The organism is Pilimelia columellifera subsp. columellifera (genome assembly GCF_039532605.1).
GTDB classification, from domain to species: domain Bacteria; phylum Actinomycetota; class Actinomycetes; order Mycobacteriales; family Micromonosporaceae; genus Pilimelia; species Pilimelia columellifera.
Genome location: NZ_BAAARY010000010.1, coordinates 57672 through 115342, shown reverse-complemented (window position 1 = coordinate 115342; position 57671 = coordinate 57672). Strand labels below are relative to the sequence as shown.

At 72.2% G+C, this 57671-nt stretch carries 52 protein-coding genes, 1 tRNA gene and 1 pseudogene (2 of these 54 cut by a window edge); 24 read left to right on the top strand and 30 right to left on the bottom strand.

What is annotated here, in order from left to right; genetic code table 11:
• The 3 genes from ABD287_RS12305 to ABD287_RS12295 all read right to left on the bottom strand — a co-directional run.
• Positions 1-464, bottom strand: the 5' portion of a protein-coding gene (locus tag ABD287_RS12305; RefSeq protein ID WP_344172397.1) for a DUF305 domain-containing protein. 151 nt of this gene lie to the left of the window's left edge; only the first 464 of its 615 coding nucleotides appear in the window; its start codon is at positions 462-464; its stop codon lies beyond the left edge, outside the window.
• 188 nt (positions 465-652) lie between these two features.
• Positions 653-1456: an aquaporin Z gene (gene aqpZ, locus ABD287_RS12300; protein WP_344172395.1), complete on the bottom strand. Its 804-nt coding sequence runs from the start codon at positions 1454-1456 to the stop codon at positions 653-655.
• A gap of 155 nt (positions 1457-1611) precedes the next feature.
• Entirely contained in the window at positions 1612-2013 is a 402-nt protein-coding gene (locus tag ABD287_RS12295; RefSeq protein ID WP_344172393.1) for a spore germination protein GerW family protein, read from the bottom strand.
• A gap of 258 nt (positions 2014-2271) precedes the next feature.
• Here ABD287_RS12295 and ABD287_RS12290 point away from each other — a divergent pair, with 258 nt between their 5' ends.
• The gene (locus tag ABD287_RS12290) at positions 2272-2871 is read left to right on the top strand and encodes a hypothetical protein (RefSeq protein WP_344172391.1); all 600 of its coding nucleotides are present in this window, start codon (positions 2272-2274) and stop codon (positions 2869-2871) included.
• Between the two features lie 291 nt (positions 2872-3162).
• Positions 3163-4500, top strand: a complete 1338-nt coding sequence (locus ABD287_RS12285) for a DUF6880 family protein (RefSeq protein ID WP_344172389.1) — start codon at positions 3163-3165, stop codon at positions 4498-4500.
• Between the two features lie 50 nt (positions 4501-4550).
• Here ABD287_RS12285 and ABD287_RS12280 read toward each other — a convergent pair whose 3' ends face one another.
• From ABD287_RS12280 to ABD287_RS12270, 3 genes are read right to left on the bottom strand one after another with little or no spacing between them, the layout of a single operon-like run.
• The gene (locus tag ABD287_RS12280) at positions 4551-5504 is read right to left on the bottom strand and encodes an ABC transporter permease (protein ID WP_344172387.1); all 954 of its coding nucleotides are present in this window, start codon (positions 5502-5504) and stop codon (positions 4551-4553) included.
• Between the two features lie 2 nt (positions 5505-5506).
• Positions 5507-6412 (bottom strand): ATP-binding cassette domain-containing protein, encoded by a 906-nt coding sequence (locus ABD287_RS12275; protein ID WP_344172385.1) that lies wholly within the window; start codon positions 6410-6412, stop codon positions 5507-5509.
• Positions 6409-6801: a GntR family transcriptional regulator gene (locus tag ABD287_RS12270; protein WP_344172383.1), complete on the bottom strand. Its 393-nt coding sequence runs from the start codon at positions 6799-6801 to the stop codon at positions 6409-6411. Before ABD287_RS12270 ends, ABD287_RS12275 begins: the two co-directional genes overlap by 4 nt.
• Before the next feature lie 206 nt (positions 6802-7007).
• On the opposite strand from ABD287_RS12270, the gene ABD287_RS12265 reads away from it, so the two are divergent.
• The 8 genes and pseudogenes from ABD287_RS12265 to ABD287_RS12230 all read left to right on the top strand — a co-directional run.
• Positions 7008-8882, top strand: coding sequence for a glycoside hydrolase family 15 protein (locus ABD287_RS12265; RefSeq protein WP_344172381.1), 1875 nt, complete (start codon positions 7008-7010; stop codon positions 8880-8882).
• Between the two features lie 39 nt (positions 8883-8921).
• The gene (locus ABD287_RS12260; protein WP_344172379.1) at positions 8922-9230 is read left to right on the top strand and encodes an amphi-Trp domain-containing protein; all 309 of its coding nucleotides are present in this window, start codon (positions 8922-8924) and stop codon (positions 9228-9230) included.
• A 392-nt stretch (positions 9231-9622) separates the two neighbouring features.
• Positions 9623-10165, top strand: coding sequence for a serine O-acetyltransferase EpsC (gene epsC, locus ABD287_RS12255; protein WP_344172377.1), 543 nt, complete (start codon positions 9623-9625; stop codon positions 10163-10165).
• A gap of 58 nt (positions 10166-10223) precedes the next feature.
• Entirely contained in the window at positions 10224-11159 is a 936-nt protein-coding gene (cysK, locus tag ABD287_RS12250; protein ID WP_344172375.1) for a cysteine synthase A, read from the top strand.
• A complete protein-coding gene (locus ABD287_RS12245) occupies positions 11156-12823 on the top strand; it encodes a nitrite/sulfite reductase (protein ID WP_344172373.1) in 1668 nt (555 codons plus the stop codon). Before cysK ends, ABD287_RS12245 begins: the two co-directional genes overlap by 4 nt.
• Complete coding sequence (locus tag ABD287_RS12240; RefSeq protein ID WP_344172371.1) at positions 12820-12990, top strand: hypothetical protein; 171 nt, start codon at positions 12820-12822, stop codon at positions 12988-12990. The genes ABD287_RS12245 and ABD287_RS12240 overlap by 4 nt, the downstream gene beginning before the upstream one ends.
• On the top strand, positions 12987-13685 hold the full coding sequence (locus ABD287_RS12235) for a phosphoadenylyl-sulfate reductase (protein WP_425565607.1): 699 nt from the start codon (positions 12987-12989) through the stop codon (positions 13683-13685). Before ABD287_RS12240 ends, ABD287_RS12235 begins: the two co-directional genes overlap by 4 nt.
• Positions 13598-14359, top strand: a pseudogene (locus ABD287_RS12230) (sirohydrochlorin chelatase); the annotation flags it as partial. The gene ABD287_RS12235 and the pseudogene ABD287_RS12230, both read left to right, overlap by 88 nt.
• Before the next feature lie 80 nt (positions 14360-14439).
• On the opposite strand, the gene ABD287_RS12225 reads toward ABD287_RS12230, so the two are convergent.
• Complete coding sequence (locus ABD287_RS12225; protein ID WP_344172369.1) at positions 14440-16080, bottom strand: glycoside hydrolase domain-containing protein; 1641 nt, start codon at positions 16078-16080, stop codon at positions 14440-14442.
• A 276-nt stretch (positions 16081-16356) separates the two neighbouring features.
• Between ABD287_RS12225 and ABD287_RS12220 the strand changes: the two genes are divergently transcribed.
• From ABD287_RS12220 to ABD287_RS12210, 3 genes are read left to right on the top strand one after another with little or no spacing between them, the layout of a single operon-like run.
• Positions 16357-17226, top strand: coding sequence for an AraC family transcriptional regulator (locus tag ABD287_RS12220; RefSeq protein ID WP_344172367.1), 870 nt, complete (start codon positions 16357-16359; stop codon positions 17224-17226).
• A gap of 33 nt (positions 17227-17259) precedes the next feature.
• Positions 17260-17601 carry an ArsR/SmtB family transcription factor gene (locus ABD287_RS12215; protein ID WP_344172365.1) on the top strand — a complete coding sequence of 114 codons (342 nt, stop codon included), beginning with the start codon at positions 17260-17262 and terminating at the stop codon, positions 17599-17601.
• Between the two features lie 3 nt (positions 17602-17604).
• Positions 17605-18090, top strand: a complete 486-nt coding sequence (locus ABD287_RS12210; protein WP_344172363.1) for an SRPBCC family protein — start codon at positions 17605-17607, stop codon at positions 18088-18090.
• Between the two features lie 192 nt (positions 18091-18282).
• Here the strand turns inward: ABD287_RS12210 and ABD287_RS12205 are convergent, their stop codons facing one another.
• Positions 18283-19452, bottom strand: coding sequence for an acyl-CoA dehydrogenase family protein (locus ABD287_RS12205; protein ID WP_344172361.1), 1170 nt, complete (start codon positions 19450-19452; stop codon positions 18283-18285).
• A gap of 111 nt (positions 19453-19563) precedes the next feature.
• Here ABD287_RS12205 and ABD287_RS12200 point away from each other — a divergent pair, with 111 nt between their 5' ends.
• The gene (locus ABD287_RS12200) at positions 19564-20991 is read left to right on the top strand and encodes a UDP-glucose dehydrogenase family protein (protein WP_344172359.1); all 1428 of its coding nucleotides are present in this window, start codon (positions 19564-19566) and stop codon (positions 20989-20991) included.
• 174 nt (positions 20992-21165) lie between these two features.
• The gene (locus ABD287_RS12195; RefSeq protein ID WP_344172357.1) at positions 21166-25908 is read left to right on the top strand and encodes an SCO7613 C-terminal domain-containing membrane protein; all 4743 of its coding nucleotides are present in this window, start codon (positions 21166-21168) and stop codon (positions 25906-25908) included.
• Positions 25909-25926: 18 nt separating this feature from the next.
• Here ABD287_RS12195 and purE read toward each other — a convergent pair whose 3' ends face one another.
• From purE to mca, 6 genes are all read right to left on the bottom strand, one after another.
• Positions 25927-26412: a 5-(carboxyamino)imidazole ribonucleotide mutase gene (purE, locus tag ABD287_RS12190; protein ID WP_344172355.1), complete on the bottom strand. Its 486-nt coding sequence runs from the start codon at positions 26410-26412 to the stop codon at positions 25927-25929.
• Between the two features lie 136 nt (positions 26413-26548).
• Positions 26549-27694 (bottom strand): 5-(carboxyamino)imidazole ribonucleotide synthase, encoded by a 1146-nt coding sequence (locus ABD287_RS12185; RefSeq protein ID WP_344172354.1) that lies wholly within the window; start codon positions 27692-27694, stop codon positions 26549-26551.
• 62 nt (positions 27695-27756) lie between these two features.
• Complete coding sequence (locus tag ABD287_RS12180) at positions 27757-29850, bottom strand: thioredoxin domain-containing protein (protein WP_344172352.1); 2094 nt, start codon at positions 29848-29850, stop codon at positions 27757-27759.
• 76 nt (positions 29851-29926) lie between these two features.
• Positions 29927-32440 (bottom strand): putative bifunctional diguanylate cyclase/phosphodiesterase, encoded by a 2514-nt coding sequence (locus ABD287_RS12175; RefSeq protein ID WP_344172350.1) that lies wholly within the window; start codon positions 32438-32440, stop codon positions 29927-29929.
• Positions 32441-32574: 134 nt separating this feature from the next.
• Positions 32575-32823, bottom strand: coding sequence for a hypothetical protein (locus ABD287_RS12170; RefSeq protein WP_344172461.1), 249 nt, complete (start codon positions 32821-32823; stop codon positions 32575-32577).
• 99 nt (positions 32824-32922) lie between these two features.
• On the bottom strand, positions 32923-33792 hold the full coding sequence (gene mca / locus ABD287_RS12165; RefSeq protein ID WP_344172348.1) for a mycothiol conjugate amidase Mca: 870 nt from the start codon (positions 33790-33792) through the stop codon (positions 32923-32925).
• Positions 33793-33900: 108 nt separating this feature from the next.
• Between mca and ABD287_RS12160 the strand changes: the two genes are divergently transcribed.
• The 3 genes from ABD287_RS12160 to ABD287_RS12150 all read left to right on the top strand — a co-directional run bounded on the left by ABD287_RS12160 (position 33901) and on the right by ABD287_RS12150 (position 35960).
• Positions 33901-34305 (top strand): DUF4307 domain-containing protein, encoded by a 405-nt coding sequence (locus ABD287_RS12160; RefSeq protein WP_344172346.1) that lies wholly within the window; start codon positions 33901-33903, stop codon positions 34303-34305.
• Positions 34306-34492: 187 nt separating this feature from the next.
• Positions 34493-34990, top strand: a complete 498-nt coding sequence (gene greA, locus ABD287_RS12155) for a transcription elongation factor GreA (RefSeq protein ID WP_344172344.1) — start codon at positions 34493-34495, stop codon at positions 34988-34990.
• A gap of 199 nt (positions 34991-35189) precedes the next feature.
• Positions 35190-35960, top strand: a complete 771-nt coding sequence (locus ABD287_RS12150) for a S1 family peptidase (RefSeq protein ID WP_344172342.1) — start codon at positions 35190-35192, stop codon at positions 35958-35960.
• Between the two features lie 37 nt (positions 35961-35997).
• Here ABD287_RS12150 and ilvA read toward each other — a convergent pair whose 3' ends face one another.
• From ilvA to ABD287_RS12135, 3 genes are read right to left on the bottom strand one after another with little or no spacing between them, the layout of a single operon-like run.
• Positions 35998-37209, bottom strand: coding sequence for a threonine ammonia-lyase (ilvA, locus tag ABD287_RS12145; RefSeq protein WP_344172340.1), 1212 nt, complete (start codon positions 37207-37209; stop codon positions 35998-36000).
• A 42-nt stretch (positions 37210-37251) separates the two neighbouring features.
• The gene (locus ABD287_RS12140) at positions 37252-38646 is read right to left on the bottom strand and encodes an amidase (protein ID WP_344172338.1); all 1395 of its coding nucleotides are present in this window, start codon (positions 38644-38646) and stop codon (positions 37252-37254) included.
• Between the two features lie 31 nt (positions 38647-38677).
• Entirely contained in the window at positions 38678-39817 is a 1140-nt protein-coding gene (locus ABD287_RS12135) for a cystathionine gamma-synthase (protein ID WP_344172336.1), read from the bottom strand.
• Positions 39818-39877: 60 nt separating this feature from the next.
• Between ABD287_RS12135 and ABD287_RS12130 the strand changes: the two genes are divergently transcribed.
• Positions 39878-40285 (top strand): HIT family protein, encoded by a 408-nt coding sequence (locus tag ABD287_RS12130; RefSeq protein WP_344172334.1) that lies wholly within the window; start codon positions 39878-39880, stop codon positions 40283-40285.
• A gap of 46 nt (positions 40286-40331) precedes the next feature.
• Here the strand turns inward: ABD287_RS12130 and ABD287_RS12125 are convergent, their stop codons facing one another.
• Together ABD287_RS12125 and ABD287_RS12120 are read right to left on the bottom strand one after the other, a co-directional pair.
• Positions 40332-41588, bottom strand: coding sequence for an MFS transporter (locus ABD287_RS12125; RefSeq protein WP_344172332.1), 1257 nt, complete (start codon positions 41586-41588; stop codon positions 40332-40334).
• Positions 41585-42157: a helix-turn-helix domain-containing protein gene (locus ABD287_RS12120; protein ID WP_344172330.1), complete on the bottom strand. Its 573-nt coding sequence runs from the start codon at positions 42155-42157 to the stop codon at positions 41585-41587. The genes ABD287_RS12125 and ABD287_RS12120 overlap by 4 nt, the downstream gene beginning before the upstream one ends.
• Before the next feature lie 93 nt (positions 42158-42250).
• Here ABD287_RS12120 and msrA point away from each other — a divergent pair, with 93 nt between their 5' ends.
• Positions 42251-42850: a peptide-methionine (S)-S-oxide reductase MsrA gene (msrA, locus tag ABD287_RS12115; RefSeq protein ID WP_344172328.1), complete on the top strand. Its 600-nt coding sequence runs from the start codon at positions 42251-42253 to the stop codon at positions 42848-42850.
• Positions 42851-42855: 5 nt separating this feature from the next.
• Here the strand turns inward: msrA and ABD287_RS12110 are convergent, their stop codons facing one another.
• A complete protein-coding gene (locus tag ABD287_RS12110) occupies positions 42856-43362 on the bottom strand; it encodes a hypothetical protein (protein WP_344172326.1) in 507 nt (168 codons plus the stop codon).
• Between the two features lie 181 nt (positions 43363-43543).
• The gene (locus ABD287_RS12105; protein WP_344172324.1) at positions 43544-45067 is read right to left on the bottom strand and encodes a collagen-like domain-containing protein; all 1524 of its coding nucleotides are present in this window, start codon (positions 45065-45067) and stop codon (positions 43544-43546) included.
• Positions 45068-45419: 352 nt separating this feature from the next.
• Between ABD287_RS12105 and ABD287_RS12100 the strand changes: the two genes are divergently transcribed.
• Entirely contained in the window at positions 45420-46562 is a 1143-nt protein-coding gene (locus ABD287_RS12100) for a DNA glycosylase AlkZ-like family protein (protein ID WP_344172322.1), read from the top strand.
• Between the two features lie 341 nt (positions 46563-46903).
• Here the strand turns inward: ABD287_RS12100 and ABD287_RS12095 are convergent, their stop codons facing one another.
• Both ABD287_RS12095 and ABD287_RS12090 read right to left on the bottom strand, forming a co-directional pair.
• Positions 46904-48271, bottom strand: a complete 1368-nt coding sequence (locus ABD287_RS12095) for a cystathionine beta-synthase (protein ID WP_344172320.1) — start codon at positions 48269-48271, stop codon at positions 46904-46906.
• A 63-nt stretch (positions 48272-48334) separates the two neighbouring features.
• Positions 48335-48709, bottom strand: a complete 375-nt coding sequence (locus ABD287_RS12090; protein WP_344172318.1) for a YkvA family protein — start codon at positions 48707-48709, stop codon at positions 48335-48337.
• A 329-nt stretch (positions 48710-49038) separates the two neighbouring features.
• On the opposite strand from ABD287_RS12090, the gene ABD287_RS12085 reads away from it, so the two are divergent.
• Positions 49039-49860, top strand: coding sequence for an SGNH/GDSL hydrolase family protein (locus ABD287_RS12085; RefSeq protein ID WP_344172316.1), 822 nt, complete (start codon positions 49039-49041; stop codon positions 49858-49860).
• 58 nt (positions 49861-49918) lie between these two features.
• A complete protein-coding gene (locus tag ABD287_RS12080; protein ID WP_344172314.1) occupies positions 49919-51166 on the top strand; it encodes an acetyl-CoA C-acetyltransferase in 1248 nt (415 codons plus the stop codon).
• A 27-nt stretch (positions 51167-51193) separates the two neighbouring features.
• On the opposite strand, the gene ABD287_RS12075 is transcribed toward ABD287_RS12080, so the two are convergent.
• The 3 genes from ABD287_RS12075 to ABD287_RS12065 form a co-directional block, all read right to left on the bottom strand.
• Entirely contained in the window at positions 51194-51514 is a 321-nt protein-coding gene (locus ABD287_RS12075) for a hypothetical protein (RefSeq protein ID WP_344172312.1), read from the bottom strand.
• A 116-nt stretch (positions 51515-51630) separates the two neighbouring features.
• Positions 51631-52434, bottom strand: coding sequence for a Bax inhibitor-1/YccA family protein (locus ABD287_RS12070; protein WP_344172310.1), 804 nt, complete (start codon positions 52432-52434; stop codon positions 51631-51633).
• Positions 52435-52509: 75 nt separating this feature from the next.
• A tRNA-Leu gene (locus tag ABD287_RS12065) sits at positions 52510-52593 on the bottom strand.
• A gap of 157 nt (positions 52594-52750) precedes the next feature.
• Between ABD287_RS12065 and ABD287_RS12060 the strand changes: the two genes are divergently transcribed.
• Positions 52751-54586 (top strand): hypothetical protein, encoded by a 1836-nt coding sequence (locus tag ABD287_RS12060; protein WP_344172308.1) that lies wholly within the window; start codon positions 52751-52753, stop codon positions 54584-54586.
• 15 nt (positions 54587-54601) lie between these two features.
• Here ABD287_RS12060 and ABD287_RS12055 read toward each other — a convergent pair whose 3' ends face one another.
• The 4 genes from ABD287_RS12055 to ABD287_RS12040 form a co-directional block, all read right to left on the bottom strand.
• A complete protein-coding gene (locus tag ABD287_RS12055) occupies positions 54602-55936 on the bottom strand; it encodes an NAD(P)/FAD-dependent oxidoreductase (RefSeq protein ID WP_344172306.1) in 1335 nt (444 codons plus the stop codon).
• A gap of 53 nt (positions 55937-55989) precedes the next feature.
• A complete protein-coding gene (locus ABD287_RS12050; RefSeq protein ID WP_344172304.1) occupies positions 55990-56742 on the bottom strand; it encodes a uracil-DNA glycosylase in 753 nt (250 codons plus the stop codon).
• Between the two features lie 79 nt (positions 56743-56821).
• A complete protein-coding gene (locus tag ABD287_RS12045; protein WP_344172302.1) occupies positions 56822-57346 on the bottom strand; it encodes an LppU/SCO3897 family protein in 525 nt (174 codons plus the stop codon).
• 112 nt (positions 57347-57458) lie between these two features.
• Positions 57459-57671, bottom strand: partial view of a Ppx/GppA phosphatase family protein gene (locus tag ABD287_RS12040; RefSeq protein WP_344172459.1) — the 3' end only. 696 nt of this gene lie beyond the right edge of the window; 213 of the gene's 909 nt are visible here — the last part of the coding sequence; its start codon lies beyond the right edge, outside the window; its stop codon occupies positions 57459-57461.

Below are 57671 nucleotides of genomic sequence, written 5' to 3'. Positions count from 1 at the left end.
ATGGTGAGGAACATGGTGTCGAAGGCGTCGCCGGACGCCTTGCCGAGCTTGGCCATGTCCGCGTCGGTCATCATCCCGGGCCCGGCGTGGGCGCTGTGCCCCTGGCCGGGCGCTGTCGTCGGAACGGGCTTGCCCCAGGCGCGCAGCCAGTCGGACATCACGGCGATCTCCGGGTCCTGCGCTGATTTGATCTTGGTGGCGAGCTCCTTGACCTGCGGACTCTGAGCGCGCTTGAGCGCCATGTCGGCCATCTCGACGGCCTGCTGGTGGTGCGGGATCATGCCGGTGGCGAAGGTGACGTCAGCGTCGTTGAACGCCGCCTGGGAGCTCGGGGCCGCGGTCGGCGTCGGCGACGTCACTCCGGCGTCGGTGGCTGGCTCGGCGCCGCCGCAGGCGGCCAACGCGACGGCCAGCGCCCCGTTGACGCCGAGCACGGCGAGACGACGCGTGTTCTGTCGGTTCATTGCGGTCTCCGTAGCTGTCGGCGGCCGTCACGGTGACAGCGCTGGCGCCGGGGCCGGGTGCTCAGGGTGGACGAGGATCGCGGCCAGCGCCGCCCCGCGGCGGCGCGAACTCGGAACATGGCGGTGATCGGCATCGCGGCGATCGTATCCGGCGGCGAGCGCCTGAGATGGTGCTGGTCGCGCAGGGGTCAGCGGGACGGCGGCGGGTCCGGCGGGGCGGCGGTGCTCAGCTCGCCGACCGACACCGTCGCCGTCTCGGTGTCCTGCGCCTCCCCCGCGACCGGCTCGACGCCCTCGCCGCCGGCGATGAACCGGTACGCCACGCCGGCGATGGCGCCGCCGACGAGCGGGGCCACCCAGAACAGCCACAGCTGCGACACCGCCCACCCGCCGACGAACAGCGCCGGGCCGGTGGAGCGGGCCGGGTTCACCGAGGTGTTGGTCACCGGAATGCTGATGAGGTGGATGAGGGTCAGACACAGGCCGATCGCCAACGGCCCCATCCCTTTGGGGGCGCGACGGTCGGTGGCGCCGAGGATGACCAGCAGGAAGAACCCGGTGAGGACCAGCTCCGCGACGAGCGCCGCGGCCAGCCCGTACCCGCCGGGCGAGTGTTCGCCGTAACCGTTGGCGGCGAAGCCGCCGGCCGAGACGTCGAAGCCGGACTTCCCGGAGACGATCACGTACAGGACCCCGGCGGCGACGATCCCGGCCAGCACCTGGGTGGCGATGTAGGGCAGGACGTCCCGGGCGGCGGCGCGGCGACCGAGCCACAACCCGACGGTGACCGCGGGGTTGAAGTGGCCGCCGGACAGGTGCCCGAACGCGTAGGCCATGGTGAGCACGGTGAGGCCGAAGGCGAGGGCGACGCCGAGGAAGCCGATGCCGGTCTCCGGGAACGTCGCGGCCAGGACGGCGCTGCCACAGCCGCCGAACACCAGCCAGAACGTGCCGAGGAATTCCGCGCCGAGGCGGCGGGGCATTGTCGTCATGGTTGATGAGCCTGCCATGTCGCCGACCGTGGCCAGGGAGAATCGGAATCACCGGTCGTCAGTCTGATTCTCCCGGCCGGGCCGCTGTGCGCGACGGAACGCACGCCGTGGGGCGCGCCACCAAACACCCGCCGCGGGCGTGGCGAGACGCGCGTTCAGCGCTTGCCGAAACGGCGGTAGCGGAACGGCGCGCGTCGCCCCTTGAGCAGTGTCCGGACGACGAGCAGTCCGACGATGGCGACCGCCTGAACGCCCATGACCACCTTGTTGACGTCCACGGCTGGCCGCCACGCCACCCGGCCCTCCTTGATCACGTAGACACCGAGCGGCTTGGCCGACAGTCCCAGACCGGCGCCGGTCCCGGTGCCCTCACGGCCGGGCGTGGTCGGGACGGCGCCGGTGCCGCCGCCACCGCCGCCGCTCACCTTCGCCACCGGCAGGACCGTCATCTCGTCCCGGGTGATCGGCGCCCCGAAGACGTTGTCAGCCTTGGCGCTGTCGACCAGCTCGCGGATGGTCTCCAGAGTGCGCGTCTCGTTCGTTGCGGTCTGCGTCATGCTGTCCTCTTTTTCGCTAAGGAACCTCTGCGGTCGCGGCCGACTACCCCCTCAGCGGCCGCCCATCCCTCCCGGGGCTCGGGCACTTTCACGCCGGCCGCCGGGCGAACCCCAGCGGCGGGGAATACTGGTGGCCGTCAGAGCGTCGTGTACAAGGACGCCCCGGTTGAGCGGACGAAACGCACGGCGACCGGGGCTCGCGGCGAGCAAGGCTCGCGCCGACGCCGCCGTGACGCCGCCGCATGAGGGGACCTCAGCATGGATATCAGCAGACCTCGCGCCTGGCTGATGATGTCCCTGGCCAGCGTCCTGGGCGCCGGCGTCGTGGCCGCGCCGACGTCCGCCCGGGCCGCCGCCTCGCACGCGCAGCATGTGGTCGTCGATGATCGGCCACGGCCGCAGCCGGCGAGCGAGCCCGACCACGGGCCCACGGCGCGGGTGATGCAGTGGGCGACGGGAGGTACGGACTCCGCGCCCGACGACCTGGCGCCCAGCGACGTCCGCACGATCTGGGACGGGGCGGTCGCCGCCCGTCGCGCGGCGCAGCGGGCGTGCTACATCCCGACGCACATGCTGGACGCGTTGCGGCAGATCTCCGACGGCACGCTGGCGCCGGAGGTGCGAAACCGCGACGTAGTCATCTGGCAGGGACGCGGCAAGGAGCCGCGGACCACGGCGCGTAAGTGGGCCGGTTCGGCGGAGTTCCGGGTCGAGCGGCCCGGTAAGCCGAACGAGCACCGGATTCTCATCCATCCCTCGGGGCGGATCGGCTTCACCATGAACCACTACAGCAAGATCCGCGAGTACCACCCGCGCGGCGACTGCGGCTGCGCCGCGCAGGGCAGTCGCCGGACCTGACGGCGCTCGCCGCGGGCGCGGCGCGACAGCCGCGCTGACGGATGATGGAATACCGGCATGGCCTGGTTCACCGAAGACGATCTATCCGCTACCGCGGACGGCCGCTCCTACGAGCGTGGCCTCGGCTACGTCGACGCGGTCGTCGATGTGGCCGAGTTGCCCGACGGGGTGTCGCCATCGTCAACGGCGGCGCCGCCTACACCGTCCGGCTGTCCGGACGCCCCGGGACCGTCCTCGGCGAATGTTCCTGTCTCCACGGGCAGGAGGGCGCGTTCTGCAAGCACACCGGACTTGCGGAAGCACCTCGCCAGCCAGACGTCCGCCGAGCTGGTCGACCTCATCCTCGACCTCGCTGCCGACGACCCGGCCATCTACCGCCGGCTGTCGCTGCGGGCCGCGACGGCCGGCAAACCGGACACCGCCGAGCTGCGCCGGCTAGTCTCCGGACTACGGGGCGCCAGCTTCCTGGACTACCGGGCGTCATACCAGTACGCCGGCAAGGCCGGTGATGTGCTCGACGCGCTCGCCCGGGTCGCCGACAACGCCCCGGGCGTGGCCGCGCCGCTGTTCCGGCGCGCGATCGAGCTGATCACCAAACGATCAGAGCAGGCCGACGACTCCGGCGGGGCCATCGGCGGGGCCGCGGCCCGTGCCGTCGCCGGGTACGCGGCGGCCTGCCGCGCCGCGCCGCCGCCCAAACCCGCCGATCTCGCCAACTGGATCATCGACTTCCAGCTCGACGGACCCGGGTGGCCGGAGGTCCCCGTCGCCGACTTCGCCGACGCGCTCGGCGAGGTCGGCCTGGACGCCTACTGGCGACGGCTCAGCGAGCTGGCGACGACAACCAACGGCAAGTCCCGGTGGGACCATCGCCAGTTCACCATTACCCACCTGCGCGAGGAGTACCTGCGCACCGTCACGGGCGACGTCGACGCGCTGGTGGCCGTCTACGCCGAGGACCTGTCGTCGGGCTACCAGTTCGTCCGGATCGGCGCCGCCCTGCGGGACGCCGGTCGGGTCGACGACGCCGTCCGCTGGCTCGTCCGCGGCCTGGCCGAGGCGCCGCGCCCCGACTCACGCGTCAACGAGCTGCTCGCCGAGCTGCACACCACCGCCGGACGCTTCGCCGACGCCCTGGAGCAACGGTGGACGTTGTTCGCCGAACGCCCCGACCAGCGACGACACCGCGACCTGCTCGATGCCGCCGAACGGGCCGGCACGCTCACCGACACCAGCGATCGGGCGATGGCCCACCTCGTGACGCTGGCCGCCCGCGGCGGCTACGCCGCCGACCCGCTCGTGTCGATCCTCGTCGCCGCTGGCGACATCGAGGCGGCCTGGGTAGCCGCACACGAGCACCGGTGCAGCGACGGGATGCTGCTCGGCGTCGCCGAGCGGCGCGCCACCACCCACCCGGCCGACGCGATTCCGGTCTACCGCGACGCCGCCGAACGCAGCATCGCCGCGAAGAACAAGCGCGGCTACGCCGACGCGGCGCGGCGCCTGCTCGTGCTGCGCGACCTGCACGAGCGGTCCGGCGGCGACTTCGCCGCCGAGCTGGACTCAGTCAAGGAGGCCCATCGCCGGAAGACGACCCTGCTGGCGGAGCTGGCGAAGGCCGGGCTCTAACGCCGTGGTCGGGTCCTCACGTCGCCGGCTCGGGCCGGCCCAGCCGCGCATCAGTCCCGCCTCCGCATGGCGAGCACGGCGCCGACGGCGAACAGACCGGTGAGTCCGGCCAGGATGCCGGCGGTGATGAGCTGGAACCGCCAGTACCGGTCCGCCGGGTGGTAGTCGACCAGGTTCTGCCAACCGTGCTTTGCGTAACACTCCTCAGTCGGACTGGCATCCCAGGTGGCGGCGCGTTCCTGCACAACGACCGCGGCGCCGTCGCATGCGCTGGTGTTGGTCACCCGCCGGCCCGCCGCGTCGCGGACATAATCCGCCACCCAGATGGTGTTGACGGGACTCCCGGCGGTGGAGTAGTACTCCCGCCCGGGGACGGTCACCGGCTTCATCAGGCTGTCGCGGGTCTCCGTGAGCACCCCGAAGGTCAACGCCAGCACAGCGACGGTCGCGCCCATCGCCGGGATAGCCCGCCGGATCGCGGCGCTGAAGAAGACCCCGACGATCAGCGCGAACACGAGGAAGGCGACGGGCAGCACCCCGGTGGCGTTGAAGTACCCGACATCCTGGAATGGGCGCCCGGACATGCCCTTCACCGTGGAGAACCACGGCGCCACCATCTGGGCCGTGACGAGACCGGCGACGGCCACGGGCAGGCCGAGCAGTCCGACCTTGGTCCACAGCCAACGGTTCCGCGACACCGACTGCGTCCAGGCGACGCGGTGGGTGCCGCGCTCCACCTCGCGGGCGACCAGCGGCGCACCGAGCACGGCGCCGACGATAAGCGGGCCGACGTAGGAGACCAACCCGGCGCCCCCGCGGACGAGACCCTGGAGGAAATTGGCGAACCAGGCGCAGTCCCGGCCAGGACATGGACCGTTCCCGGACGCGGCAAGGTAACGCGGAGCGTCCGAGGCGGACCAGAACAGAAGAATGCCTCCGAGGGCAAACAGTCCGAGGCCGAAGAGGATGAAGGCGCGGTGCTGGCGCCAGGTGATCCACACCATGATCAGTGCTCCGTCTTCTTACGCAGCAGCGCGATGACCAGGTCTTCGAGGCCGAGCAGCTCGGCCTCCCAGCCGGCGCCAATCTCCGGGCGCGGCGCGCGGACCACCAATGTGGCCTGACGACCGGCGCTCGTCCGGCTCACGACCTCGTGCCGCGCGGCGACCTCGTCGACGGTGTCGACGCTGCCGGTGAGCCGCCAGTGTTGGGAGATCACCTCGTCGAGGTCGCCGCTGAGCTGAACCCGACCGTCGTTGAGGACGACGAGGTGGTCGCAGGCGCGGGCCAGTTCGGCGACCAGGTGCGAGGAGTAGAGGACGGTGAGACCGGTCTCCAGGACGCTTGTCATGAGGCTGGCGGCGACGTCCACGCGGGCGACCGGGTCGAGGTCGGCCAGCGGCTCGTCGAGCAGGAGCAAATCGGGCCGCTTGCCGAGCGCCACGGTGAGCGCCACCTGCGTCCGCTGACCGCCCGAGAGCCTTCCCAGCCGCTGGTCCAGCGGCAGGCCCAGCTCCGCGACACGGGCGTGGGCAAACTCGTCGTCCCAGCCTGGGTTGAGTTCGCGTCCAAAGCGCAGCGTCTCAGCGACAGTGAAGCGGCGGTAGACCGCCTTGTCCTGTGGCAGGAAGGCGATGCGGGGCAGCGCGGCGTCGATGGCGTCGGTGGGCGTGCCGAAGATCTCGACGCTGCCGGTCGTGGGCCGCATCAGGCAGGCGGCGAGCTGAAGCAGCGTCGACTTGCCGGCGCCGTTGGGGCCGACGAGCGCGGTGACGCTGCCGGCGGGCACGACGAGGTCGCAGTCGCGCAAGGCCCAGGTGCGGCGGAAGCGTTTTCCGAGGCCGGTGACGCGTAACGCGGCGGGCTGCTGCGCGGCCTGCGGCGCCGCGGCCAGGTTGGCGGGGGATGTCATGGGGCGTGGTCCTCTCGGAAGGTGTCGGTGAGCGCGGCGTCGATGAGCGCGTCGATGTCTTCGCGGTCGAGCCCGGCTGCACGGGCCGCGGCCAGCCAGGCGTCGAGATCGCGGCGCAGCCCGGTGTTGGCGGCCGGCCGGACGAGGGGGCCTGGCAGGACGAACGTGCCGAGGCCAGGTCGTCCTTCGACGAGCCCTTCGCGTTCCAGTTCGCGGTAGCTCTTGAGCACGGTGTTGGGGTTGATGCCCACCTGTGCGACAGCCTCCTTGGCGGTGGGCAGCCGGTCCCCCGGCTGCAACAGGCCAAGACGCAGCGCGCGCTTGACCTGGTGGACGAGTTGCAGGTAGCTGGCGACTCCTGACGCGCGGTCGAGATGGAACTCGATCACATGCCGCCCCCTCTCTTTAACTAGTTGAGTAGTTAAATAGTGAAAGTGGCCGCCGGTCAAGTCCCGATCAGGTCTTCGCGATCGCTGAATGGCCTACCACCAGGGCAAACAGTCGGAAATGGCGAATCTGAAGCCCGAGCAGGCCAGGACGCGCATGCTGCGAATGAGGGCGCCACACGACGTAGCGCCGTGATCGGGAGGTGGGAATGGACGCGTACCCGGCAATCGAGGACCACGGACTGATCGGGGATCTTCAGACGGCCGCGCTGATCGCGACAGACGGGACCATCGACTGGTTCTGCGCGCCACGCTTCGACTCCCCGAGCGTCTTCGCCGGGCTGGTGGACCGGACCAAGGGCGGCTACTTCGGCGTCCGTCCTGAAGGCACGACCTACGTCACCAAACAGCTGTACCTGCCGGGGACCCCGATCCTCATCACCAGGTTCCTCAGCGCCGACGGCGTCGGCGAGGTCATCGACTTCATGCCCATCGCCGGTGACAAGGCCACCGACCGGCACCGCCTGGTAAGGATGGTGCGGGTGGTGCGGGGCCAGATGCGGTTTCGGCTCGAATGCGAGCCACGCTTCGACTACGGCCGAGACCTACCGGACGTCGAGATCACCGAGGACGGTGTGGTCTTCCGCGGCCGGACCGCCACCATGCACCTGGCCGCCTCGCGCGCCCGCCAACGGCTGATCCAGGAGCCGATCACCAGCAACGGAAACGGCGTCACCGCGTACGCCAGTCTGGCAGCGGGCGACGTCGGCGGCATGGTGTTCGACACCGCCCCGGTCGGTCCGATCCGGGCCGTCGGGGCCGACGAGGTTCTCGACATGTTCACCCAGACGCGCGACTACTGGCGCGACTGGATCGGCCGCTCCACCTACCGGGGTCGCTGGCGCGAGACGGTCGAACGCTCAGCCATGACGCTCAAGTTGATGACGTACGCGCCGACCGGCGCCCTCATCGCGGCCCCGACCGCCGCCCTGCCCGAACAACTCGGCGGCGAACGGAACTGGGACTACCGGTACACCTGGGTCCGAGACGCCTCCTTCTCCATCCACGCCCTGCTCAGTCTCGGCTACACCGACGAGGCGACGGCGTTCCTCGGCTGGCTCAGCGACCGTGTCCGGGAAGCCACCGAACACGCTGAGCCACTCCAGATCATGTACCGCATCGACGGTTCGCCGGAACTCGCGGAGGAGACCCTCGCCCATCTGGACGGCTACCGCGGCTCACGCCCGGTTCGCATCGGCAACGGAGCGGCGGGCCAGCTCCAGCTCGACATCCACGGCGAGGCGCTCGACTCGCTCTACCTGGCCGACGCCCGCGGGCTCGGCATGTCGGCCGAGGGGTGGCGGCACGTCGCGCGACTCGTCGACTGGTTGTGCGACAACTGGGACCGACCCGACGACGGCATCTGGGAGACCCGCGGCGGCCGACAGGACTTCACCTACGGTCGCCTCATGTCCTGGGTGGCGTTCGACCGTGCCATCCGCCTGGCAGGGAACCACGGGCGCCCGGGCGACGTGGCCCGCTGGACGCGGATGCGCGACGCCGTCTACAACCAGATCATCGAGCGCGGGTACCACCCCAAACGGGAGGCTTTCGTCCAGCACTATGGAACCGAGGTGCTGGACGCTTCGCTGCTCTACATGCCCTTGGTGGACTTCATCGCGCCGAACGATCCGCTGTGGCAGTCGACGCTACGGGCGATGGACGAGGAACTCGTCTCGGACAGTCTGGTGTACCGGTACGACCCGTTCGCCTCACCGGATGGGCTTCAGGGCGCCGAAGGCACCTTCACCATCTGCTCGTTCTGGTACGTCGACGCGCTCGCCCGCTCCGGACGGGTGGAGGACGCCCGGCTGACCTTCGAGAAGATGCTCACCTACAGCAACCACCTCGGCCTGTACTCGGAGGAGATCGCGCCCACCGGTGAGCAGATGGGCAACTTCCCGCAGGCGTTCAGCCACCTGGCGCTCATCAGCGCCGCCGTCAACCTGGACAGGAAGCTGGATCAGGAGGTCGGCTCGCCTGCAACGCCGACGGCCGGCCGAGGCGTTCGCCAACCGGCGTGACCCGCCGGGACAACCGTCGAGCGCAGGAGGCTGATCACGGTGGCGGAGAAGGCCACGATCAAGATGGAACGCCAGCAGACGGCCAGCCGCAAAGAGGTCGCGGCCTGGCTGTCGGGGCTGGCGAAAGCGGTGGCCGCTGGCGGGTCGGGCGAGGTTGAGATCGCCGGCACGACCGTCAGTTTCGATATCACCGACGAGGTGCTGCTGGAGGTCGAGGTCGGCGCGGACGGTGACGAGCTCCAGCTTGAGATCGAGCTGAAATGGTCCACCGCACCGGCTTCGGCCGAGGCGCCCGGGCCGTCGGCGGCGCCGCGTGCGGCCGCGGGCAGACGAGCCCCGGCCCGGTAGGCCCGGGTCGGTACGGGAGCCGAACGGATCGAGTCCAGCTTGACGACCGTTGCCGCCGACTCCCCCCAGCTGGGTCCGGCGGACGAACCGTCGGCTGACGACGCGCCGGTGGTGGCGCGGCGGCCAGGTCGTCACGTAGGCTACTCCGCATGACTTCCGTGGGTATCGTGGCGCCGCTCGCCGGCTGCCGCTTCGCTACGCCCATGGCCGGTCTGCACGTCCGGAAGACCTTCGACGAGTGGTGTCCGAGCAGCTGTTGAGGCCACGCCTCCACCGCTCACGACCGGTCGTGACGCATCCGTCCGACCGTCTCACCGTCCGATTCGCGTCCCCACGCCCGCGCTGAGGCGCGTCCCGGTGGCGACGCGTGGCGCTGTCGAAGGTGATTTCCGATGTTCGCTGACATCCGGCACGCGGTTCGTCGTGATCCCGCGCTACGGGGCCGCGCCCTGCCCGAGGTCCTGCTCTACCCGGGCCTGTGGGCGGTGTGGGCGCACCGGCTGGCGCATCCGCTGCACCGGGCCGGTGTGCCGCTGCTGCCCCGGCTGATCTCCCAACTGGCCCGCTGGGCCACCGGGGTGGAAATCCACCCCGGCGCCCGGATCGGGCGGCGGCTGTTCATCGACCACGGCCACGGGGTGGTGATCGGCGAGACCGCCGAGGTGGGCGACGACGTCACCCTCTTCCACCGGGTCACCCTCGGCAGCCGGGGCTGGTGGGGCGGCGCCGACGCCGGCCGCCGGCACCCGCGGGTCGGTGACCGGGTCGTGCTCGGCGCCGGGGCGTCCGTCCTCGGCCCGGTGACTGTCGGCGACGACGCCCAGATCTCGGCGCACGCGCTGGTGGTCCGCGACGTCCCGGCGGCGGCGCGGGTCCGCGTGCCGTACGCCGTCGCCCAGGAGTGTCCGCGGTTCATCGCGGGCGCCGGCATCTGACCGTCTGAACCCGCTTCGCCGCCCCCGTCTGAATCCGAACCCGAATACGGAGAGCATCATGACCATTCACGACAGTGTCCTGGCGCTGGTCGGCCGCACGCCGCTGGTCGCCCTGCGTCGATTCTCGGCCGACCTCGGCGCGACCGTGGTCGTCAAGTTGGAGGCCCGCAACCCGGGCGGCAGCGTCAAGGACCGGATCGCCCTGGCGATGATCGAGGACGCGGAGGCGACCGGCGCCCTCGCACCCGGTGCCCCGATCGTCGAGGCTACCAGCGGCAACACCGGCATCGGCCTGGCCCTGGTGGCCGCCGCGAAGGGCTACCCGCTGACCTTGACGATGCCCGAGAGCATGTCGTTGGAGCGGCGGGCGCTGCTGGCCGCGTACGGGGCCGATCTGGTCCTCACCCCGGCCGCCGACGGGATGCCGGGCGCCATCGCCCGCGCCGACGAGCTGGCCAGCGAGCGCGGCTGGTTCCAGCCACGGCAGTTCGACAACCCGGCCAACCCGAACGTCCACGCCGAGACGACCGCACGCGAGATCTGGGATGACACCGACGGCCGGCTCGACATCGTCGTCGCCGGGGTGGGCACCGGCGGCACGGTCACCGGCGTTTCCCGTGTGCTCCGGGCCAAGAACCCTGACGTGCGGATCGTCGCCGTCGAGCCGGCCGAGTCGCCGGTGCTCTCCGGCGGGCAGAAGGGCCCGCACGGCATCCAGGGCATCGGCGCCGGCTTCGTGCCGAACGTTCTGGACACCACGGCCTACGACGAGATCGTCCAGGTGAACGTGGCGACCGCCCGCTCCACCGCCCGCACGCTCGCCCGCTCCGAGGGCATCCTCGCCGGGGTTTCCGGCGGCGCCGCGCTGGCCGCCGCCGCCCAGGTGGCCGCCCGGCCGGAGAACGCCGGCAAGACCGTCGTCGTGGTCCTGCCGGACACCGGCGAGCGCTACCTGAGCACCCCGCTGTTCACCGCGCCCGAGGAGTCGGCGTGACCGCCACCGCGTTGCCGGTCGCCAGCGGCCAGGGCCAGTGGGCGCTGGGCGAACGCGCGCCGCTCAACCACAACGAGCAGTTCAAACAGGACGACGGGCCGTTGGAGGTGCGCAAACGGATCGAGCAGACGTACAGCCGGCTCGGCTTCGCCAGCATCACCTCCGACGACCTGCGCGGCCGGTTCCGCTGGTTCGGCCTGTACACCCAGCGCCGCCCCGGCATCGACGGCGGACGCACCGCAGTCCTGGAGCCGCACGAGCTGGAGGACGAGCACTTCATGCTGCGGATCCGGATCGACGGCGGACGTCTGGACGCCGATCAGCTCCGGGCCATCGCCGAGGTCTCGACGCAGTACGCCCGGGACACCGCCGACCTCACTGACCGGCAGAACGTCCAACTGCACTGGGTGCATATCGAGGACGTGCCGGCGATCTGGCGGACCTTGGAGGCTGTCGGCCTGTCCACCACGGAGGCGTGCGGCGACTGCCCGCGCGTGGTCGTCGGCAGCCCGGTGGCCGGGATCAGCCCGGACGAGCTGGTCGACCCCAGCCCGGCGATCGACGAGATCACCCGCCGGTTCGTCGGCGACCCGGACCTGGCGAACCTGCCCCGGAAGTGGAAGACCTCGATCTCCTGGCTGCCGGACGTGCCGTACCTCACCAACGACATCGCCATGATCGGCGCGGTGCACCCGGAGCACGGGCCCGGGTTCGACCTGTGGGTCGGTGGCGGGCTGTCCACGAACCCGATGCTGGCCAGACGGCTGGGCGTCTGGGTGCCGCTGGCTGACGTCCCGGACGTCTGGTTGGCCGTCACCAGACTGTTCCGCGACTACGGCTACCGGCGGCTGCGGCACCGGGCCCGGCTGAAGTTTCTGCTCGCGGACTGGGGTGTGGCGCGGTTCCGCGAGGTGCTCGAAACCGAGTACCTGGGCCGCAGACTCGTCGACGGTCCGGCGGCGCAGACCGCCCCGAGGATGATCGACCACATGGGCGTCCACCGGCAGCGGGACGGCCGGTGGTACGTCGGCGCGACGCCGATCGCGGGCCGGGTCAGCGGCACGGCGCTCGCGGCGGTGGCGAGGCTGGCCCAACGGCACGGCTCAGGTCGGGTCCGCACCACCGTCGACCAGAAGCTGCTCATCCTCGACGTCGAGGAGGCGGACGTGGCGCCGCTGACCGCCGCGCTCGCCGCGATCGGGTTGCAGGTCGCCCCGTCCACCTGGCGGCGGGACATTCTCGCCTGCACCGGGATCGAGTTCTGCAAACTGGCCATCGTCGAGACCAAGGCGCGGGCGGCCGAGCTGGTCGCCGAGCTGGAACGTCACCCGTCCCTGGCGGCGGCCGAGATCTCGATCAGCCTCAGCGGCTGCCCGAACGCGTGCGCCCGCACCCAGGTCGCCGACATCGGGCTCAAGGGACAGTTGGTGCGTGACGCGTCCGGCGCGCTGGTCGAGGGGTTCCAGATCCACCTCGGCGGCAGCGCCGGGCTGGCCGCCGGCGCGACCGCCGGGTTCGGGCGCAAGGTGCGCGGCCTCAAGGTCACCGCCGCCGAGCTGCCGGCGTACGTGCGGCGGGTCGCGGCGGCCTACCTGGACCAGCGCCACCACGACGAGCCGTTCGCTGCCTGGGCGCTGCGCGCCGACGAGATGAGCCTGCGGTGAGCGGCCGGACGCCGCCGCAACACTGCCCGTACTGCGGCGAGGAAGACCTGCGCCCCGGCCCGTCCGAGCCCGGCCAGCGGTCGGCGCCGTGGGAGTGCCGCAGCTGCGCGCGCTCGTTCACCGTCCGGTTCCTGGGACTGTTGTCGTCACCGGACGGTGACCGGTGAGCCGGCGGTCGCTGTTCGAACTGGGCGAGCTGGCCGAGGTCGGCGCGCGGGCGCTCGCCGACGCCAGCGCCGAGCAGGTGATCGCCTGGGCGGTGGACACCTTCGGCGGACGGTTCTGCCTCGCCAGCTCGTTCGGCGACGCCGTCCTGGCCGATCTGGTTGCCACCGTCGCGCCGGGCGTCGACGTGCTGTTCCTGGACACCGGGCTGCACTTCCCACAGACCTTGGCGCTGCGCGACGAGGTCGCCCGGACTCTGCCGCTGCGGGTGCGCTCGGTCCGGCCTGCGCGCACCCTTGACGAGCAGGCCCGCGAGCACGGGCCCGAGCTGTGGGACCGGGAACCGCAACGGTGCTGCGCGCTACGCAAGGTGGCGCCGCTGGCCGGCGCTCTCGGCGACTATGACGCTTGGGCGACCGGGTTGCGCCGCGACGAGTCCCCGACCCGGGCCGACGCCCCGGTGGTAGGGCTCGACGCCCGGCGACTCAAGGTGAAGGTGGCGCCGCTGGCCCGCTGGACGCAGGCCGATGTGGACGCCTACGTCGACCGGCGCCGGCTGCCGCGCAACGAGCTGGTCGCCCTCGGCTATCCGTCGATCGGCTGCGCGCCGTGCACCCGGCCGGTCGCCGTCGGGGCGTCCGCCCGGTCCGGCCGGTGGGCGCGGTTCGAGCAGACCGAGTGTGGGCTGCACGGGTGACCGGGATCGACGCGCTGGTCGTCGTGGCGCACGGCAGCATTGACCCGGCCAGCGCGGCCGTCACCGAGGCCTACGTCACCGAGCTGTGCCGGCGGCGGCCGGGGGCGTTCGTCACCGCCGCCTACCTGGAGCACGCGGGGCAACGCCCGGCGGCGGCGCTGGCCGGCGCCGCCGCGGCCGGGGCACGGCGGGCGCTGCTGGCGCCGCTGCTGCTCACCGCCGGATTCCACCACCGAAGCGACCTGCCGGCGGTGGTCCGGGCGGCCGCGCCGACGATCCCGGTGACGGTCGCGCCGCCGTGGGGGCCGGCGGCCGGTCGACCGCCGCGCCGGGCGTTGCTCGACGCCCTGGTCCGGCGGCTCCCGACCGGCTGCGACGGGGTGGCGCTGCTCGCCGCCGGCAGCCGCGACCCGGCGGCCCGGCGCAGCGTCGCCCAGGTCGCCGACGCGTTGGCCCGGCGACTGGGGGCGCCGGCGGTCGTCGGCTTCGCGTCCGGCCCAGGGCCTCGTCCCGAGGAGGCGGTGGCGGCGTTGGCCGGACGCGGTTGCCGCCAGGTGGCCGCCGCCGCGTACTTCGTCGGCCCCGGCCGGCTGTACGAGGCGGCGGCCACCGGCGCCAGGTCCGCCGGCGCGGTGGCGGTCGCCACGCCGCTGGGCGCCGCGCCCGAGCTGATCGACCTCGTCGACCGGAGCTACCAGGAGTGGACGACACGCGGCGGATCCACCCACACCGCGGCCACGACGGCGATCCAAGGTCAGGTCGCCGCGACCTGTTCAACGGACGCCTGGCCCGGATCCCGGCCGGAGGCGACGTTCTTGTCGAACTCGATCCTGGCGTCGTCGACACCGAGCGTGACGGTGGCGAACTGGTCGAACGCCCAGTTCGACGGCAGCGGGTAGCCGAGGTTGCCGTCGTAGCCGTGGGCGATGTCGGCGACGAAGCTGGTCACGGCGAGCCCGGCGGCTTCCAACTGGATGCAGACGTTCCGCACACCGTAGGCGCCAACCCGGTAGGGCGAGCCCGCGGCGTCCATCGTCGCCTTGAGCGCGGTGAAGTAGGGCAGGACGCCGCTGGCGATGTCCGCGGGGTACGCGTCGTAGTCGACAGCGAAGTAGATGATCGTGTCGTTGCGGAACCCGTAGCCGCGGGCCGCCGCGATCGCCGCCTGGACGTCCGCCCGCCCCTGAGCGGCGGTGAAGTACGACGCCGTGTCCGCGCTGGTCTGATAGATCGGGAAGACTCGCAGGCCGGCGGCGAAGACCGTGGCCAGCTCCCCCGGCTGGAGCTTCTTGTTGAAGTTGCCCACGTTCGTCAGGTACCGGCCGACGACGGTCGCGCCGGCGGCGCGCAGGGTGGCGGCCCTCGCGGGGGTCAGTGGGGTGCTGCAGTCGGCGGCGTTCGCGGGACGGCTCGGATCGCCGTTCGCGATCAACAGCGACGCCCAGGTGTACCCGTCGCCGGCGCCGTTGGCCGGCAGAAGTCCGACGAAGGTCTGGAACTTGCGGACCTGCGCGGCCGACGCCGCGCTGAACGTGGAACTCCACGGCGCCTCGTTGCGGTTGAAGATCAACGCGGCGTGCAGCAGTTGGACGAACGGCGCGCCGCCGGCGTCGGCGTCGCCCACCGTGATCGGCGTGCGCTTGCGCAACCCGGCCAGGGTGGCCGGGCCGACCTCGCCGGTAGGACTGGTGATACCAAGCTCCCACTGGACCGCCGACACCAGACGCGCCAGCGACTGGCGGGTCACCAGTCCGTCGGCGGGGCCCATCGCGAACCAGGCCGGCTGGCTCGCGTAGCGTTGGTTGAGCCACTGCTGTGCACGCCGGACCGCGGCGACGCCGCCGGGTAGAAGCTGGTAGGCGTCCATCGTGAGTAGGCCGCGCAGCTCATTGGGGGTCAACGTGCCGCGGCCGTCGGTCAGGCCCATGTCGCGACGCAGTCCGCTCACCGACCGCTGCGTCTCCGCACCCCAGACGCCACCGATCTGGTCGCCGGGGTAGCCCTTGCAGTACAGCCCGGACTGCGCGATCTTGATGATGTTCGCCGGCTTGCCGGCGGCGACCTGACCGATCTTCTCGGTCACCAGGCTCAGCGTGGCCGGCCCGAAGGCGCCGTTGACAACCGACGGGTCCATGCCCACCTCGTGCTGCAACGCCCGCACCAGCGCCGTAACCGTGTCAGTTCCGGTGCGACCGTCCTCGGGCGCCGGCTTCCATTTCGGGCGGTTCCCGTAGGTAGCGTTCACCCAGCGCTGCGCCCGCAGCACCATGTCGTCGAACAGGCGCGGCGGCAGGCCGGGGGCCGCCTCGGCCCGGCCGATGAGCGCGACGCCGGCGACGGCGCCGGCAAGCCCGAACAAGGCACGACGGCCGATTCTGACAGTCTCGTACGACATTGGTGGGCTCCTCGCCGTCGTTCCGGACTGTGCTGTGACCGGAATGGTCGCGTCGTGGTTCAGTCGATGGTCTCAGCCGCACGACGATCCGACGCGCGGACTGTCGCCTATGCGACAGTCCGCCAACTGGCCGACCTCGACGTTCGCGCCGAACCTGGCGGCGACAGCGCCCCGGTGCCACACGCCAGTCCGGGCCCGACTGAACCGGGCTCAGGATGTCAGGCGCAGCCCGTACACCCGACCTAACGTGGTGATCACAAACGGGAGGGAGTCGAGGTGCTGGAACGGCTCAACGCGGCTATGGGCCACATCGAGGAACATCTGGACGGCCACATCGATCCGGCCGAACTCGCCAGGATCGTGGTGACGTCGGAGTACCACCTACGGCGGCTGTTCTCCTCGCTGGCCGGAATGCCGCTCTCCGAGTACATCCGGCGTCGCCGGATGACCGTCGCGGGGGCGGAGGTGCTCGCCGGACGGGTGACGCTGCTCGAGATCGCGGTGCGCTACGGCTACAGCTCCGGAGAGTCCCTGGCACGGGCGTTCCGCGCTGTGCACGGGGTCGGACCGGGCGAGGCTCGCCGGGTCGGCGCGCCGCTGCGCTCGCAACCTCGGATGTCCTTCCGTCTCATCGTCGAAGGGAGCAGCAGCATGCAGTATCAGATCGTCGAACGCGACGAGTTCCGCGTCGTCGGAAAGAAGGCCAGGGTCCCGCTCGTCCACGAAGGGATCAATCCAACGATCGCGGACTTCATCCGAAGCATCGGGCGGGAGGAGCTTCAGCGGATCGAGTCCTTGTCCGACGCCGAGCCGAACGGCATCATTAGCGCAAGCGTCAACCTGGACGCCAGTCGGGCCGAAGGCACCGAACTGGACTATTTCCACGGGGTGGCCACGACCGCCGAACCGCCGGCCGGTCTGGACAGTCTCGATGTGGCGGCGGGGGCCTGGGCTGTTTTCGACAGCTCCGGCCGCTTCCCGGAGGCGTTGCAGCATCTCTGGCGGGATGTGTTCACCGAATGGTTCCCGTCGAACCCCTACCAGAGCAGGCCAGGGCCCGAGCTACTCCGCGTCCGGCTGTCGGCGGCTGGCACGGAAGCACAAGCTCAACTCTGGATTCCGGTCGAGTCAACCAGGCAACCTTGACAACACACAACCGATCGGTTGTATATTAGGTCAGTGACCGAGGAGAGCGCAGACCGGGCGGACGCCCTGTTCCACGCGCTCGCCGACCGCACCCGGCGGGACATCCTGCGCCGGGTGCTGGCCGGGGAGCACTCGGTATCCACGCTCGCGGCCAAGTACGACATGAGCTTCGCCGCGGTGCAGAAGCACGTCGCCGTGCTGGAAAAAGCTGGACTGCTGACGAAACGGCGCAGCGGCCGGGAGCAACTGGCCAGCGGCGATGTGGAAGCTGTGAGGTCGGTGACATCCATGCTCACCGAACTGGAGCAGATCTGGCGCGGTCGCATCGACCGTATCGACCTGCTCCTCGCAACCGAACCCGACCTGGAGGACTGAGCCATGCCCGTGACCGACATCAAACAGGATCTCGAAAACCTCACCTTGACCGTGACCGCTGACTTTGCCGCGCCGGTCGAGCGCGTCTGGCAGATCTACGCCGACCCGCGTCAGTTGGAGAGGGTCTGGGGGCCACCGACGTACCCGGCGACGTTCGTCGACCACGACCTGCGGCCCGGGGGGCGCGTCACCTACTTCATGACCGGCCCGAACGGCGAGAAGTTCGCCGGCTACTGGCTCGTCACCGCCGTTGACGAGCCGCGTAGCTTCGCCTTCGATGACGGCTTCGCCGACATCGACTTCAACCCGAACCCGGACCTGCCGGTGGCCAAGAACACCTACTCCTTCACCCCCCACGGCGGTGGCGCCAGAGCGACCTACCTGGCCACGTACGCCTCAGCCGAAGCGTTGCAGCAAGTGCTGGACATGGGCATGGTCGAGGGGGCCACGGCGGCGATCAACCAGATCGACGAACTACTCGCCTCCTGAGCCAACGGCCATCTCGGTCAAATCAGGACCAGCCCACCACGCCTGCCCGCGATGAGGCGCAGGCCGACGACCAGCACGACGAGGCCCACCGCCGGCGGCCGCGTGCCACAGCAACGGCACGTGGTCGCCGCACGTGATGGTCGCGAGCGCCACCCGCGCTGTCCAGCATCGACTCGAACGTTATTGTGTGCCTCAGCCGAGGCCCTTCAACAGCTGCCTGGCCATGACGATCCGCTGCACCTGGTTCGTGCCCTCGTAAATCTGGGTGATCTTCGCGTCACGCATCATCCGCTCGACCGGGTAGTCCTTGGTGTACCCGTATCCGCCGAGGATCTGCACCGCGTCCGTGGTGACCTCCATGGCCACGTCGGCGGCGAAACACTTGGCGGCGGCGCCGAAGTACGTCAGATCGGCGTCCGAGCGCTCGGACCTGCCGGCGGCGGCGTAGGTGAGCTGCCGGGCCGCCTCCAGCTTCATGCCCATGTCGGCGAGCATGAACTGGATGCCCTGGAACTCGGCGATGGCCTTGCCGAACTGCTGCCGTTCGAGGGCGTACCCGAGGGCGTAGTCGAGCGCCCCTTGTCCGATGCCCAGGGCCTGGGCGGCGATGGTGACCCGGGTGTGGTCGAGGGTCTGCATGGCCAGGGCGAAGCCGCCGCCGAGCGGGCCGATGAGCCGGTCGGCGGGGATCCGGACGTTGTCGAAGTACACCTCGCGGGTCGGCGAGCCCTTGATGCCGAGTTTCTTCTCCGGCGCCCCGAACGAGACACCTTCGTCAGACTTCTCGACGACGAAGGCGGAGATGCCACGGGAGCGCGCGCCGGCCTCGGTGACGGCGAAGACGGTGTAGTACTCGGACTCGCCGGCGTTGGTGATCCAGCGCTTGACGCCATTGAGGACGTAGTGGTCGCCGTCCTGGTCGGCGCGGGTGGTCATCGACACGGCGTCGCTGCCGGCTTCGGGCTCGGAGAGGCAGTAGGAGAACATGGCCTCGCCGCGGGCGACCGGCGGCAGGTACCTCTGCTTGAGCTCCTCGGACGCGCCGAGCAGCAGCGGCAGGGTCCCGAGCTTGTTGACGGCGGGGATGAGCGAGGACGCCGCGCAGGCCCGGGCCACTTCTTCGATGACGAGGACGGTCGCGAGCGCGTCAGCGCCGGCGCCGCCGTACTGCTCCGGGATGTGTGGCGCGTGGAAATCCGCCGAAACAAGCGCTTCGTACGACTTGCGGGGGAACTCGCTGTTCTCGTCGGCTTCTGCGGCGTTTGGCCGCACCTTGGCATCACAAACGTCTCGAACCGCCTGCCGGATCTCCCGATGCTCCTCCGGCAATTCATACAAACCCGCTGCCTGACCCGCCGTCATCACGGTCCCTCACTTCTCTCCGGAGTACGCCGGATGTGAGGATACCGACTAGCTACCTAAGTCCGGAGGGCGAGATCAGCTACTCGATCCCGGTGAGCGAGCGGAGACAACGTGACCATCCCGTACCCGAGCAGCCAGGCCGTGCCACCGTTGATCCCGGTGACCCCACCTTCGGGGGCGTCCCGGCCACGGCTGTGCTTCCTGGGCACCGGCTACCTGGGCGCGACGTACGCGATCTGCTTCGCCGAGCTGGGTTACGAGGTGGTCGGCTTCGACGTCGACGAGGACAAGATCCACCGACTCGCGTCGGGCGAGGTGCCGTTCCACGAGCACGGCCTGCCGGAGCTGCTGCGCCGTAACCTCGCCGCTGGCCGGCTGCGCTTCACCACCGACATGGCCGAGGTCGCCGAGCACGGCGACGTCCACTTCATCTGCGTGGGCACCCCGCAGCGCGCCGACGGCATGGGCGCGGACCTGTCGTACGTCGAGGCGGCGGTGACCAGCCTGGCCAAGCAGCTCACCCGCAAGGCGCTCGTGGTCGGCAAGTCGACGGTCCCGGTGGGCACCGCCGAGTGGGTGGAGCAGCTGGTCGCCCGCCAGGTCGACCCCGCGCTGGGCGTCGAGGTGGCGTGGAGCCCCGAGTTCCTCCAGGAGGGCTTCGCCGTCGAGGACGTGCTGCGCCCCAACCGGATCGTCGTCGGCGTCAAAAGCGACTGGGCGAACTCGATGCTCTACGCCGCCCACAAGGGCGTCTTCGACCTGGCCGCCACCGAGGATCGGGAGGTCCCGGTCGTCGTCACCGACTTCGCCACCGCCGAGCTGGTCAAGGTCGCGGCGAACGCCTTCCTCGCCACCAAGATCTCGTTCATCAACGCGATGGCCGAGGTGTGCGAGGTCGCCGGCGGCGACGTCACCCAGCTCGCCCGCGCGATCGGCTACGACCCCCGGATCGGTAACCGCTTCCTCCAGGCCGGGGTCGGTTTCGGGGGCGGCTGCCTCCCGAAGGACATCCGCGCGTTCCAGGCCCGGGCCCAGGAACTTGGCGCCGGCGAAGCGTTGCGATTCCTACACGAGGTCGACCTCATCAACCTGCGGCGGCGCAGCCGGGTCGTCCAGGTCGCCGCAGAGCTGCTGGAACGCCCGCCGGGCCCCGCCGGCCCGGACCTGTCCGGAACCAGGATCGCCGTCCTCGGCGCCACCTTCAAACCCAACTCCGACGACGTCCGCGACGCGCCCGCCCTGTCGGTGGCCGCGATGCTCGACAAGGCCGGGGCGCAGGTACGCGTCTACGACCCGCAGGGCATGGACAACGCCCGGCTCGTCCAGCCCGACCTCGGCTATGTCAAGACCCTCACCGACGCCGTCACCGGCGCTGACCTGGTCTGTGTGCTCACCGAGTGGGCGGACTTCCGGCACGCCGACCCGCACGCTCTCGGCGAGCTGGTCTCGGCGCGGAAGGTCATCGACGGCCGGAACTGCCTGGACCCGGCGCTGTGGAGCCAGGCCGGCTGGACCTACCGCGGCATGGGTCGACCGTAACGCCGCAGGTCACGTCCGACAATCGCCCCCGGGAGCGACCGCGAGGTCACCCGGGGGCTTCATTTTGTCGGACGCGCAGGGCATTCTCTCGGTAACGCCGTGGGTAGAGTCCACTGCGGATGAGCGCCCGGCCGCGAACGGCGGCACGGTCGCGACCGTCGGCCCGGAGGTGCCATGCGTGCCGAGACTTGCCCGACCTGCGGCGGAGCGGCCGATCCGGCCCGGATCTGCCCGCACTGCGGGGCCGCGCCAGGGTCGGTGGCCACAGCGCTGTCCGACATCGATCGGGAGATCGCCGAGCTGGCCGCCCGGGACGTCGCCATCCAGCAACAACGCACCGATCTCAGCTCGAAGATCCAGGCGGCGATGCACCGACGCACCATGCTCGCCAACGCCCAGGACGACCGGCTGCGGCACGAGTTCGGATCAGGGCGCAAGGTCGCCCGACGCCGGCGGGTCGTCCGGCGGGCGCCCGGCCCGCTGCCGCCGGTGGCGCCGCCTCGGCAACGACAGCCACCACGGCAGGCCGACGACGGCCACGCCCCGCCGGAAACCTCGTCCGGGTCGGTCCAGACGGTTCTGCTGGTGCTCGGCGCCCTGCTGCTGGGCGTGTCGGCCATCGTCTTCGCCGGCCTGGCGATCACGACGCTGGGGGCGGTGACCAGGACGGCGATCCTGCTCGCCGCGACCATCGCGACCCTGAGCATCCCACCACGCCTGCTCGCGCGCGGCCTGGCCGCCACCGCCGAGACTGTCGCCGCCGTCGGTCTGCTCATGGTGCCGCTGGTGGGAACCGCGTTGTGGACGGTGCCGGGTTTCCGGCTACGCCCCATGCCGGGCGAGACGTACGCGGCGCTGGTCCTGGCGGTCACGGTCGCGGTCGCGGCCTGGTACGCCCGCCGGACCGGCTTGTACGTCCCCCGGTACGCCACCCTGTTGGCGGCGCAGCCGGTGCTGCCGCTGCTGCTGCGTCCCTGGCTGCCCGGCGACGCCACCTGGGCGGTGGCGCTGGCCGCGGTGGCCGCCATCGACCTGACGTTGATCCGGCTGCTGCCGGGCCGGTTGTCGCGGTGGGCCCACGCTCCGCGGCCCGCCCCGGCGGTCCCGTCACGTCCCGAGAGCGACCCGGAGGAGGCGGACGCGGTCGTCAGCGGCGGCGGCGCCCCAGCCCGACGCCTGGCGCCGCCGGCGGCGCCGGCCGAACCCCGGGCGCCCGGCAGGTTCTGGCTCACCGAGACCGGGTGGGTGCTGTACGGGCTGGCCCTGACCGCCGCGCTGGCCTTCGCGGCGGCGGCGTTGGTGGCGGCCGGCGACGCGACGACGCTGCTCGGCGCGGGCGCCGCCGCGGTGCTGGCCGCCGGGCTCGGGGTCGCCGGCGCCCGCGTCGCCGGCCGCGACGACGCGCTCGGCGACGCCGCGACGGCGCTGCTGACCGCGACGGTCCTGGCGGTGGCGGCACGGGCCGCCATGGTGGGGGCGCCAAGTCAGGCGATGCTGACCCTCTCCGCGGTGGTGTGCGTCGGCGCGCTGGCGACCTGGGCGGTGCCGGGGTCGTCGCGGCGCGGCGCCCGGTGGGGTGTTGTGGCGGCCATCACCGCCGCCGGGGTGGCGACGCTGACCGCGGCGCTGCCGGCGGCGAACGCCGCCCTCGCCGCGGCCCGACCGCCCTGGCACGCCGACCTGGACGCGTACGCCGGGCGGCTCGCCGACGCGGTCGGTCCACGCGGTTGGCAGGTGGCGCTGAGCGCGGCGCTGCTCACGGTCGCCGCGGGCGCGGCGCTGGCGGCGGGACGGCGGCGGGAGTGGCTGACGGTCGGCGTGGTCGTGACGGCGTTGTGCCTGCCGGCGTCCTGGGGCCTGCCGTGGCTGGTTGGGCCGTGGCTGCCGCTGGGGTTCGCGGTGGCGTTGGCGGCGGCGGCGCTGGTCGCGCCGCGCCGTCGGGCGCTGGTGGCCCACCTGACCGGCGCCGGGTTGCTGGCGTTGTTCGCCGCGAGCGCCTCGCTGACCCGGCCGGAGCTGACCGCCGCGGTGCTGCTGGTGACGGCCGCGGCGGCGGCCATGGTGGCGGTCACGGCGCGGACGGTGGCGCGCCGGTGCGTCGACCCGGACCTGGTCGCGGACGGCTGCGCCGCGTTGGCCGCGTTGGCGCTGCCGGGGACGGTCGCCGCCGTGTTGTCAGCGGGTCAGGCAGGCGGCCCCGCGCGGGTCGCCGGGGTGGCCGTGTTGGTGGGCGCGGGCCTGCTGTTCAGCGCGTTCGCTCAGGTCAGGCGCCGGATGCCCAGCGCGGCGTTGACGGTGTCCGGGGTGTTGGGCGCGTTGGCGACGCTCGTCATGGCCATCGGGATGCGCGGCACGACCTGGGCGGACATGTGCCTGGGCGCCGTGGTGGTGGCAGCGGCGCTGACAGTGCCGCTGGCGCCGTTGTGGGACTCCCGTCGTCGCTCCGACCAGGCGTTGGACGGCGCCGACGTGGCCGCTGCGGCTGCCGTGGCGGCCACCATCGCCGCGCTCGGCCGGGCGGCGACCCTGCTGACGCCGTCGGCTGAGCTGGTGGTGGCGGCGGTGTTCGTGCTGGCGGTGGCGGCCGGCTCCCGGGCCTTGCCCGAGCAATGGCGGCGGGGCCCGGCCATCGGTGTGGCGTTGGCCGGCGGACTCATCGCGGCGTTCGTGGCGGTGCTGGCCCTGCGCGACGGGCTGCGGGCCCTCGTCGCGCCGGGTCCGATCTGGCACAGCGAGCTCGGGTCGGTGGGCGTGAGCCCGGACGGCTGGCAGGCGCCGGTGGCGTTGCTGCTGTTGGCGGTGGCCGCGGCAGTGATCCTGCCGCGGCCGTTCAGCTACGACGCGGCCGGCGCGTGCGTCGCCCTGGCGACGGTGGCGGTCCCGGCGGCGTTCGGCCTGCCATGGTGGTCGACGATCGTCATCGACGCGGCGGTGGCGACGGCCTACGGGATCGCGGCGGTGCTGGCCGACGACGCGCGCGCCGGCCGGACCCGGGCCGCGGTGGCCGCGGCGGTCGCCGCCCACGCCATCGGGGCGGGCCTGGTGCGGCCCTGGACTACCGCGCTGGCGCTCGCCTTCGTCGCCGGGCTGGGGCTGCTGGTGGCGGTCATCGCGAAGGCGAGGTTCAACCGCACCGGCCGGCGGGACACCCTCCGGTTGGGCGGGGCCGGCCTGGCGGTCACGCTGGCCGCGGCGCCGGGGGCGGCGGCGAGCGCGGCCGCGGCGGTGGGGGCGCCGGCCCAGCTGACGCTGGGGCTCGGTATGGCCACCGCCGTGGCCGGTCTGGTCGCTGTGGCGGTGGCGCGGCGGTCGATCCGGCGCTACCTGCCGTACGCGTCGGCGGGGCTCGCGGTGGGCGCCACGTCGATCGCGGTGGCGGCGCTGCCTACCGGAGGCGTGGCCGGTTGTGCGGCGGTCGCGGTGGTCATCGGCGTCTGCGCCGAGCTGATCCGGGAACATACCACGCTGCCGAGGGACCCGAGCCCGGTCTACCGGTCGCCCCGGCGCTGGATGCTGCGCCCGCCGATGGGCGCGATCGCCGCGACGGCGCTGCCGAACCTGCTCGCGATCGCCGCCCTCGCGCCCCTGCTGTGGGCGGCGTTGACCACCCCGTTCCTCACCCTAAACAGCGTGTGGCAGGGTCCGCCGCCGGAGTTGGGCCAGCTGCACGAGCGCGTCGACGCCAGCCCCGCGGACGTGCTCGCCGCCGTTCTGCTGACCCTTGCGGCGGTGTTGGCGGCCGCCGGTTTCCGGTACGGCCGGGCGGGGCGGCCCGCGCCGGTTGTCCTGCCGGGTCTGGGGGTGACGTTGTTGGTGGCACCGCTGGGGTTGCGGCTGGGCTGGCCGGCGGTCACCCTGGCGGCGTTGACCGTCTTCGCGGTCCTCATGCTCGGGGTGGCGTTGACGCCGCCGCCGGCGGTCTCCGGCCGGACGGTCCCGGTGCGGGCCAGCCGGGTGGCGGCGTTCGTGGTGGCGTTGGCGGCTGGTGGCGCCGGTCTGGCCGGCAGCCTGGCCACGAAACCGCTGACCCTGCTGACGCTCGGCGGGGCGACCGCGGTGGGGGTGACGGCGGCGTTGGCCGGGCGGACGGCGCTGGCCCGGATCATGGGTTGGCTGTTCGCGGCCGCCGCAGCGCAGGCGTTCGTGCTCACCGGCGGCCTGGCGGCGGGGTGGGACCGCGCCTGGTCGGCGTTCGGGGTGCTGATCGTCGGCGCGGCGCTGGTGATCGCCTCGGCGACCTTGCCGAGGCTCGGCCGGGCGCTGTCGCGGACCGAGGCAGTGGTGGTCGAGTACAGCGGACACGCCGCCGCTGTGCTGGCCGCGCTGCTCGCCATGGACTCCACCCGGCACCTGGCCGCTGTGCTTGCCGCCTGGGGCGCGGTGCTCGGCATCGCCTCGACCAGACGAGGGCGGTCCGAAGCCCAACGTCGGGTGATGTTCTGGACGGCCATCGGCTGTGAAACCGTCGCCTGGTGGCTGCTGATGTGGGTTGCGGACGTGGGCATGGTGGAGGCGTACACGTTGCCGTTCGCGGCGTTGACGCTGCTCATCGGGGTGTTGGAGCTGCGCCGCCGGCCGGAGCTGGGCAGCTGGACGGCCTACGGCCCGGCGTTGATCTCAGCTTTCGTCCCGACGCTGGTCATCGTGCTCACCACCGACACCAGCGCGCTGCGGCAGGGTCTGCTCCTGCTCGCGGCGGTCGGCACGCTCATCGCGGGCTCGGTGCGCCGGCAGCGGGCGCCGGTGGTCGTGGGATCGGCGGTGACGACGATCGTGGCACTCAACGCGCTCGTCCTCATCGGGCCGTGGCTGATCCTCGTCCCGCTTGGCCTGGTGCTGCTGTACGTGGGCGCCACCAACGAGAAGCGTCGCCGGGACATGGCCCGGTTGCGGGGCGCCATCAAACGGATGCGGTGAGCGACAGCGCCGGCGGCGTCAGTGGTCGAGCGTGGCCTTCAGCGCGGCTTCCTTCTCGGCCACCATGGTGATCAGCTCGGCCTGGTAGGAGACCATCCGGTCGCGCAGGCGCCCGGCCTCGGCGCCATCGCCGGTGGTGAGCATCCGCACCGCGAGCAGGCCCGCGTTGCGGGCGCCGCCGACGGCGACTGTGGCCACCGGGATGCCCGCCGGCATCTGCACGATCGACAGCAGCGAGTCCATGCCGTCGAGGTGCCTGAGGGGCACCGGAACACCGACCACCGGCAGCGGCGTCGCGGAGGCGACCATGCCGGGAAGCGCCGCCGCGCCGCCGGCGCCGGCGATGATGACCTTGATGCCCCGGCCCGCCGCGGCGTTGGCGTAGTCGAGCATGAGCTGCGGTGTCCGGTGGGCCGACACCACCCGAACCTCGTAGCTGACGCCGAACTCGTCGAGCGCATCGGCGGCGGCCCGCATCGTCGGCCAGTCCGAGTCCGAACCCATGATCACGCCAACGGTGGGGTGTGCTGCTTGCGGCAAGAGCGTCTCCTCCAGGAAGCGGTCGACGGACGAAGGAGTGTCGACGGACGAACGAGTCAAGCTAGCAGGCGCCTTAGGACGGTGACGGCGACCGGTCCGCTCAACGGCCCTCGGACAGCCAACGGGCGGCCCGGACGGCCCGCGCGCGCACCGCGTCCAGCTCGTCACCGAGCGCCGTCACGTGGCCGATCTTGCGTCCGGGGCGGACCTGCTTGCCGTACAGGTGGACCTTGACGGCCGGGTCCTCGGCGAGCAGGTGGTGCAGCCGCTCGTCGATGGACAGGCCGTCGGCCTCCCCGCCCAGAACATTCGCCATCACCACGAACGGGGCCGTCAGTGACGTGTCACCCATCGGGTAGTCCAGCACCGCGCGCAGGTGCTGCTCGAACTGAGACGTCCGCGCGCCCTCGATGCTCCAGTGCCCGGAGTTGTGTGGGCGCATCGCCAGCTCGTTGACCAGCAGGTCCGTGCCGGTGTCGAACAGCTCGACCGCCAACAGCCCGACCACGCCGAGGGCGTGGGCGATGTCGATGGCGAGCTTCTGGGCGGCCACAGCCCGGTCGGTCGGCATGTCCGGGGCCGGGGCGATCACCTCGACGCAGATGCCGTCCCGCTGCACCGTCTCCACCATCGGGTAGACGGCGACCTGCCCGAACGGCGACCGGGCCACCATGACGGCGACCTCGCGCCGCAGCGCGACCCGCTCCTCGACGATGAGCGGCGTGCCGGTAGCCACCAGCTCGACGGCCTGCTCCTCGTCGATGACGACCCAGACGCCCTTGCCGTCGTAGCCGCCGCGCGTCGCCTTGGCGATCACGGGCCAGGCGGTCTCGGCGGCGAAGGCGACGATGTCGGCGGCGTCGGCGACCGGGCGCCAGCGTGGCGCGGGGGCGCCGAGCGCGGTGAGGCGTTCGCGCATCGCCTGCTTGTCCTGCGCGAAGCGCAGCGCGTCGGCCGGCGGATACACGGCGACGCCCTCGGCGGCCAGCGCCCGGATGTGTTCTCCAGGCACGTGCTCGTGGTCGAAGGTGACCACGTCGCAGCCCTTGGCGAAGGTGCGCAGGGCGCTCAGGTCGGTGTGTCCGCCGATCTGCACGTCGGCGGCGACCAGCGCGGCGCCATCCTCTGGTGAGGTGGCGAGCACTTTCAGTGACTGACCGAGCGCGATGGCTGCCTGGTGGGTCATCCGGGCCAGCTGACCGCCGCCCACCATGCCCACCACGGGGAGTCCGGTACGGGTGTCCATCTCGCCGGACAGCCTAGACCATCGCTTCGGGGGCGCCCGGCCGGCGACCGGTCAGGGACTGATCAGCGTCCGGTCAGGGACTTCAACAAGACGGAAACGTCGGTCGTGGGCTGCTCGCAGGCGAAATCCCGGCAGACGTGAGCCGTCGCCGCGCCGTTGATCCTGGTGCGGCCGGCCAGCAGCGGCGCCCCGTCGGCGTCCGGCGATCCGGCCACCACGACCGCGCCCGCCGGCGCGGCCCACAGCGCCGCCGCGACCAGCGGATCCCCCGCCGGGTCGTCGGTGACGACGGCGATCTCGTACGGGCCGGACAGCAGCGCCTCCCCCACCGCGCAGGCGTAGCCGGTGGCCCGCGGGTGCCTGGCCGCCGCCGGGGCGATCGTCGCCAGCGCCGCCTCGGCCGCGGACCGGTACCGGGTCTGCCCGGTCAGCGCGGCGTAGGCGACCAGCGCCGCGCAGACCGCCGACTGTCCGGACGGGGTGGCGTTGTCGGTCGGGTCGGCGGGTCGGGTGATGAGCGGGTGGGCGTCGTCCGCGGTGTCGTAGAAGCCGGCCCCCTCACGGCCGAACCGGGCCAACGCGACGTCGAGCAGCTCGCCGGCCCGGCGCAGCCACACCCCGTCGCCGGTGAGCTGGTGGAGCGCGCAGAACGCCTCAGCGACCGCGCCGTAGTCCTCCAGCACCCCGGCCGGGGCGCCGGCGACCCCGTCCCGGGACACCCGCCGGAGCCGGCCGTCGACCAGGTGGACGGCCGCGAGCAGCTCGCCTGCGGCGACGGCGGCGTCGCTAGCGGCGACCGCTGCCGCGGCGGCGCCGTCGACGTCGTCTGCGGGCCCGGTCGACGGGCCCGCAGACGTCGGAGCCGGCGACAGGTCCGGGATGGACGGGAGTTGGGTGAGCGCCGCCAGCCGCGCGAACTCGGCGAGCGCGGTCACCGCGTACCCGTTCCACGCTGCGACGACCTTGTCGTCCCGGGCCGGCTGAGGTCGGGCGGCGCGGGCCGCCAACAGCGCCGCCCGCGCTACCCGCCACCGGTCTCTGATCGCCGGGTCGGCCGCGTCAATGTCCCGGGCCAACCGGAGCACCGACGTGCCGTGTTCGAACGTTCCGCCGGCGGTCACCGCGAACAGGTCGGCCGCCCACGCCCCGTCCTCGGGGCCGAGGACCTCGACGAGCTGGGTCGGCGTCCAGGCGTAGGTGAGCCCCTCGACGCCGTCGGCGTCGGCGTCCAGCGCCGAGGCGAACCCGCCCTCGGCGGTGCGCAGGTCACGCAGCAGAAACTGGGCGGTCTCGGCGGCGACCCGACCGGCCAACCGGTCCCCGGTGAGCCGCCACAGCTGGGTGTAGCCGCGCAGCAGCAGCGCGTTGTCGTAGAGCATCTTCTCGAAGTGCGGGACCGTCCAGGTCTCGTCGACGCTGTACCTGGCGAAGCCGCCGCCGAGCTGGTCGTAGAGGCCGCCGCGGGCCATCGCCTCGGCGGTGTGCCGGACGGTCTCCAGGGCCCGCTCGTCGCCAGCGCGCTGGTGCCGGCGTAGCAGGAACAGCAGGTTGAGGTGTGGCGGGAACTTGGGCGCGCCGCCGAACCCGCCGTGGGCGTCGTCGTGCTGGCGGACCAGGGTCGCGGCGGCCGCGTCGAGCGTCGCCGGCGTCATCGGGGCCCCGCCGCGCCCGATGGCCTGCGCCCCGGCCACCGCCTCGACGACAGCCCTGCCCTGCGCCAGGACGGCGCCCCGCTGCTCGGCCCAGGCGGACCGGATCGCCCCGACGACCTCAAGGAGCTGCTCGCGCGACAGGTACGTGGCGCAGAAGAACGGCTCGCCGTCGCCGGTGGCGAAGACGGTCATCGGCCAGCCGCCGTGGCCGGTCATCGCCTGGGTCGCGGTCATGTACACGGCGTCGACATCGGGGTGTTCCTCCCGGTCGACCTTGATGGACACGAATCCGTCCCGCAGGGCCGCGCCGACCGTGTCGTCCTCGAACGACTCGTGCGCCATGACGTGGCACCAGTGGCAGGCCGAGTATCCGACGGAGATCAGCACGGGCACGTCCCGGCGGCTGGCCTCGGCCAGGGGCTCCGGACCCCACGGCCACCAGTCCACCGGGTTGGCAGCGTGCTGCTGAAGGTAGGGCGAGGTGGCGTCACCGAGCCGATTCATCCGGCCAGCGTCTCACACGACGTGGCCCGCCGGCGGGCGGGAACGGGCCTGAGAGCGCCGGCGAGCCGGCTGTCGCTCAGGAGACGCCGTCGGCCCGCAGCGGGACGATCCTGGCCTGCGCGTTGTCGCGCAGCGCCCGCAGCACCCCGAGCACCTTCTCCGGCGGCATCGGCCGGAAGAAGTGGTAGCCCTGGGCGGAGGTGCAACCCAGGGCGGTCAGCGCCGCCCGTTGATCGGCGGTCTCGACGCCTTCGGCCACCACCCGCAGCCCCAGTTCGCGGGCCAGGTCCACGGTGGTGCGCACGATCGCCGCCGCCTCCGGCGAGTCGACCATGCCGGCGACGAACTCCCGGTCCACCTTCAGCTCGTCGACCGGGACCCTGGTCAACAACGTCATCGACGAGAAGCCGGTGCCGAAGTCGTCGACGGCCAGCTGCACGCCGGTGGCCCGCAGCCCGGCCAGCACCTCGTCGATGACGGCCAGCTCGCTCATCATCACCGTTTCGGTGATCTCCAGAACGAGCCGGTGCGCGGGCACCTGGTGCCGGCGCAGCAGCTCGGCGACGTCGGCGGGCAGACGCGGGTCGAGCAGGCTGCGGGCCGACACGTTCACCGAGATCGGCACCAGCAGCCCGTTGAGCGCCCAGTCCGCGGCGGTGGCCAACGCCCGGTCGATGACGTACTGGGTGAACGGGGCGAGCAGGTCGCTGCTCTCGATGACCGAGATGAACTCCCCCGGCGCCAGCGGCCCGCGGCGCGGGTGCTTCCAGCGGATCAGCGCCTCGACGCCGGTGGCGTCCCCAGTCTTGAGGTCGACCGCCGGCTGCAACGCCAGAACGAGCTGGTCGTCGACGGCCAGCGCCGCCCGTAGCTCGGCCAGCAGCGCGAGCTGGTTGGTGCTGGCGGCGTCGCGGGCGCTGTCGTACCAGCCGACGCTGCCGCCGCCGGATTTCGCCTGGTACATCGCCCGGTCGGCCCGGCGCACCAGCTCGGTCATCGTCGCGGTGCCCGCCGAGGCGATGACCACCCCGACCGACGCCTCGACCGACAGCGCCACCCCGGCGACCTCGACCGGCACCGCCAGCTCCTCGGCGATCTGCCGGGCCCGGCGCAGCGCCACCGCTCGCGGGGCGGCCCGGTCCCGCTCCGGCAGGCCGGGCAGGTCCAGCGCGCACACCGGCTCCGGGGCGCTGTCGCTGGGCGCGACGAGCATCGCGAACTCGTCCCCGCCGAGGCGCGCCAGCAGCTCACCCTGTCGGGTGAGTCGGCGCAGCCGACCGGCGACGACCCGCAGCAGCTCGTCGCCGGCGGCGTGCCCGAGGGTGTCGTTGACCTCCTTGAAGTCGTTGACGTCCAGCAGCAGCAGCCCGACCGGCTCATCGGCGGGCAGCCGGCGCAGCGCGGTGTCACCCTCGGCCAGCAGCGCAGCCCAGTTGATCAGCCCGGTGAGCGGATCGTGCTGTTCGGCGTAGGTGGACCGGGCCTCGACCATCCGCAGCCGGCGTTGGCTGGCGGCGTTGTCGAGGGCGGCGGCGAGAGCGTCGCCGAGGGCGCCGAGCAGCAGCTCGTCGCGGGCGGCCGAGTCGGCTTCGGCGGGGCGGAACATCCGCAGCCAGGCGACCTCCCCGCCGGCGCCGGTGAGCCTGCGGGTCACCGACGACCCGCCGGTGGCGGCGGCCGGCTGGTGACCGTCCACGTAGCGCCGCCACAGCCCGTACGGCCGGCGGACGTCCAGCTCGACCCAGGCCGCGCCGAAGATCTCCCGGGCCCCGCGCAGTCCCGCGCGGGCCACCTCGGCCTCGTCGAGCTGGTTGAGCCGGCTGGTGGCCTCGGCGAGCGCGCGCCAGGCCCGCCGCTCGTCGCCGGCGCGAAGCCGGTGCGCGTAGGTCTGGTGCAGCAGCCACAGGACCGGGGCCAGCAGCGGCAGCCACCGCGGTTCGCGGGCGAGGATGGCGACCGCCGCCAGCCCGGCGACGGTGTTGCCGACGAGGGTGAGGCTGGCGCCGTGCACGGCCCGCATCGTCAACAACCAGTAACGCCTGCGGTGCCAGATGGCGGCCGAGGCGGTCCGGGCAGCGGTGCTCGCCAGGTGGAGCGCGGCGGCGGCCAACGCGAGCACGACCGCCAGCTCCGGGGTCCACGGCGCGCCGACGGTCGGCGAGACGAGCGCGACAACCCCGGCGATGGCGGCGGTGGCCGCGACGACGGCCGCGACGTGCCTGCCGTGGCGGCGGGACCTGCCGGGGTCACCACGGGCCTGGAGCCACCACGCGATCCCCGCCCCGACGGCGGTGGCGCTGACCAGCAACTCCCACGGCAACAGGTGCAGCCCGACGATGATGGCGGCCTCGCCCCAGCAGACGTTGAGCACGACGGAGCCCAGACGGAGCCGCAGCACAGCGACGTGGGCGACAGCGGTGGCGACCGCGACGACCGCCCACCGCCAGGCGAAAGGCGCTACGGCTGCGGGTTCCCGAAGGACAGAAATCAGGCCGATGGCGATGGCGACGACGGCCGCGCCCGAGAGCGCCGCGGAGAGCACCTGCCCCGCGCGGCGCTGCTTCCGCACGCTGAGGTGCGACGACGGCACTGGCCGTTGCCTCCTTCCGCATACGGAGCGGAGGACAATTCCCTCCCCGCGGGAAGGCTAAGCCAAACCGGATTTCCGCAACAGGGGCACCCCGCGATAACTGAAGCCCCGGCGTACCCTCAGGTCACTTTCGTTCAGCGGCCGGCGGTGGCCGGCGGCTCGCCCGACCCCTGCCGCGGAACGACCCCGGCGGCGTCGGTGGGGAATTCTCGCGGGAGTCGACGCAGCCGGGTGTTCATGTTCCGGATGAGCAGCACGGTGACGATCGCCACCAGCACGACGAACAGCGCGCCGAGCGGCCCGGCGAGGCCGCCGACCCGGGTGTCGCCGAAGTTGTTGACCCGGGGCGGCTGGGTGGGCTCGACGCCCGCCGTCGCGTCCAGGCTGCCGACCAGCGCGGTCGCCCCCTCCAGCAGCGGGACGAGTTCGGTGATCATGTTGCGCCGCCCTTTCCGGTACGTGGACCCGGCTCCACGGTACGGCTAGCGCAGGCCGGCGAACAGATCGGTCTCCGGAAGCCGCGTCTCGATGGCCGCCTTGGCCAGCTCGTAGTCCTCGGTGGGCCAGTGCCGGGCCTGCACCTCCAGCGGGGCCCGGAACCAGAAACCGTCCGGGTCGACCTGGGTGGCGTGGGCGCGCAGGGCGTCGTCGCGGGTGGCGAAGTGCTCGGCGCACGGGACGCGGGTGGTGACCCGGGGGCCACGGTCGCGGGTCGGGTCGGAGAACCAGTTGTCGAGCATCTCGCCGTAAGGGGACTCCAGCCCCTCGGCGAGCATCCCGGCGTGCAGCGCCTCGAACTTCATCCGGGTGAAGGTGTGGTGGTAGTACAGCTTCGCCGGCTGCCACGGCGCCCCGGCTTCGGGGAACTGCTCCGGATCACCGGCGGCGTCGAAAGCGATCGAGCTGATCGTGTGGGTCATGATGTGGTCCGGGTGCGGGTAGCCGCCGTCCTCGTCGTAGGTGAGGATGACGTGCGGCCGGTGCCGCCGGACGATCTCCACGAGGCGGCGGGCCGCGAACTGGGCGTCCTCGCGGGCGAAGCAGCCGTCCGGCAGCGGCGGCAGCGGGTCGCCCTCCGGAAGCCCGGAGTCGACGAAACCGAGCCACTCCTGCCGGACGCCGAGGATCGCCCGCGCGGCGTCCATCTCCGCTCGACGGATGTTGGCGATGTCGGCGAGCACGTCGGGGCGGTCGAGCTTGGGGTTGAGGACGCTGCCGCGCTCGCCGCCGGTGCAGGTCACCACGAGCACGTCGACGCCTTCGGCGACGTACTTGGCCATGGTGGCGGCGCCCTTGCTCGACTCGTCGTCGGGGTGGGCGTGGACCGCCATGAGGCGCAGTTGCTCAGCCACCGCTGGCTCTCCTTCGTCGGCTCCCGGGCCACCGGGGAAGCCCCGGGGCCACCTGGGATGATGGTCACCGAACATTCTGGCCGAGAGCAACCGACGGGAGGCGCCCGGGTGACGATCCACAACGCCCCGGTCTTCCCTGCCGGCCGGTACGGCCGGCGGCGTCAGCCGGACGGGCGGCGGCACCGGGCGGTGCTGGTCGTGGGCGCGGTCGTCGCGGTCGGGGCCGCCACCGCCATCGGCGTCCGCGGGTACCAGCTCATCGGCGACCCGGACTTCCAGCCGCAGACGATCGCCTACGAGCCGTTGTCGGACAGCGCCTTCTCGGTGCGGTTCCAGGTGAACCTGCCCGACGGCGCGGCCGCCGTGTGCTCGGTGCGGGCGCGGGACCGCGCCGGCGCGGTCGTCGGCCGGGTCGAGGCCCCGGTGCCGGCCGGCGCGCCGGTGCAGGAGGTCGTCCTGGCGACGTCGGGGCGCGGTTTTGTCGGCGAAGCGGTGCGCTGCCGGCGGGGTTGACCCGAGGAGAATTGACAGGGCAGTTGGCGAACCCGCTGTTAGAGTTGGTGGTTCTACGCACGTCGCCCCCGCGCCGCTGCCCGTCCTCGACGGCGTCGGCCGCCAGCGCCGACCTGGGCGCATTCGTCCGGGTAGGAGCTGTTACGGGGGCGGCGTCACGTTTTTCCCCGAAGCGAGGAGTTCGTCCGTGTCCACGACTGACCGCGAAGCCACGACCTGGCTCTCCCAGGACGCATTCGACCGCCTTCAGGCCGAGTTGGACGAGCTCATCGCGGCCCGTCCCGCGGTCGCCGCGGAGATCAACGCCCGCCGCGAGGAGGGCGATCTGCGGGAGAACGGCGGTTACCACGCCGCACGCGAGGAGCAGGGTAAGCAGGAAGGGCGAATCCTTTACCTGCGGGAGCTGCTGCGTACTGCCAAGGTCGGCGCCGCCCCCGAGGCCGGCGTGGTCGGACCGGGCATGGTCGTCACGATCTACTTCGAGGGTGACCCGGACGACACCGAGACCTTCCTGCTCGGGTCGCGCGAGATCGCCGCGACGACCGACCAAACCGTCTACAGCCCAGAGTCCCCGATCGGGGCCGCCGTCCTCGGCTCCGCCGCCGGACAGGCCGTCAGCTACACCACGCCGACCGGCGCCCAGGTGAGCGTCACGGTGGTGAGCTTCGCGCCGTTCAGCGACTAACCAGTCACGCGCCTCAGGACGCGGCCGGCAATACGCCGGCCGCGTCCTTTACTGTGCGTTTGTTGATCATGACGGCCAGCTAATTTGCCAACATCTATCGACAAAAGGTTTTATGTGACCAAGGATTTCGACAACCGCCAATACGTTCTATGGTTGCGCGGATATCCCGCCCCTACCCACTCGTGCCAAGAGGTCACACATGAGCCGTCGACTCACCGCCGCCATCAGCGCGGCCCTCACCGCCGCCACCCTCATGCTCACCCCGGTCGCCGCGGCGGCAGCCCCCACAGCCACCGACCCGGGACAGCGGATCGTCGGCGGCCGGCCCGCCGCCGAGGGCGCCTACCCGTTCATGACCTACCTCAGCATGGGGTGCGGTGGCTCGCTCATCTCGCCGGACATCGTTCTCAGCGCAGCGCACTGTTTCGAGCAGAGCAGCTCGGTCACCATGTACACCGGAAGGGTCAACTGGCGCAGCGGCGAAATGCGCTCCAGCGCGGGAATCCGCAAGGGGCGAACCGCCACCGACCGCGACTGGGCCGTCATCAAACTCAACCGACCCTCCACCATCCAGACCTTCGTCAAGCTGCCGACCAGCGCCAACCTGGACAGTGGACCGATGTTCCGGGCCATCGGCTGGGGCGCTACCTCCGAAGGCGGCGCCGGCAGCCCGACGCTGCGCGAGGTCAACCTGCCGTTCGTCTCGGACCAGCAGTGCCGCGAGGTGGTGGCGGCCCAGGAGATCTGCGCCGGCGACGTGCGCAACGGCCAGATCGACACCTGCCAGGGCGACTCGGGCGGGCCGCTGCTGGCCCAGCACAACGGCGCCTGGGTGGTGGTCGGTCTGACGAGCTGGGGCCAGGGCTGCGCCCGGCCCGGCAACCCGGGGCACTACACCCAGGTCAGCTACTTCCTGCGGGACATCAGGAACGCGATCACCCAGCTCGGGGGCCAGCAGCCGCCGGCCTGACCACCGACGAGGGCAGGGCGGGCAAGCTGCCGCGTTCTCAGCGGAAGGTGACCTCGTAGCCGGCAGCCCGTAGCGCCCGCACCAGCTCCCCGGAGTGCTCTCCCCCGCGGGTCTCCACCGACAGGCTGACGGCGACCTCGCCGAACCCGAGTCGCGGATCGTGCCGACGGTGCTCGACATCGGACACGTTGGCCCGGCTGTCGGCGATGAGCGCCAGCAGCCGGGCCAGCTTGCCCGGACGGTCCGCGCAGCGCACCGTGAACCGTAGGAAACGCCCGGCGGCCGCCAGTCCATGCTCGATGAGCTTCATGAGCAGCAACGGGTCGACGTTGCCGCCCGAGAGCACCGCCACCGCCGGCGTGCCCACAGCCACTTTCCCGGTGAGAAGCGCCGCCGCAGCCGCCGCGCCGGCCGGCTCCACCATGAGCTTGGCCCGCTCCAACAGCATCAGCATCGCCCGGGACAGGTCGTCGTCCGAGACGGTGACCACGTCATCCACCAGGTCGCTGACGTGAGCGAAGGTCAGGTCGCCCGGGATGCCGACCGCGATGCCGTCGGCGATGGTGCTGTACGACGCCAGCCGCACCGGATGCCCGGCGGCCAACGAGGGCGGAAACGCCGCCGCCCCCACCGCCTGCACGCCGACCACCCGCACATCCGGCCGAAGCGCCTTCACGACGACCCCGATCCCCGAGACGAGACCGCCGCCGCCGACCGACGCGACGATCGTCGCGGCCTCCGGCAACGCGGCCAGGATCTCCAACGCCACCGTGCCCTGACCGGCGATGACGTCCGGATGGTCGAACGGGTGGATGAACACCGCCCCGGTGCGGTCGGCGAACTCACGGGCGGCCACCAGCGCCTCGTCCACGGTGGCGCCGGTCAACTCGACGTCAGCGCCGTACGAACGGGTCGCCGCCACCTTCGGCAGCGGCGCGCCGACCGGCATGAACACCGTCGACCGGATACCAAGCAGGCCCGCGGCCAAGGCCACCCCCTGGGCGTGGTTGCCGGCGCTGGCCGCCACCACGCCCCGCGCCCGTTCCACGGAACTCAGCCCGGAGATACGGACGTAGGCCCCACGGACCTTGTAGGAGCCGGCCCGTTGCAGGTTCTCGCACTTGAGCCACACCGGGCCGCCGGCGATCTCCGACAACGGCGACGAATGCTCCAACGGGGTGTCCCGGACGACGCCCGCGAGCGTCTTCGCCGCCGCCTGGACATCGGCGATCGTCACCAGTTCACGCATGGGGTGATCGTGCCACCCCGACCCGCGGACCGCGAGTGGCTCTTACCGCGCCGACGCCACCCGTGGGAACGTCGGCGCGTGCCGGGGCCACGGGTTGGCCAGCTCAAGCTGGCCGGCCAACGCCAGCAGCGTCCGTTCGCTGCCGGCCGGGCCGACCAGCTGCACCGCCAACGGCAGCCGGTCCGCTCCGACGCCGACCGGCACGCTCAGCGCGGGCAGCCCGGCGACGTTCCACGGCGCGGCGTACGGGGCGTACCGCAACGACGCGGCCACGTTCGCCGCCCAGCCGCCGGCCGCCCAGCCGCCGGCCCGGGGCAGCGGCGCCGCCAGGACCGGGGTGAGCAGCACGTCGAAGCGCCGGGACGGGAAGAAGGCGTGCGCCCGGGCCCGCCAACGTTCCCGGTCGACCTGACGTACCAGGCCCAGCCGCAGCATGGCCGCGCCGACCGCGGCGTGCCGCCGGGAGCGGGCCTGCAACTGCCGGCCGTCCAGGCCGAGATCGAGGATCTTGCGGTGGGCGCCGGCGAACCACAGCGGGCCGTTGCGCAACGCCGCCGAGGCGTACCCCGGATCGCCGATCGCGGCGTCGTGGCCGGCGGCGACCAGGAGCCGGGCTGCGGTCGTCACCGCGTCCCGGTTCGCGGCGTCCGGCCAGATCCCGGGGACCGGCGACCGCAGCGACACCGCCACCCGCAGCCGTCCGGGCGGCTTCAGCGGAGTGGGCGTTCGGCCGGCGAGGACATCGAGGCCGAGCGCGGCGTCGGCGACGCAGCCGGCGAGAATGCCGTGCTCGACCATGCCGAACCACTCGTCGGTGTCGTCGTCGGCGGGAACAACGCCGCTGCCGGGCTTGACGCCGACGACCCCGCAGCAGGCCGCGGGAATGCGGATGGAGCCGAGGCCGTCGTTGCCGTGGGCGATCGGGACCATGCCAGAGGCGACCGCCGCCGCCGACCCGCCAGACGAGCCGCCGGGGGTCCGGTCGGTGCGCCACGGGTTGCGCGTCGCCCCGGACGTGTCGTCGGTGACCGCCCACAGCCCCAGTTCGGGCATCCGGGTGATCCCGACGACCACCGCGCCCGCGCCGCGGAGCCGCCGGACGACCTCGTGGTCGTGCTCGGCGACCGGCTGGACGGCGCCGTTGACGCCGTGACCGGTCGGGAGCCCGGCGACCGCGGTGTTCTCCTTGACGACTACGGGCACCCCGGCCAGCGGCAGATTCGCCAGGTCAGGCTGCTCGTCGACCTTCTCCGCCTCAGCCACGGCGGCCGCCGAGCGGACCGTCCGGAGCGCCGAGACGATCGGCTCCGCCACCGCGATGTGCTCCAGATGGTCGACGACGACCCGCGTCGCCGAAGCGTCGCCGCGCCGCACCGCTCGGGAGATCTGTTTGGCGGTCGCGCCAACCCACGTCGGCACGGGCTCCGACATGCTCACCTACCTGTTCAGTTGGGAGTGACGGGGACCTTCAGCCGAGCGCCGACGACAGGTCGACCAGCAGATCGTCAACGTTCTCGATGCCCACCGACAGTCGCACGAGATCAGCGGGCACTTCAAGGGGCGATCCGGCGGCGCTGAGGTGCGTCATCCGTCCGGGGTGCTCGATCAACGACTCGACCCCGCCGAGCGACTCGGCCAGCAGGAACACCTTGGTGCGCTCGCAGACGTCGACCGCCGCGGCCTCGCCGCCGACGACCCGGAACGACACCATGCCGCCCATCCGGCGCATCTGCTTGACGGCCGTGCCGTGGCTGGGGTGCTCGGGCAGTCCGGGATAGATCACCTGGGCGACCCTGGGGTGTCGGGTGAGGAACTCCACGACCCGCTCGGCGTTGTCGCAGTGCCGGTCCATCCGTACCGCGAGGGTCTTGAGGCCGCGCAGGGTCAGCCAGGCGTCGAACGGGCCGTTGATCGCGCCCATGGCGTTCTGGTGGAACTCGACCTGCGCGCCAAGCTCCTGGTCGGCGAAGACCAGCGCTCCGCCGACGACGTCAGAGTGCCCGCCGATGTATTTGGTGGTCGAGTGGACGACAACGTCCGCGCCGAGCGCCAGCGGCTGTTGCAGGTACGGCGAGGCGAAGGTGTTGTCGACCACGCACAGCGCCTCACGTTCGTGGGCGAGCTGCGCCACGGCCGCGATGTCGGCGACGTTGAGCAGCGGGTTCGTCGGCGTCTCCAGCCAGACGATCCGGGTGTGCGCGGTGATCGCCGCCCGGACGGCGTCGATGTCGGTGACGTCGGCGGCGGTCCAGTCCACGCCCCACCGCTCGGCGACCTTGGCGAACAGCCGGTAGGTGCCGCCGTAGGCGTCGTCGGGGATGACGACGTGGTCGCCGGGCTGGCAGACGGTACGTAGCAGGGTGTCCTCGGCGGCCAGTCCACTGGCGAACGCCAACGCGCGCCGGCCGCCTTCGAGCGCGGCCAGACACTCCTGGAGGGCGTCCCGGGTCGGGTTGGACGAACGGCTGTACTCGTAGCCTTTCCGGGGCTTGCCGACGCCGTCCTGCAGGTAGGTTGAGGTCTGGAAGATCGGTGGGATCACCGCCCCGGTGTGCGGGTCGGGCGCCTGGCCGGCGTGGATCGCGAGAGTCTCGAAGCCGTACGTCATGCCGTCGAGGCTAGCCCGCGGACGGACCTGACGCCCGCTGGTCCCCTAGGGTCGCGCCTTGTGGAGTGTGTCTTCTGCGCGATCGTGGCCGGCGCGCCGGCGCACCGGGTCGCCGACGAGCCGGCCGGGGTGGCGTTCCTCGACGTCCGCCCGGTGTTCAAGGGCCATGTGCTGGTGGTGCCGCGGGCACATGTGCCGGTCCTCACGGACCTGCCCGAACAGCAGCTGGCTCCGTACTTCGGGCTGGTCCGGCGGGTGGCGGCGGCCGTCGAGGCGGGCCTGGGCGCCGGGGGGACGTTCGTGGCCATGAACAACCGGGTGTCCCAGTCGGTGCCGCACCTGCACACTCATGTGGTCCCCCGGACCAGGGGGGACGGGCTGCGTGGCTTCTTCTGGCCCCGGACCCGCTACACCGACGACGCGGACGCGACCGAGGCCGCCGCCCGGGTGCGCGCCGCGCTGGGCTGACCGCCGCCTGGCCCGGCCATGTCGTGCCGTCGCCGGCCGTGCCCGCTCAGGGCAGCTGACGCCAGTGGGCGCCGATCAGCGGGGTCAGCGCGACGAGCAGGTACAGCGCACCGGCGACGAGCAGCACGCCGCTGGCGCCGAAGCGCTCGCTGGCGAAGCCCGCCCCGAGGGCGCCGATCGGCATGGCCGCCCAGCAGCCGGCCCCGACCGCGCCGAACACCCGCGCCCGCATGTTCGCCGGCACCCGGGCCAGCTCGGCGGTCTCCAGCAGCGGATTGATCGCCCCGGCGGCGAACCCGGCGAGGACGAAGACGCCGACCAGCGGCCACAGCGACCACCCGGCGGCCAACGCCAGGAAGGGCGGCGGGCCGGCGATGACGAAGGCCAGCACCAGCGTCGCCCGCTTCGGCAGCCGGTGCCCGACGGCCCCGTACAGCAGCGACCCGATAAGCGCGCCGCCGCCCATGACCCCGACGAGCAGGCCGAGAGCCGCCGCGCCGCCGAGCCGCTCGTTGGCGACGACCGGCAGCAGCACACTCGCCTTGGCGGCGTCGAACAGGTTCGTGACGACGACCAGGAGCACGATCGCCCGCAGCAGCGGGTCCCGGGCGACGAACCGGACGCCGGCCCCGAACGCCGCCCAGTACCCGCCGGCGTCGGGCTCGTCGTCGACGGTGGGTTGGAGGGCACGCGGCACGAAGGCCGCGACGACGAGCGCGGCGGCGGCGAAGGTGGCGGCGTCCACGGCGATGGCGGTCTCGGCGCCGGCGACCGCGACGAGCGCCCCGGCCAGCGGAGCGCCAACCAGCCAGGACGCGCGGTGGGTGGCGCCGAAGAACCCGAGCGCACGCTCGACCGGGACGCCGGCCAGAGCGGCGGCGTCGGGCAGCAGCGCGGCGCGGGCCGTCTGGCCGGGCGTGTCGAGCAGTCCGGAGAGGAAGACCAGGGCGATGACGGCCCAGATCGGCAGGCCGCCGACGAGCGCCGCCAACGGGATGACCGCCATCGTCGCCCCGGACGCGAGATCGGCGACGATGCTGGCCCGCCGGTAACCGACAAGGTCGACCACGACGCCGCCGAAGACGCCGCCGATGATGACCGGCGCGAAGGCGAACGCGCCGGCGACGCCGGTAAGGACGGCCGAGCCGGTCTCGGCGAGGACGTACAGCGGCAGCGCGACCAGCGTGATCATGTTGCCGGTGAGCGACGCGCCGTGCGCGGCGATGAGCGCGACCAGCGGGCCAGGACGACGGGCCGGGGTGACCGGTGTGGTGTCAGCCGGGGCGGTCAGCGCGCCGGTCACGGCTCGGTCCGGAAGGCGTGGTAGATCATCGCGACCGGACGCGCGTCGGGACGGCTGGAATCGCTGCGGGCGTCCCAGCGTTCGGCGAGGGCTTCCAGCTCGCCACGTAGCTCGGCCAGCTCGTCGGCAGTGAGGTGGATCATGGTGTCGCCGCTGATGCTGGCCCGCACCCACTCCGACGGCAGGGTCGGCTCCGCCGCGAGGGCCTTCTCAAGGCTGTCGAGATAGCCGGCGAGGATGGCCCGACGCAGCACGGTCATGGCCAGCTGGCGTTCCGGGTCGCCGTGCGCGTCCAGAGGCTCGAACTCGGTGCTGGCGTGGGCGGCCCGCCACCAGCTCTCGCGACGGTCCCGGGCGAGTTCGGGGGCTGGCTCGACGAAGCCGTGCCGGGCGAGCGTGCCCAGGTGGTAGCTGACGGACCCGACCGCCTCGTCGACGAGGGCGCTGAGCGCGCCGACGCTCTGCGGACCGTGGGTGCGCAGCTCGCCGAGCAGCCGGAGCCGGGTGGGGTGGCCGAGGGCGCGCATGGCGGCCGGGTCGGTGAGACGCAGGCGTCTGGGTTCGGACATGAGCCCGAGCGTAATTCCACAAGGAGTCTCGTACAAGAGTCCTTGTGGAATTTGTGAGGCATGCTTGGCGTCGGCACGGAAAGGAGCACAGCCATGTTCGGCAACCACCACACCCCCGCCACCCACCCGGTTCTCGGCCAACCGCTGACCGGCCCCTGGCCCGAGGACCACGAGACCGCCGTGGTCGGCATGGGCTGCTTCTGGGGCGCCGAACGGATCTTCTGGCAGCTCCCCGGCGTCGTCAGCACCGCAGCCGGATACGCCGGCGGTCACGCCCCCGACCCCGACTACCGGTCGGTGTGCGGCGGCGGCACCGGGCACGCGGAGGTCGTCCAGATTGTCTTCGACCCAGCCGCCACCAGCTACGAGCGGATCCTCAAGGCGTTCTGGGAAAACCACGACCCCACCCAGGGCGATCGGCAGGGCAACGACGTCGGCAGCCAGTACCGGTCAGCGATCTACACCACCAGCGAGCGACAGGCCGAGCTGGCCCGATCGTCCCGGGACGCGTTCGCGCCCGTCGTCGCCGCCGCCGGGCTCGGACCGATCACCACCGAGATCGCGCCGCTGGCGCGGTTCCACTACGCCGAGGAGCACCACCAGCAGTACCTGCACAAGAACCCGGGCGGATACTGCAACCACGGCCCCAACGGGATGACCTGCAGCATCGGAGTCGCACAGGGTGGCGGCTGAGCAAATCAGCCCGGCGGCCGACTGGTAGGGATGACCCGCACCGCACCGGCGCCCAGCCGGATCACGACATCCTCGGCGACCTTGGCCGACAGGTTCGCCGACTCCGCCACGTTCCAGCCGTCCCCGGCCGCTGTGGCCGCGCCGCTCCAGGTCGGGTGCAGCAGCGGGATGATGCCGTTCATCATCGTCGCGAAGGCTTCACCCTCGGCGACGGTACGGAAGGTGGTCACCGTGACGGCCGCGTCGCCCAGCGCGCAGGTGCCCCGGTCGGCGTATCGGTAGACCGACTCGTCCTTCTTCGCGTCCTTGCGGTAGCCGACACAGTTGAGATCCCCTGCCAGCGTCTCGGCCGAGGCCCCGAGATACTCGGCGGTGTTGAGACGGGACATGGCTGCCGGCGCCTGCCAGCCGGCCACGGCACCCACGGCAGCCAACGTCAGGCCGGCCGCCGCCAGCTTGACCGGACGACGGAGAGCGCGGCCAGCGGCGGGGACCTGAGCGGTAACAGTCACGGGTGCTCCTCCTGAGTCGTCAACCATCTACCTCAAATCCTACGGAGAGTGATGATGCTGGCGTGTCGGCCAGATCGGCGCCTACCGGGACTCAAAGGGCATGAACCATCGGCTGAACGAGGGTGGGCCCCGGCTTCCGCCGGGGCCCACCCTCGTTCAGTTCGTTCAGAAGGCACTTGGCTCAGGACGGCAACGGCGCGCAGAACACGAACGGCTTCAACTTCGGCGAGCCGTTGGTCTTCGTCCAAGAGAAACGCCACGACTGGTGGGTCGCGTCGGCTTCGTTCGCCTGAGACGTGTTCAACGTGAGATGGCCGAGTTGGCCAGCCGTCATGTCGTACCCGCCGAACACTGGGAAGGTGCCGGTCGTGCAGCTCACGGTCGCGGCCGTGTTGGTGCCCACGGTCACCTCAGCGCCCACGACCTTAGTGATCGAGAACGACGCCCCCGCCGGACCAGCGGGGCCGGCCGGACCCGTCGGGCCAGCGGGCCCCGGAGATCCGGTGTCGCCCTTCTCGCCCTGGGCGCCAGCGGCCCCGGTCGCGCCAACGGCGCCAGTGTCACCCTTCTCGCCCTGGGCGCCCTGAGTGCCCTGGGCGCCGGTCGCGCCGGCTTCGCCCTTATCCCCCTGGACGCCGGGCACACCCTGAAGGCCCTGTGCCCCCGGAACACCCTGCAAACCCTGAAGGCCCTCAGCGCCGGTGTCGCCCTTCTCGCCTTGGGCGCCGGTTTCGCCGGTGTCGCCCTTCTCACCCTGAGTTCCAGGAACGCCCTGGAGGCCCTGAAGACCCCTCTCGCCTTGGGCGCCGACCGCGCCGGTGTCGCCCTTCTCGCCGCTGGCGCCGGTCGCGCCCGTGTCGCCGTTCTCACCCTGGACCCCAGCCGCACCGGTCGCACCGGTCGCACCGATGTCACCCTTCTCACCGGTGGCGCCTTGAACGCCGACCGCGCCGGTGTCGCCCTTTTCGCCGGTGTCGCCCTTCTCGCCCTGGGCGCCAGCCGCGCCGGTGTCGCCCTTGTCCCCGCGGTCGCCCTTCTCGCCCTGCGCACCAGCAGCACCGGTCGCACCGTTGGCGCCTTGAGCACCAACTGCGCCCGTGTCACCCTTCTCGCCCTGAGCGCCAGCCGCTCCCGTGTCGCCCTTGTCCCCGCGGTCGCCCTTCTCGCCCTGCACACCAGCAGCACCGGTCGCACCTTGAGCGCCGGCGGCCCCCGTGTCGCCCTTGTCCCCGCGGTCGCCCCTCTCACCCTGGGCGCCGGTCGCGCCGGTCGCACCAGCGGCGCCGGTGTCACCCGTGGCGCCTTGAGCACCAGCTGCGCCCGTGTCACCCTTCTCGCCCTGAGCGCCGGCTGCCCCCGTGTCGCCCTTCTCGCCCTGAGCGCCGACTGCCCCCGTGTCGCCCTTCTCACCTTGAGCACCGGTGGAACCGGTGGCACCGGTCGCGCCCTTGGCGCCGGCTGGTCCGGCGGGGCCGGCCGGGCCGCGGTTGTTCCAGTTGATCGTCTTCTCGGTGCTGACGCAGCGCTTGCCAGCCTGGTAGTCGATAACGCGCAGCGCGCCAGTGATCTTGTGCCGGCAGCCTGTGATCACTCCCGTGCGGCTGTCGGGCACCGTGGCGTATGCGGCGGTGCCGACGCCCAAAACGATCCCAGCCGAGGCCAACGACATCGCGATGACCTTGCGCTTCTCTTTGCTGAGGAACATCCCACCAACTCCTTTGTCCAGTTCAGGAGCGGTCGCCGGCCTCAGCCAGAGACACCGCTTCCAAGGGTCGTCCTGACCGTAGGAGCCAGCGGGCGTCGTCCGATTCCTCCCAGAAGCTGCGCCCGCTAGCGAAGGGCCGCAATGAACGGCGCCCAGTGCGCGCCACGGCGCCCACCAGCCGGACAGAGATTCCGACACCACGCTCGTCACCCCCCGGCACACCCCACGCCGCCCAGGAAATCCGCGCCCCATGTCAGATCAACGCGCCCAGCGCTGGTCAAGGGCGGCGGCCGACGTGGTCGGCGGGCGAGAGATACGACGGGGTGGTTCCGCGGGGGGCTAGCGTTCGGATATGACCGAGAAGGCCGGAATGAGCCAGCGGACCATCGGGCGGGCTCAGGTGATGGCATACCGTTGGCGTGCCCACCAGCTTGACCGTCCAGCAGGCTGCGCCGATGACGCCGCCCTCCTCGACTTCGGCGTCCAGGACACCGGCAACGACGGGGCCGCCTGGGCGCTGGCCGTCCGGGGAGTCCGCCCGTCCGAGGCATCGATGCTGGCCTGGACGCTGCGCGGCGCGCCGCACCGGTACCGGCTGGCGGACGCGAAGGCTGTCACCGTCGCCACCGCGCCGCTGTCGGAAGCTGACGCGGCCTCCCGGATCTTCGACTCCTCGCGTGCCCTGCGCGCCGCAGGCATCGCCGTGTTGGAGGCGTTGACGCACGTAGCGGGCCTGACCCGGCGCATCGTCACGGGACCGATGGCCAAGGGAGCGGTGTCCACAGCCCTGACCGCTCAGCTCGACCGGCCGTACCTGCGCGAGTGCCGCCCGTGCCGCGCCGTCCACTGCGGAGAGATGACGTTTCGCCTGCCGGCGCTCCAGGCCGGGCTGGCGCTGACGCCTGGAACCTCGCCGCCGGTGCTGCGGCGGATCACCGGCGTCAGGCCGTCGCCGTACGCACGCCTCGGCGGCGACGCCGACGAACGCTTCCATGTCGTGCGCAACTACCTGCGCTTCTACGGGCCGGCCACCGTGCCGGAGGCGGCGAAGTTCCTGGACGCTCCGGTCCGGGACGTCCAGGCCGCGTGGCCGTCCGATGCGGTTCCGGTGACCCTCGACGACGACGGGCCCCGGGTGCGACGGCATGTCCTGGCAACCGATCTGGACGCGCTGACGGCCGCCGACGTCACTACCGGAGTGGCCCGGCTGGTCGGCCCGTACGACGCCTATCTTCAGGGCCGCGACCGGTCGGTGCTGGTACCGGACACCACCCGACACAAGGCGCTGTGGCCGGTGCTGGGCCGACCGGGCGCGGTGCTCGTGGATGGCGAGGTCGCGGGGGTGTGGCGGCCGCGCTCATCCGGGGGGAAGTTGAGTCTGCGGGTGGAGCTGTGGACGCCGCTGCGGCCGCCGGCCCGGAAGTCGCTCAGCGCGGAGGCTGAGCGGCTGGCCACGCACCGCGGATGCGCGCTGTCCAGCGTGGACGTCAGCTGACGGCGCCCGTTCACCGCTGGCGGGGCGGGAGCACGTCACCGGAGAGTTTGCGGGGGAATCCCGGTGTGTGCTCCCGCCCGCCGCTCCCGCCCATTGAACCGGGGAGAAACGCCTGGCCGGAGGCGTCGGGCCGGCGGAGGCTGTGCCGGCCACCAGATCCTGGGCGGGTTGGGTGCGGGACGATCACGACGCTGGCGGGGCGCCGGTTCCGTCGACCGCGGGTGGAAAGTCTGTAGTTGTCAGTTCCGTGCCACCGGGACTAACGCGTGAGTCACGGAAGAAAAACGGACAACGGGTGCGACTTCGCCCACGGCACGGTAGGCCGATCGGGTGATGAGCGCTCAGGAGCCCAGGTGAGCGAGCAGATCCTGACGGGTGAGCACCCCGGCCGGCTTGCCGTCGACGAGAACCATCGCGGCGTCAGACTTTTCCAACATGGCCACTGCCTCGCTCACCGGCTGCCCGCCACCGATCATCGGCAGGGCAGGCCCCGTGTGTTTGTCCACCATGTCGTGCAGGTGCGCGGCGCCGGAGAACAGCGCGTCCATCAGGTCCTTCTCAGCTAGTGAGCCGGCCACCTCGCCCGTCACCACCGGCGGCTCGGCCTTGAGCACAGGCAGCTGCGAGACGCCGTACTCGCGCATGTAGTCGATCGCGTCCCGAACCGTCTCGGTCGGGTGCACGTGCACCATCTGCGGCAGGCCGCCGCCCTTGTGGGCGAGCACGTCGGCGACAGTCGCCCCCACGCGGCCGGTGGACAGGAAACCGTACCGGGCCATCCAGTCGTCGTTGAAGATCTTCGACAGGTAGCCGCGGCCGCCGTCGGGCAGCAGGACGACGATGACGTCGTCGGGGCCGGCGTGCCGCGCCACTTCGAGCGCCGCTTCCGCGGCCATTCCGCAGGAGCCGCCGACGAGCAGGCCCTCCTCGCGGGCCAGGCGGCGGGTCAGGTCGAAGGATGCCTTGTCCGACACTTCGATGATCCGGTCGCAGACGCCCTTGTCGTACGTCTCGGGCCAGAAGTCCTCGCCGACGCCCTCGACGAGATACGGGCGGCCGGTGCCGCCGGAGTACACCGAGCCTTCCGGGTCCGCGCCGATGATCTGGACCCGGCCGTCGGAGACCTCCTTGAGGTACCGGCCGATGCCGGAGATGGTGCCTCCGGTGCCGACGCCGGCCACGAAATGGGTGATCCGTCCGTCGGTCTGCTTCCAGATCTCCGGTCCGGTCGACTCGTAGTGCGAGCGCGGGTTGTTGGGGTTGGCGTACTGGTTGGGCTTCCAGGCGCCGGGGATCTCCCTGGTCAGCCGGTCGGAGACGTTGTAGTAGGAGCGCGGGTCCTCCGGGGCCACGGCCGTTGGGCAGACGACGACCTCGGCGCCATACGCCCGGAGGACGTTCTGCTTGTCCTCCGACACCTTGTCCGGGCAGACGAAGACGCACCGGTAGCCGCGCAACTGGGCCACCAGGGCCAGGCCGACGCCGGTATTGCCGCTGGTCGGCTCGACGATGGTGCCGCCGGGCTTGAGTTCGCCGGAACGTTCGGCCGCCTCGACCATCCGCACCGCGATCCGGTCCTTGACCGAGCCACCGGGGTTGAAGTATTCGATCTTGGCCAACACGGTCGGCGCCATGCCCTCGGTGACGTTGCGTAGCCGCACCAGCGGCGTGTCCCCGATGGTGTCGACGATGTTCTCGAAGTAACGCACGGTGCTCCCTCACGAGGCTTCCCGACGCCCGTCGGCGTCGCCCGGAAAGCCTACGGCCTGCCGTCAGCCGACGACCTCGCCGGGAACAATCGCATCCCGCCGGGCCTCCCAGGCCAGGAAACGCTCGGTCTCCGAAAGGACCGCCCCGGCCAGCCAGGCCACCATGATCGCGTCGTCGCCGAGGCCCAGGGCCAGGAACAACCCCTCGGGAATGAGGTCGATCGGCGACACGATGTAAGCGGCCGCGGCGGCCATCGCCAAGGTGCGGGCGCCGCCGTCGTACTTGCCGCGCACCGTCGCCGCGATCATCCGTGGCAACGCCCCCAGTCGGGCCCCGAGAGACGGTCCGCCCCGGGCGCCGGCGGTGACCGCGCGGCCGAGGGCCTTGAACGCCGCCATCCGCCGCAACGTGGTTCGTGCAGTGCCGGTCTTCGCCATGGAAGCCACCTCCGTCACCCATGGTGCCCCAGCCGCGCCGACGCCGCCCGGCGCCGGCGCGGGCTCACCCGGCCGTTCGGGCGGTTCCAGAGGCCGGAAAGCCCCGCCCCCACACCCCCCGGTGGGCCCGGCCAGGCCCTGCCGGCGGACAGGGAACCGGACGCCATGACCGGTCAGAGCATCGTCGGCGATGATTCCGGCAGCCCCGGCGGATGAGGTGAATTACCTGCTCACGGCCGATGTCCCGGTGCCCGAAACGCGCCGTACGCTGACCACAGCCCACGACCGCCCCCCCTCCCCCGATCGTGGTCATCCCCAGTGGAGTGAAGATGTTGCGGATCGGACGGGCGCTGGCCCTCACCCTCATCGCCGGCACCGTCGGCGGCGCCGCCGTCCTGGCCGCCGAAGCCATGCTGGCGCGCAGCCGCCGCTACGTCGGCCCGGAGCTGGGGCTGACCCTGCGCGCAGCGGTAGGCCCCGCCGACGCCCTGCCGCTGCGACTGGTCCTGCTGGGAGACTCGACGGCTCTGGGCGTCGGCGTCGACCGGGTCGCCGACACCGTCGGCGGACGCCTGGCGCACATGCTCACCGGCGTCGACAGCAGCAACGTCTGGGACGCTGCCGCCGCGTCGCGCCCCGGCGGGACGGTCCGGCGGGTGCTGCTGTCCTCGGTGGGGGTCTCCGGCTCCCGCTCCACCGACCTGGCCACCCAGGTGGCCCGCTGCCTGCTCGGCGACGGCCCGGACGTCGCGGTCATCCTCATCGGCGTCAACGATGTGCTCGGCCTGCGCCGGCCCACCGACGCGGCCGCGTGCCTGGCCGGCGCGGTGCGGCGGCTGCGCGAAGCCGGTGTCCGGGTAGTCGTCGGCACCTGCCCGGACCTCGGCGCGGCCCGCGCGTTCGCGAGGCCGCTGCGGCAGGTCGCCGGGTGGCAGGGCAGGCGGATGGCGCGGGCCCAGGCCTCGGCCGCGGCGAAGGCCGGCGCGACCGTGGTGGATCTGGCGGCGGCGACCGGGGCGGCGTTCCGCGCCGACGCCGGGGCCCTCTGCCGAGACAGGTTCCACCCGTCGGCCGCCGGTTACCGGATGTGGGCACAGGCGATGCTGCCCGCGGTGACGAACGCCGCGGCGAGCCGCGAACCGCTGCACTGAGCACACGGACTGCCACGGGAACGACCAACACGGGCGTCAGGCGGCATACCGTAGGGGAATGCGTGAAGCTGTCATCGTCGCCACCGCCCGCTCCCCGATCGGCCGCGCCGGCAAGGGCTCGCTACGCGACCTACGCCCGGACGACCTCGCCGCCACCGTCATCCGCGCCGCGCTCGACAAGGTCCCGCAGCTCGACCCCACCACCCTGGACGACCTCTACCTCGGCTGCGGCCTGCCCGGCGGCGAACAGGGCTTCAACATGGCCCGGGTCGTCGCGGTGCGGCTTGGGCTCGACCGGCTGCCAGCGGCAACCGTGACCCGCTACTGCGCCTCGTCCCTTCAGACCACCCGGATGGCCTTCCACGCCATCAAAGCCGGCGAGGGCGACGTGTTCGTCTCAGCCGGCGTCGAGTGCGTCTCCCGGTACGCCCGCGGCAACTCCGACGCCCTGCCGCCCGAAGCGCAGGCGCTGGTCGGCGGCGGCTGGCAGAACCCCGCCTTCGACGGCGCCCGGGAACGCTCGGCCCGCCGCGCCGCAGGTGGCGCCGAGCCCTGGCACGACCCTCGCGACGACGGCGCCCTGCCCGACATCTACCTGGCGATGGGTCAGACCGCCGAGAACCTCGCCCAGCTCAAGGGCATCACCCGCGCCGACATGGACGCCTTCGGGGTGCGCAGCCAGAACCTTGCCGAACAGGCCGTCAACGCCGGTTTCTGGGCCCGGGAGATCACCCCGGTCACCCTGCCCGACGGCGCCGTGGTCAGCGCCGACGACGGTCCCCGCCCCGGCGTGACCCTGGAGGGCGTCGCCTCGCTCAAACCGGTGTTCCGACCCGACGGCCGGATCACCGCAGGCAACTGTTGCCCACTCAACGACGGCGCCGCGGCCGTCGTGGTGATGAGCGACGTGCGCGCCCGGGAGCTGGGCATCGCCCCGCTGGCCCGGATCGTGTCCACCGGCATGACCGCGCTCTCGCCCGAGATCATGGGCCTGGGCCCGGTGGAAGCGACGCGCCAGGCGCTCGCCCGAGCCGGCATGACGATCGGCGACATCGACCTCGTGGAAATCAACGAGGCGTTCGCCGCGCAGGTGATCCCGTCCTACCGGGACCTGGACATCCCGGAGGAGAAGCTCAACGTCATGGGCGGGGCGATCGCCGTCGGGCACCCGTTCGGGATGACCGGCGCCCGGATCACCGGCACGCTGCTCAACGCCCTCGACTGGCACGACCGGGCCGTCGGGCTGGAGACCATGTGCGTCGGCGGCGGGCAGGGCGCCGCGATGATCCTCGAACGTCTCCGCTGACCACGGCCCGAAGCCACGCGGCGGGCGTCACAGCGAGGCGCGGACCTCGGAGACGTCCGCCGCGGCGGCGTGGGTGAGCAGCTCGGAAGCGCCCGAGGCGACGAGGTCGTTGGCGACGACGCGGAGCTGGTCCGGCAGCAGCAGCCCGCGGTCCGGGGCCGGCAGCTCACGGCGCGGCTCGCCCTCGGCCTCGGCCGCCAGGTCGGCGATGCGCTGGACGAGGGCGTGGACGATCTCGGCCCGGGACGGCCCGCCAGCCTCGGGCGGCGTGTCCCACCTCGCGGCCGTCCACTGTGCCGTCTGACCGGCCAGCTGGTCGACAACCCTGATCAGCTCCGCACCGCTCATGACACGCAGCCTACCGGCCGGCTCGGGACACCGGCAGCGCTGACGACGATGGCCGCCTCGCGCGGCGCGCGGGCGGCCATCGACAGTATGCGCCGGACTGGGCTTGGCCGGTGAGGTCAGTCGTCGCCGCCGAGCGCCTGAAGCAGGCGCAGGATCTCGATGTACAGCCAGATGAGGCCGACGACGATGCCGAAGGCGCACGCCCAGGCGTACTTGCGCGGCATCCCGTAACGGACGCCCTCCTCGATCTCGTGGAAGTCGAGGACGAAGCTGAGCGCGGCGATGACGATGCAGACGAGGCTGAACCCGATCGCCAACGGACTGCCGTCTCGCAGTCCGGTGTTGATGCCGAAGAAACTCAGCACCAGATTGATCATCATCAGGCCGAAGACGCCGACCATGGCGGCGATGATCCCGCGGACGAACTTGGGCGTCGCCCGGATGACCTTGAACTTGTAGAGCCCGGCCATCAGGAAGAACACACCGAACGTCGCGACGACCGCCTGGAGGACGATGCCGTCGTAGGCGGCGGAGAACTGCTTGCTGAGCAGGCCGAGGAAGACACCTTCGATCACGGCGTAACCGCCGATGACCAGCGGGTTGGTGACCCTCGCGAACGCGATGACCAGGCCCACCACGAGCCCGGTGAGGGCCGCGGCGATGAGCACCGGCAGGTTGAGCGCGTCCGGCACCGTGGTCCACGCGACCGCTGCCGAGACGCCGAGCAGGGCCAGCAGCCCGACCGTCCGCACGACGACGTCGTCGATGGTCATCGGGGCGACGACCGGGGCGGTCGGGAAGCCCGTCTGGGTCGGGTACGGCTGGCCGTGGCCGACCGGGGCCGGCGGGGCGTACGTGGCAGCCTGCTCCCGCTGCGCCGCCTCACCGAGCCGGCTGAGCACCGGGTTGTGACTCTTCACGTCGAGCCTCCTTGAGGAGAATGGTGTGAGGCCAGAGTAGCGCCCCTGGCCTACCGGTGAATGTCCCGTCGCCGCTGGTGCCCGGGGCGGGGATCGAACCCGCACGCCTTTCGGCAGCCGCTTTTAAGGCGGCCGTGTCTGCCATTCCACCACCCGGGCGTTCGGTAGCCGCGCCCACGTTATCCAATCCGGGCGCAAACGTGCACCGGGCAACCCCGGTCAATCCGCCCGATCAACCACAACACACCCGCCAAGAGCGGGCATCGGCGTCCGTCCGGCCGACACCGACGGCGCTCGCGGCATTATGGTCGACGCCGTGACGAGCACCGCATCGCCTCGGGATGCCCGCCAGACCCCCGACATCGACTCCCCTGCACCGACCGGTCCGCCAGACCAGACCCCGCGCCCGCCAACTATCGCGGCGCCGCGCTGGTGGCAGCGGCCGGTCGTGCGGGACGTCGGCGTCGCCCTGTTGTTCCTCGCGGGCGCCGCCGCGGTGCTGTCCGGGCTGCTGCGCGACCCGAACGGCCGGTGGCTGGCGCTCAACCCGGAGGACCAGACGCTGTACGAATGGTTCCTGGCCGTCGACACCGGCTTCTGGTCCGGAGAGGTCGACCTGGTCACCGACCGGCTCAACGCGCCGGATGGCGTGAACCTGCTCACCAACACGACCGTGATCGCGTTGGGCCTGCTGTTCACGCCGGTGACGTGGGCCTTCGGCGCGCCGGTGAGCTTCGCGCTGATCGCCACCCTCAACCTCGCCGGCACCGCTTTCGCCTGGCACCTGCTGCTGGCCCGGGGGCTGCTGCTGACCCGGGGCGCGGCGATGGCCGGCGGGGCGTTGTGCGGGTTCGGCCCGGGGATCATCTCGCAGAACAATTCCCACCTGCACATGACGGCGCAATGGCTGACGCCGGTGATCGTGTGGTGCGTGCTGGCGTTGGCCAGGTCGTCGCGTCCTGACCAGCCAAGGACCAACGCGTGGTGGACGGCATCGTTCGGCCTGGCGGCGGTGGTGACCGTCCAGATCTTCATCGGCGAGGAGGTGCTCTTCCTCACCGCCGTGACGCTGCTGCTGGTGACGCTGGGGTACACGGCGGCACGGCCGCGGCTGGCCCGACGGCTGGCCCCACGCTTCGTCGGCGGGATCGTCCTGGCGGCGGTCGCCGCGCTCGTCCCGTTGGCGTACCCGCTGTGGACGCAGTTCTTCGGACCGCAGGGGGTCCGCGACGGCATCTTCAGCGCCAGCTACTTCTCCGCCGACCTGGCCAGCTGGCCCGCGTTCTCAGCCCTGTCGCTGGCAGGCAGCCCCGGCGCCGCTGATCTCACGACCGGTCCCGCCGAATACAACGCGTTCGTAGGCTGGCCGCTGCTGGCGCTGGCCGTCGCGTGCGCGATCTGGCAGCGCCGCGACGCCGCGGTGGCGACCTGCGGAGCGGCGGCGCTGGGCATGGCGCTGCTGTCGCTGGGACCCACGGTCGTCGTCAACGGCCACCGCACCGCCATCCCCGGGCCGTACGCGCTCATCGACGGCGCGCCGCTGGTCGACGGCGCGCTGCCGATGCGTTTCGCCCTGGCTGCCCTGCCGCTGCTCGCCGTCATCATCGCGGTGGCGATCGACCGGGCCGCCGCCGCGCGCCGGCCACTGGTCCGGTACGGGGTTCCGGTGGCGGCGCTGGCCGCGTTGCTGCCGGCGGCCCCGCTGCCGCTGCCCACCGAGGCCCGCCCGCCCCTGCCGGAATTCATCGCCGGTGGGCACTGGCGGCAGTGCGTGCCCGAGGGCGGCGTGCTGGTCCCGGTCCCGCTGGCGACGCCACCGGAGCCCGGCCCGATGCGGTGGGCCACCGCGGCGCACGCGACGTTCGGCATGCCCCAGGGTTTCTTCATCGGCCCGTACGGCGAGAACGGGACCGGCACCATGGGCATTCACCCCCGCCCGACATCGCAACTGCTGACGAAAGCCCTCGACGGCGAACCGGTGACAGTGACCCCGGCGGACCGGGCAGCCGCCCAGGAGGACGTGCGCTACTGGGCGGCCGACTGCGTGGCCCTGGCCGACGGCACGGCTGGCGGGCCCGAGGCCCGCGTCGTGCTGGAGCAGCTGTTCGGCCCCGGAACCCGGATCGCCGACGCGTGGACCTGGCGCCTCTGAGCCGGCACGCGGGCGTCAGCGGGCGCCGGCGTGGTCCGTCAGCGGCGGGGTCACCTCGGCGAAGCTGTCCTTCGGGTGCTGGAGCTGGCCGAGCGACACCACCTCGCGACGCAGGAACAACGCCAAAGTCCAGTCGACCACCACACGGATCTTGCGGTTCAGCGACGGGATCCGGCTCATGTGGTACGTCCGGTGCATGAACCAGGCCGGCAGACCGGTGAGCTTCACCCCGTACACCTGGGCGACGCCCTTGTGTAGACCGAGGCTGGCGACCGAGCCGACGTGCTTGTGCCGGTAGTCCACCGGCGCGCGGCCGCCGACCACCAGGGCGATGTTGTCGGCCATCCGGCGCGCCTGCCGCACCGCGTGCTGGGCGCTCGGCGAGCACAGCTCCCCGGCCGGCGCGGTCAGGTCGGGGACGGCGGCGCAGTCGCCGGCGCTCCACGCGCCCTCGACGATCCGGCCGTCGGCGTCGACGACCTGGAGCGTCGCGGCGCACCGGATCCGACCCTTGGCGTCGCGGGGCAGGTCGGTCTGGTTGAGCATCGGTGACGGACGGACGCCGGCTGTCCAGACGATCGTGTCCGCCGGGAACGCCTCGCCGTCGGAGAGCACGACGTTTCCGTCCACGCACGACTCCAGCCGCGTCGACAGTCGGATGTCGAGGCCCCGTTTGAGTAGTTGGCGGACCGTGTACGCGCCCATGTCCCGGTCCACTTCGGGCAGCACCCGCTGGGTGGCCTCGACGAGCACCCACCGCATCTGGTCGGCGGTCAGGCTCGGGTAGTACCGCAGCGCGTCGCGGGCCATGTCCTCCATCTCGGCGAGCGCCTCGATCCCGGCGTAGCCGCCGCCGACAAAGACGAAGGTCAGCGCCCGGGCCCGGGTCGCCCGGTCGCTGGTGGTGGCCGCGACGTCGAGCCGCTCCAGGACGTGGTTGCGCAGGTAGATGGCCTCGCCGATGTTCTTGAAGCCGATGCCGTGCTCCCGCAGGCCGGGGATCGGCAACGTTCGGGAGACCGAACCCGGGGCCACGATGACGTGGTCGTAGCCGATCTCCAACGCCGGGCCGGTGATCGGCCGCACCTGGGCGACCTTGCGGTGGTGGGCGATTCGGGTGACCTCGCCGGAGACGACCCGGCAGCGGCTCAGCTCACGGCGCAGCGGCACCACCGCGTGCCGGGGCGAGATGTTGCCGGCGGCCGCCTCGGGCAGGAACGGCTGGTAGGTCATGTGGGGCTGGGGATCGACGACGATCACCTCAGCGTCGCGGAGCTTGCTGGACAGGCGCAGCGCGGCGTAAAGCCCGACGTGACCCGCGCCGACGACAAGAATGCGTTGGCCGCTCATGGCCCTATGGTGCGCCTGACCATTAGCCAAGGCCCGCGAATGTGATCTGGGAGTCACGTGATGCCGGCCACCTGGCGGGCCTGGGCGAGGACGTCGTCGAGCATGGCCGGGGTGAGCCGTCCGGTGAAGGTGTTCTGCTGGCTGACGTGGTAGCAGCCGATCAGCGTGGGCAGGTCGGGGTCGGGCGCCCAGATGGCGCCGTGCCCGAACCTCGGCCGGGGGGTGGGCGGGCGGAGGCCGTACACGGCGGTCAACGTCGGCCACCACGCGTTCCAGGCGAAGGCGCCGAGCGCGACCACGACCCGCGCCGTCGGGCGGATCAACGCGAACTCGCGGCGCAGCCACGGGGCGCAGGTGTCCCGTTCGCTCGGGGTGGGCTTGTTGTCCGGCGGGGCGCAGCGGACGGCGGCGGCGATCCGCACCTGCCGCAGCGTCAGACCGTCGTCGGCGGCGACGCTGGTGGGCTGGTTGGCCAGGCCGGCGCGGTGCAGGGCGGCGAACAGGACGTCGCCGGAGCGGTCGCCGGTGAAGATGCGACCGGTGCGGTTGCCGCCGTGGGCAGCCGGAGCCAGTCCGAGGATGGCGATGCGGGCGGCCGGGTCGCCGAATCCTGGGACGGGCCGGCCCCAGTAGGTCTGGTCCCGGAACGAGGCCCGTTTGACCTGGGCGACCTCCTCGCGCCAGGCGACGAGCCGGGGGCAGGCGTGGCATTCGGCGACGGCCGCGTCGAGCTGCGGCAGCTCGGGCGCCGCCGCGGCGAGACGGGCGACGTCAGCCGGGCTGGTGGCCGGGACGGGGCGACGCATCCGACCTCCACACAGAACGCGTTCGGACGCGCCGGCCACCGGCGCGTCCGAACAGCGTACCGAGGTCACCCGCCGGTGATCACTTGCGGACCGGCTCCAGGCAGACGACGTAGCCCTTCTTGGACTGGTCCGCCGACCTCTCGCCGACCCAGAGCGAGTAGCTCGCCGTCTCGTGCTGGGCGCACTGGACGTTGGGGTCGTGGCTTCGCTCGACGATGTCCTCCACCCGGGCGAGCGCCTTCAGGGTAGCGCTCGGCTCCCCGCAGCCGACCTCCTTGGTCTTGGTGACGTCGTTGGTCTGGTTGACGCATTCACCGACCCTGACATCTAGTTCGGTGAATGCTTTGGCCGCGCCGCTAAGGCCGAAGCCGATCCCGACCTTGACCGCCAGCACGACAGCCGCGGCGCCGACAGCGGCGAGCACGCCGATGAGCTTGCCTCGGGACTTCTTCTTCGGCGCGCCGTGTCGGCCGGCCTGAGTCGGCGTGCCCGGCGGGTCGGCGTCGCCGGCGCGCTGCTGCGGGATGGCGTAGCCGGGGGCGGCCCCGGGGGGCGACGCCGGGTCGGAGTAGCCGTTCGTCGGAACGGGAGGGGGTGTGGTCACAGCAGGTCCTTTCCGGATGTCGGGTCGCAGCGTAAACGCACCCGGCCGGGAAAGGTCCGCTCAGAGCTGTCGCATTGCCGACACCACAACGCTGTGCTTATGCGACCTCACCTCAAGTCGACAAGCTCAGCGCGATTCCATCCAGAATGTCGCTTTCACTGACGACGACGGTGGCCGCGTCCGCGCGCTCCATGATGACCCGGAGCACCAACGCGCCGGCGGCGATGACATCGGCCCGGCCGGGGTGCATGACCGGAATGGACCGTCGCTGCGCCACCGACATCGCCATCAGATCGTCGGCGACCCGGGTCACTGCGGCGCGGGT

Bases quoted from the DNA above. Each gene is read 5' to 3' on its own strand.
- aqpZ (WP_344172395.1), bottom strand. From the start codon at position 1,456: ATGACGACAATGCCCCGCCGCCTCGGCGCGGAATTCCTCGGCACGTTC.
- ABD287_RS12295 (WP_344172393.1), bottom strand. From the start codon at position 2,013: ATGACGCAGACCGCAACGAACGAGACGCGCACTCTGGAGACCATCCGC.
- ABD287_RS12290 (WP_344172391.1), top strand. From the start codon at position 2,272: ATGGATATCAGCAGACCTCGCGCCTGGCTGATGATGTCCCTGGCCAGC.
- ABD287_RS12280 (WP_344172387.1), bottom strand. From the start codon at position 5,504: ATGGTGTGGATCACCTGGCGCCAGCACCGCGCCTTCATCCTCTTCGGC.
- ABD287_RS12275 (WP_344172385.1), bottom strand. From the start codon at position 6,412: ATGACATCCCCCGCCAACCTGGCCGCGGCGCCGCAGGCCGCGCAGCAG.
- ABD287_RS12265 (WP_344172381.1), top strand. From the start codon at position 7,008: ATGGACGCGTACCCGGCAATCGAGGACCACGGACTGATCGGGGATCTT.
- epsC (WP_344172377.1), top strand. From the start codon at position 9,623: ATGTTCGCTGACATCCGGCACGCGGTTCGTCGTGATCCCGCGCTACGG.
- cysK (WP_344172375.1), top strand. From the start codon at position 10,224: ATGACCATTCACGACAGTGTCCTGGCGCTGGTCGGCCGCACGCCGCTG.
- ABD287_RS12225 (WP_344172369.1), bottom strand. From the start codon at position 16,080: ATGTCGTACGAGACTGTCAGAATCGGCCGTCGTGCCTTGTTCGGGCTT.
- ABD287_RS12210 (WP_344172363.1), top strand. From the start codon at position 17,605: ATGCCCGTGACCGACATCAAACAGGATCTCGAAAACCTCACCTTGACC.
- ABD287_RS12205 (WP_344172361.1), bottom strand. From the start codon at position 19,452: ATGACGGCGGGTCAGGCAGCGGGTTTGTATGAATTGCCGGAGGAGCAT.
- ABD287_RS12195 (WP_344172357.1), top strand. From the start codon at position 21,166: ATGCGTGCCGAGACTTGCCCGACCTGCGGCGGAGCGGCCGATCCGGCC.
- purE (WP_344172355.1), bottom strand. From the start codon at position 26,412: ATGGGTTCGGACTCGGACTGGCCGACGATGCGGGCCGCCGCCGATGCG.
- ABD287_RS12185 (WP_344172354.1), bottom strand. From the start codon at position 27,694: ATGGACACCCGTACCGGACTCCCCGTGGTGGGCATGGTGGGCGGCGGT.
- ABD287_RS12180 (WP_344172352.1), bottom strand. From the start codon at position 29,850: ATGAATCGGCTCGGTGACGCCACCTCGCCCTACCTTCAGCAGCACGCT.
- ABD287_RS12150 (WP_344172342.1), top strand. From the start codon at position 35,190: ATGAGCCGTCGACTCACCGCCGCCATCAGCGCGGCCCTCACCGCCGCC.
- ilvA (WP_344172340.1), bottom strand. From the start codon at position 37,209: ATGCGTGAACTGGTGACGATCGCCGATGTCCAGGCGGCGGCGAAGACG.
- ABD287_RS12135 (WP_344172336.1), bottom strand. From the start codon at position 39,817: ATGACGTACGGCTTCGAGACTCTCGCGATCCACGCCGGCCAGGCGCCC.
- ABD287_RS12120 (WP_344172330.1), bottom strand. From the start codon at position 42,157: ATGTCCGAACCCAGACGCCTGCGTCTCACCGACCCGGCCGCCATGCGC.
- msrA (WP_344172328.1), top strand. From the start codon at position 42,251: ATGTTCGGCAACCACCACACCCCCGCCACCCACCCGGTTCTCGGCCAA.
- ABD287_RS12105 (WP_344172324.1), bottom strand. From the start codon at position 45,067: ATGTTCCTCAGCAAAGAGAAGCGCAAGGTCATCGCGATGTCGTTGGCC.
- ABD287_RS12100 (WP_344172322.1), top strand. From the start codon at position 45,420: ATGACCGAGAAGGCCGGAATGAGCCAGCGGACCATCGGGCGGGCTCAG.
- ABD287_RS12090 (WP_344172318.1), bottom strand. From the start codon at position 48,709: ATGGCGAAGACCGGCACTGCACGAACCACGTTGCGGCGGATGGCGGCG.
- ABD287_RS12085 (WP_344172316.1), top strand. From the start codon at position 49,039: ATGTTGCGGATCGGACGGGCGCTGGCCCTCACCCTCATCGCCGGCACC.
- ABD287_RS12080 (WP_344172314.1), top strand. From the start codon at position 49,919: ATGCGTGAAGCTGTCATCGTCGCCACCGCCCGCTCCCCGATCGGCCGC.
- ABD287_RS12075 (WP_344172312.1), bottom strand. From the start codon at position 51,514: ATGAGCGGTGCGGAGCTGATCAGGGTTGTCGACCAGCTGGCCGGTCAG.
- ABD287_RS12055 (WP_344172306.1), bottom strand. From the start codon at position 55,936: ATGAGCGGCCAACGCATTCTTGTCGTCGGCGCGGGTCACGTCGGGCTT.
- ABD287_RS12050 (WP_344172304.1), bottom strand. From the start codon at position 56,742: ATGCGTCGCCCCGTCCCGGCCACCAGCCCGGCTGACGTCGCCCGTCTC.